The sequence below is a fragment of the Herbaspirillum sp. NPDC087042 genome (assembly GCF_044745245.1).
Taxonomy (GTDB): domain Bacteria; phylum Pseudomonadota; class Gammaproteobacteria; order Burkholderiales; family Burkholderiaceae_D; genus Herbaspirillum.
On record NZ_JBIUZW010000004.1, the window covers coordinates 1 to 56,077 of the forward strand.

At 63.7% G+C, this 56,077-nt stretch carries 54 protein-coding genes (1 of these 54 cut by a window edge); 24 read left to right on the forward strand and 30 right to left on the reverse strand.

Translation table 11 applies throughout. From position 1 onward, the window contains the following. The coding region (locus ACIPHN_RS07145) for a hypothetical protein (RefSeq protein ID WP_400434679.1) at positions 1-700 on the forward strand (700 nt) is incomplete at its 5' end. A 50-nt stretch (positions 701-750) separates the two neighbouring features. On the opposite strand, the gene ACIPHN_RS07150 is transcribed toward ACIPHN_RS07145, so the two are convergent. The 3 genes from ACIPHN_RS07150 to ACIPHN_RS07160 all read right to left on the reverse strand — a co-directional run bounded on the left by ACIPHN_RS07150 (position 751) and on the right by ACIPHN_RS07160 (position 4,160). Further along, positions 751-1,653, reverse strand: coding sequence for an SDR family oxidoreductase (locus tag ACIPHN_RS07150; protein WP_400434681.1), 903 nt, complete (start codon positions 1,651-1,653; stop codon positions 751-753). Between the two features lie 26 nt (positions 1,654-1,679). Beyond that, a complete protein-coding gene (locus tag ACIPHN_RS07155) occupies positions 1,680-2,420 on the reverse strand; it encodes an SDR family oxidoreductase (RefSeq protein ID WP_400434683.1) in 741 nt (246 codons plus the stop codon). Positions 2,421-2,957: 537 nt separating this feature from the next. Then, complete coding sequence (locus ACIPHN_RS07160) at positions 2,958-4,160, reverse strand: ammonium transporter (protein WP_400434685.1); 1,203 nt, start codon at positions 4,158-4,160, stop codon at positions 2,958-2,960. Positions 4,161-4,516: 356 nt separating this feature from the next. On the opposite strand from ACIPHN_RS07160, the gene ACIPHN_RS07165 reads away from it, so the two are divergent. After that, positions 4,517-6,142 (forward strand): alkaline phosphatase D family protein, encoded by a 1,626-nt coding sequence (locus ACIPHN_RS07165; protein WP_400434687.1) that lies wholly within the window; start codon positions 4,517-4,519, stop codon positions 6,140-6,142. Between the two features lie 50 nt (positions 6,143-6,192). Here ACIPHN_RS07165 and ACIPHN_RS07170 read toward each other — a convergent pair whose 3' ends face one another. The 16 genes from ACIPHN_RS07170 to leuS form a co-directional block, all read right to left on the reverse strand. Continuing rightward, positions 6,193-6,807: a hypothetical protein gene (locus tag ACIPHN_RS07170; RefSeq protein ID WP_400434689.1), complete on the reverse strand. Its 615-nt coding sequence runs from the start codon at positions 6,805-6,807 to the stop codon at positions 6,193-6,195. Between the two features lie 106 nt (positions 6,808-6,913). Then, complete coding sequence (locus ACIPHN_RS07175) at positions 6,914-7,711, reverse strand: IclR family transcriptional regulator (protein WP_400434691.1); 798 nt, start codon at positions 7,709-7,711, stop codon at positions 6,914-6,916. A gap of 115 nt (positions 7,712-7,826) precedes the next feature. Further along, the gene (locus tag ACIPHN_RS07180) at positions 7,827-8,552 is read right to left on the reverse strand and encodes an SDR family NAD(P)-dependent oxidoreductase (RefSeq protein ID WP_400434693.1); all 726 of its coding nucleotides are present in this window, start codon (positions 8,550-8,552) and stop codon (positions 7,827-7,829) included. 112 nt (positions 8,553-8,664) lie between these two features. Further along, positions 8,665-9,951 (reverse strand): MFS transporter, encoded by a 1,287-nt coding sequence (locus ACIPHN_RS07185; protein WP_400434695.1) that lies wholly within the window; start codon positions 9,949-9,951, stop codon positions 8,665-8,667. 232 nt (positions 9,952-10,183) lie between these two features. Then, entirely contained in the window at positions 10,184-10,918 is a 735-nt protein-coding gene (locus tag ACIPHN_RS07190; protein WP_400434697.1) for an SDR family NAD(P)-dependent oxidoreductase, read from the reverse strand. Between the two features lie 10 nt (positions 10,919-10,928). Beyond that, on the reverse strand, positions 10,929-11,456 hold the full coding sequence (locus ACIPHN_RS07195; protein ID WP_400434699.1) for a 2,4'-dihydroxyacetophenone dioxygenase family protein: 528 nt from the start codon (positions 11,454-11,456) through the stop codon (positions 10,929-10,931). A 328-nt stretch (positions 11,457-11,784) separates the two neighbouring features. After that, a complete protein-coding gene (locus ACIPHN_RS07200; RefSeq protein WP_400434701.1) occupies positions 11,785-12,684 on the reverse strand; it encodes a LysR substrate-binding domain-containing protein in 900 nt (299 codons plus the stop codon). Positions 12,685-12,740: 56 nt separating this feature from the next. Continuing rightward, positions 12,741-13,571 carry a dioxygenase gene (locus ACIPHN_RS07205; RefSeq protein WP_400434703.1) on the reverse strand — a complete coding sequence of 277 codons (831 nt, stop codon included), beginning with the start codon at positions 13,569-13,571 and terminating at the stop codon, positions 12,741-12,743. Between the two features lie 101 nt (positions 13,572-13,672). After that, positions 13,673-14,092, reverse strand: coding sequence for a DoxX family protein (locus ACIPHN_RS07210; protein WP_400434705.1), 420 nt, complete (start codon positions 14,090-14,092; stop codon positions 13,673-13,675). A 178-nt stretch (positions 14,093-14,270) separates the two neighbouring features. Beyond that, on the reverse strand, positions 14,271-15,527 hold the full coding sequence (locus tag ACIPHN_RS07215; protein ID WP_400434707.1) for a class I SAM-dependent RNA methyltransferase: 1,257 nt from the start codon (positions 15,525-15,527) through the stop codon (positions 14,271-14,273). Between the two features lie 104 nt (positions 15,528-15,631). Continuing rightward, positions 15,632-16,237 carry a 2-hydroxychromene-2-carboxylate isomerase gene (locus ACIPHN_RS07220; RefSeq protein ID WP_400434709.1) on the reverse strand — a complete coding sequence of 202 codons (606 nt, stop codon included), beginning with the start codon at positions 16,235-16,237 and terminating at the stop codon, positions 15,632-15,634. A gap of 55 nt (positions 16,238-16,292) precedes the next feature. Then, positions 16,293-16,718: a CopD family protein gene (locus ACIPHN_RS07225; protein WP_400434711.1), complete on the reverse strand. Its 426-nt coding sequence runs from the start codon at positions 16,716-16,718 to the stop codon at positions 16,293-16,295. A gap of 30 nt (positions 16,719-16,748) precedes the next feature. Next, a complete protein-coding gene (locus tag ACIPHN_RS07230) occupies positions 16,749-18,017 on the reverse strand; it encodes a glutamate-5-semialdehyde dehydrogenase (RefSeq protein ID WP_400434713.1) in 1,269 nt (422 codons plus the stop codon). 53 nt (positions 18,018-18,070) lie between these two features. After that, positions 18,071-19,090, reverse strand: coding sequence for a DNA polymerase III subunit delta (gene holA / locus ACIPHN_RS07235; RefSeq protein WP_400434715.1), 1,020 nt, complete (start codon positions 19,088-19,090; stop codon positions 18,071-18,073). A gap of 19 nt (positions 19,091-19,109) precedes the next feature. After that, positions 19,110-19,649, reverse strand: a complete 540-nt coding sequence (gene lptE / locus ACIPHN_RS07240) for an LPS assembly lipoprotein LptE (RefSeq protein ID WP_400434717.1) — start codon at positions 19,647-19,649, stop codon at positions 19,110-19,112. 28 nt (positions 19,650-19,677) lie between these two features. Then, positions 19,678-22,326: a leucine--tRNA ligase gene (leuS, locus tag ACIPHN_RS07245; RefSeq protein ID WP_400434719.1), complete on the reverse strand. Its 2,649-nt coding sequence runs from the start codon at positions 22,324-22,326 to the stop codon at positions 19,678-19,680. A gap of 453 nt (positions 22,327-22,779) precedes the next feature. On the opposite strand from leuS, the gene ACIPHN_RS07250 reads away from it, so the two are divergent. From ACIPHN_RS07250 to ACIPHN_RS07275, 6 genes are all read left to right on the forward strand, one after another. Beyond that, positions 22,780-23,853 carry a LacI family DNA-binding transcriptional regulator gene (locus tag ACIPHN_RS07250; RefSeq protein ID WP_400434721.1) on the forward strand — a complete coding sequence of 358 codons (1,074 nt, stop codon included), beginning with the start codon at positions 22,780-22,782 and terminating at the stop codon, positions 23,851-23,853. Between the two features lie 85 nt (positions 23,854-23,938). Next, positions 23,939-24,946: an ABC transporter substrate-binding protein gene (locus ACIPHN_RS07255; RefSeq protein WP_400434723.1), complete on the forward strand. Its 1,008-nt coding sequence runs from the start codon at positions 23,939-23,941 to the stop codon at positions 24,944-24,946. A gap of 21 nt (positions 24,947-24,967) precedes the next feature. Then, on the forward strand, positions 24,968-25,819 hold the full coding sequence (locus ACIPHN_RS07260; protein WP_400434725.1) for an ABC transporter permease: 852 nt from the start codon (positions 24,968-24,970) through the stop codon (positions 25,817-25,819). A gap of 10 nt (positions 25,820-25,829) precedes the next feature. After that, entirely contained in the window at positions 25,830-26,633 is an 804-nt protein-coding gene (locus tag ACIPHN_RS07265; protein WP_400434727.1) for an ABC transporter permease, read from the forward strand. Then, positions 26,630-27,748 (forward strand): ABC transporter ATP-binding protein, encoded by a 1,119-nt coding sequence (locus ACIPHN_RS07270; protein WP_400434729.1) that lies wholly within the window; start codon positions 26,630-26,632, stop codon positions 27,746-27,748. The genes ACIPHN_RS07265 and ACIPHN_RS07270 overlap by 4 nt, the downstream gene beginning before the upstream one ends. Further along, the gene (locus ACIPHN_RS07275; RefSeq protein ID WP_400434731.1) at positions 27,745-28,566 is read left to right on the forward strand and encodes a phosphodiesterase; all 822 of its coding nucleotides are present in this window, start codon (positions 27,745-27,747) and stop codon (positions 28,564-28,566) included. The genes ACIPHN_RS07270 and ACIPHN_RS07275 overlap by 4 nt, the downstream gene beginning before the upstream one ends. Before the next feature lie 188 nt (positions 28,567-28,754). On the opposite strand, the gene ACIPHN_RS07280 is transcribed toward ACIPHN_RS07275, so the two are convergent. The 5 genes from ACIPHN_RS07280 to ACIPHN_RS07300 all read right to left on the reverse strand — a co-directional run bounded on the left by ACIPHN_RS07280 (position 28,755) and on the right by ACIPHN_RS07300 (position 31,777). Then, positions 28,755-29,081, reverse strand: coding sequence for a barstar family protein (locus ACIPHN_RS07280; RefSeq protein WP_400434733.1), 327 nt, complete (start codon positions 29,079-29,081; stop codon positions 28,755-28,757). A gap of 51 nt (positions 29,082-29,132) precedes the next feature. Further along, a complete protein-coding gene (locus ACIPHN_RS07285) occupies positions 29,133-29,564 on the reverse strand; it encodes an ExbD/TolR family protein (RefSeq protein WP_400434735.1) in 432 nt (143 codons plus the stop codon). 27 nt (positions 29,565-29,591) lie between these two features. Further along, complete coding sequence (locus ACIPHN_RS07290) at positions 29,592-30,287, reverse strand: MotA/TolQ/ExbB proton channel family protein (RefSeq protein ID WP_400434737.1); 696 nt, start codon at positions 30,285-30,287, stop codon at positions 29,592-29,594. Positions 30,288-30,426: 139 nt separating this feature from the next. Beyond that, entirely contained in the window at positions 30,427-31,233 is an 807-nt protein-coding gene (gene dapB, locus ACIPHN_RS07295) for a 4-hydroxy-tetrahydrodipicolinate reductase (RefSeq protein ID WP_400434739.1), read from the reverse strand. 13 nt (positions 31,234-31,246) lie between these two features. After that, on the reverse strand, positions 31,247-31,777 hold the full coding sequence (locus ACIPHN_RS07300) for an outer membrane protein assembly factor BamE (RefSeq protein ID WP_400434741.1): 531 nt from the start codon (positions 31,775-31,777) through the stop codon (positions 31,247-31,249). A gap of 214 nt (positions 31,778-31,991) precedes the next feature. Between ACIPHN_RS07300 and fur the strand changes: the two genes are divergently transcribed. Then, complete coding sequence (fur, locus tag ACIPHN_RS07305; RefSeq protein ID WP_013232645.1) at positions 31,992-32,417, forward strand: ferric iron uptake transcriptional regulator; 426 nt, start codon at positions 31,992-31,994, stop codon at positions 32,415-32,417. Between the two features lie 108 nt (positions 32,418-32,525). Here the strand turns inward: fur and hrcA are convergent, their stop codons facing one another. Both hrcA and ACIPHN_RS07315 read right to left on the reverse strand, forming a co-directional pair. Next, positions 32,526-33,551, reverse strand: a complete 1,026-nt coding sequence (gene hrcA, locus ACIPHN_RS07310; RefSeq protein ID WP_400434744.1) for a heat-inducible transcriptional repressor HrcA — start codon at positions 33,549-33,551, stop codon at positions 32,526-32,528. A gap of 69 nt (positions 33,552-33,620) precedes the next feature. Continuing rightward, positions 33,621-34,361, reverse strand: a complete 741-nt coding sequence (locus tag ACIPHN_RS07315) for an HAD family hydrolase (RefSeq protein WP_400434746.1) — start codon at positions 34,359-34,361, stop codon at positions 33,621-33,623. Between the two features lie 36 nt (positions 34,362-34,397). Here ACIPHN_RS07315 and ACIPHN_RS07320 point away from each other — a divergent pair, with 36 nt between their 5' ends. The 6 genes from ACIPHN_RS07320 (at position 34,398) to dnaJ (ending at position 42,759) form a co-directional block, all read left to right on the forward strand. Further along, positions 34,398-35,315, forward strand: a complete 918-nt coding sequence (locus tag ACIPHN_RS07320) for an NAD kinase (protein WP_198981337.1) — start codon at positions 34,398-34,400, stop codon at positions 35,313-35,315. Positions 35,316-35,383: 68 nt separating this feature from the next. Next, entirely contained in the window at positions 35,384-37,030 is a 1,647-nt protein-coding gene (gene recN / locus ACIPHN_RS07325) for a DNA repair protein RecN (protein WP_400434749.1), read from the forward strand. A 27-nt stretch (positions 37,031-37,057) separates the two neighbouring features. Then, the gene (gene hemH, locus ACIPHN_RS07330; protein WP_400434751.1) at positions 37,058-38,167 is read left to right on the forward strand and encodes a ferrochelatase; all 1,110 of its coding nucleotides are present in this window, start codon (positions 37,058-37,060) and stop codon (positions 38,165-38,167) included. 554 nt (positions 38,168-38,721) lie between these two features. Then, the gene (gene grpE / locus ACIPHN_RS07335; protein ID WP_400434753.1) at positions 38,722-39,267 is read left to right on the forward strand and encodes a nucleotide exchange factor GrpE; all 546 of its coding nucleotides are present in this window, start codon (positions 38,722-38,724) and stop codon (positions 39,265-39,267) included. 155 nt (positions 39,268-39,422) lie between these two features. After that, positions 39,423-41,372, forward strand: coding sequence for a molecular chaperone DnaK (gene dnaK / locus ACIPHN_RS07340; protein ID WP_400434755.1), 1,950 nt, complete (start codon positions 39,423-39,425; stop codon positions 41,370-41,372). Positions 41,373-41,628: 256 nt separating this feature from the next. Then, on the forward strand, positions 41,629-42,759 hold the full coding sequence (gene dnaJ, locus ACIPHN_RS07345) for a molecular chaperone DnaJ (protein ID WP_400434757.1): 1,131 nt from the start codon (positions 41,629-41,631) through the stop codon (positions 42,757-42,759). Between the two features lie 94 nt (positions 42,760-42,853). On the opposite strand, the gene panB is transcribed toward dnaJ, so the two are convergent. After that, positions 42,854-43,681 carry a 3-methyl-2-oxobutanoate hydroxymethyltransferase gene (gene panB, locus ACIPHN_RS07350; protein WP_400434759.1) on the reverse strand — a complete coding sequence of 276 codons (828 nt, stop codon included), beginning with the start codon at positions 43,679-43,681 and terminating at the stop codon, positions 42,854-42,856. 427 nt (positions 43,682-44,108) lie between these two features. Between panB and ACIPHN_RS07355 the strand changes: the two genes are divergently transcribed. The 9 genes from ACIPHN_RS07355 (at position 44,109) to ACIPHN_RS07395 (ending at position 53,855) form a co-directional block, all read left to right on the forward strand. Continuing rightward, a complete protein-coding gene (locus tag ACIPHN_RS07355; protein ID WP_400434761.1) occupies positions 44,109-45,173 on the forward strand; it encodes a chemotaxis protein in 1,065 nt (354 codons plus the stop codon). Positions 45,174-45,182: 9 nt separating this feature from the next. Beyond that, a complete protein-coding gene (locus ACIPHN_RS07360; protein ID WP_400434763.1) occupies positions 45,183-45,551 on the forward strand; it encodes a response regulator in 369 nt (122 codons plus the stop codon). Between the two features lie 65 nt (positions 45,552-45,616). Then, the gene (locus ACIPHN_RS07365; RefSeq protein WP_400434765.1) at positions 45,617-45,994 is read left to right on the forward strand and encodes a lipid asymmetry maintenance protein MlaB; all 378 of its coding nucleotides are present in this window, start codon (positions 45,617-45,619) and stop codon (positions 45,992-45,994) included. Then, positions 45,991-48,165 (forward strand): chemotaxis protein CheA, encoded by a 2,175-nt coding sequence (locus tag ACIPHN_RS07370; RefSeq protein WP_400434767.1) that lies wholly within the window; start codon positions 45,991-45,993, stop codon positions 48,163-48,165. The genes ACIPHN_RS07365 and ACIPHN_RS07370 overlap by 4 nt, the downstream gene beginning before the upstream one ends. Positions 48,166-48,212: 47 nt before the next feature. Beyond that, on the forward strand, positions 48,213-50,000 hold the full coding sequence (locus tag ACIPHN_RS07375) for a methyl-accepting chemotaxis protein (protein ID WP_400434769.1): 1,788 nt from the start codon (positions 48,213-48,215) through the stop codon (positions 49,998-50,000). 28 nt (positions 50,001-50,028) lie between these two features. Further along, positions 50,029-50,595 carry a chemotaxis protein CheW gene (locus ACIPHN_RS07380; protein ID WP_400434771.1) on the forward strand — a complete coding sequence of 189 codons (567 nt, stop codon included), beginning with the start codon at positions 50,029-50,031 and terminating at the stop codon, positions 50,593-50,595. Positions 50,596-50,600: 5 nt separating this feature from the next. Continuing rightward, positions 50,601-51,434: a CheR family methyltransferase gene (locus tag ACIPHN_RS07385; RefSeq protein ID WP_400434773.1), complete on the forward strand. Its 834-nt coding sequence runs from the start codon at positions 50,601-50,603 to the stop codon at positions 51,432-51,434. Then, positions 51,431-52,606 carry a chemotaxis response regulator protein-glutamate methylesterase gene (locus ACIPHN_RS07390; protein WP_400434775.1) on the forward strand — a complete coding sequence of 392 codons (1,176 nt, stop codon included), beginning with the start codon at positions 51,431-51,433 and terminating at the stop codon, positions 52,604-52,606. The genes ACIPHN_RS07385 and ACIPHN_RS07390 overlap by 4 nt, the downstream gene beginning before the upstream one ends. Further along, complete coding sequence (locus ACIPHN_RS07395) at positions 52,593-53,855, forward strand: EAL domain-containing protein (protein ID WP_400434777.1); 1,263 nt, start codon at positions 52,593-52,595, stop codon at positions 53,853-53,855. The genes ACIPHN_RS07390 and ACIPHN_RS07395 overlap by 14 nt, the downstream gene beginning before the upstream one ends. Positions 53,856-53,924: 69 nt before the next feature. Here ACIPHN_RS07395 and folK read toward each other — a convergent pair whose 3' ends face one another. The 3 genes in view from folK to ACIPHN_RS07410 are tightly spaced (at most 7 nt apart) and all read right to left on the reverse strand, a layout consistent with a single transcriptional unit that may run on beyond the window. Beyond that, entirely contained in the window at positions 53,925-54,410 is a 486-nt protein-coding gene (gene folK / locus ACIPHN_RS07400) for a 2-amino-4-hydroxy-6-hydroxymethyldihydropteridine diphosphokinase (protein ID WP_400434779.1), read from the reverse strand. A 7-nt stretch (positions 54,411-54,417) separates the two neighbouring features. Further along, positions 54,418-56,007 (reverse strand): polynucleotide adenylyltransferase PcnB, encoded by a 1,590-nt coding sequence (gene pcnB, locus ACIPHN_RS07405; RefSeq protein WP_400434781.1) that lies wholly within the window; start codon positions 56,005-56,007, stop codon positions 54,418-54,420. Continuing rightward, positions 56,004-56,077: the 3' end of an HAD family hydrolase gene (locus ACIPHN_RS07410; protein WP_400434783.1), read on the reverse strand. It continues 610 nt past the right edge of the window; only the last 74 of its 684 coding nucleotides appear in the window; its start codon lies beyond the right edge, outside the window; its stop codon occupies positions 56,004-56,006. The genes pcnB and ACIPHN_RS07410 overlap by 4 nt, the downstream gene beginning before the upstream one ends.

Consider the following 56,077-nt stretch of genomic DNA (forward strand, 5'->3'; position numbering starts at 1 on the left):
TCGCTGTGATGAGCAGGATTGTGGTCTAAACATGGGTCAACTTTGGATGCAAATTTCCTGGGAAAGTGGGTCAGTTTTCAATGCAAATCAACAGTCTGGAGAGTGGGCAGCCGCAGCGGCGACGATTAACTCTCTGATCGATCAAACCAGCCGGCACGGATTAACACATTACAAGAGAATTGCTGCATGCATGGAAGGAGAACTTTGGATACGCCGCGGCGATATTCATGATGGAGTTATACGCCTAGAAGAGCACCTTAAGATACTCGCCTCTGAAAAGCAGGAAATTCTTGTATGGGGCTTCACTATCGCCTTGGCCGAGGGGTACGCCCTATCTTCCCGCCCGGAGGAAGCTCTGTCCCTGATCAGTGAATCGCTTGCAGCCTCTACCTCTGATGGGGATCGATTTGATATGCCAGAGCTCCTACGGATCAAGGCAACTCTGCTCTACCAGTGCGATACCAATTTGCTTAGTGACGCTCACGATCTACTCTGGAACGCTATTGCACTTGCAAAGCAACAAACATCGCTGAGTTGGATGCTGCGTTGCTCCACATCTCTGATGAAGCTCCCACTATCACCGACGCAGAGAATAGCTGCACGTGACTTGATCGCGAACTCATTGGCTACGTTTTCAGAGGGATTTTCCACTTTGGACTATCGACGCGCAAAAGAAGCGCTAGATAGCATGGTTTCCTAGTGCGATCCGGGGGCACCGGCGTTTTACAAACGCCGGTGCCATTTTTTGCATCAACGCTTGCCGTCCACCGAGAGCAGGTCGGTCAGACCGATATTTCGGAAAATCTCTCGCCGAACGCGGTCTGCCACTGCATTCACGACCTCTGCACCGTCCTGGGAAGGATCAATATGCACACGGAAGGGGCGCTTACCGTAGGGCATGTTAACCACGTCCACTAGGGCCTTGGCGACGTCGGCTGCATCAGCATCGGCAGGTTCGAGGGCGGCAAGCCCTGCCAATGCAATGTGAGCGACGCCCGCATAAGGACCGTCCTCATACTCGCTCTTGCGCGCTTTGTCATCGGGCGAGCCAGAGTGTGCGAAGTGATTCGTTCCTTTGGTGAAAGCGCCAGGTACGATGATGGAGGTTTCGATTCCCCACTTGGTGAGTTCACTTGCATAGGATACCGCGAGCGAATCCATGGCGGCCTTGGCTGCGAAGTACGGCGCAAGGAACGGGGGAGTACCGCCACGCGCCGAACTGGACGAAATCCAGAGCAGAAGCCCACGGCCCTGCCGACGCAAGTGAGGAAGCGCTGCACGGTTCACACGTTGCGTCGACAACACGTTGATGTCGTAGAGCTGGGCGTATTGCTCCGGCGTGAATGCTTCTGCGGGACCAAAGGACATATGCCCTGCGTTGTGCACGATCACGTCTACACGCCCGCATTCCTCGATCACGCTTGCAATTGCGAGGGCCACCGACTCGTCCGATTGCACATCCAGCTCTACTGTGCGCAGATCAACGCCCCATTGCTCGGCAAACTTCCTGGCCTCTTCAACGTTCTTTGCGTTACGACCAGCTGTTTGCCGCATCGAGGCAAATACGGTATTTCCAGCCAGTGCCAACTGGCGCGCGCTAAGTGCTCCAAATCCGCTCGAGGCACCAGTAACCAGAATGATTTTCTTTTCCATGATTTTATCCTTCGAGTTTGGTGCGATTAGGACATGCCGCCGTTCGAGCGCAGAACTTGACCGTTGATCCAGCTACCTTCAGGGCCTGCGACGAACGAGACTGCCGATGCGATGTCTTCTGGCGTGCCAAGGCGTTCCAGAGGGTTCAGCTTTGCCAGTTGTTCCACCAGTTCGGGCGACTTGCCATCCAGGAAGAGCTCGGTGGCGGTCGGACCTGGCGCGACGGCGTTGACGGTGACGTTGCGGCCGCGCATTTCCTTGGAAAGGATAGCGGTGAGCGCTTCAACCGCGGATTTGGTGGCGCAATACACGCCGTAGGTTTCACGGCGCAGCGGTGTAACGCTTGTGGAAAGGTTGATAATGCGACCACCTGCGCGGACACGGCGGGCGGCTTGCTGCATGCACAGGAACGCGCCACGCACGTTGATAGCCATGGACTGGTCAAACGACGCCAGATCGAAGTTTGCAACTGTGGCTTGTTTCATGATGCCAGCATTGTTCACCACGACGTCCACGCCGCCGAAAACTTGCTCTGCCTTGTCGAACATATTGATCACTGCGCTTTCGCTCGACACGTCGGCTTGCACACTGATTGCGCGGCCGCCGCCTTCCTCGATTTCTTCGACCAGGTTCTTCGCGGCAGTTTCGCTGCCGGCATAGTTCACAACAATGGAGAAGCCGTCGCGAGCAAGGCGGCGAGCAATTGCTGCGCCAATTCCGCGAGAAGCACCGGTGACCAAAGCGACGCGAGTGTTGTTGATAGTCATGATTTATTTCCTTTTTGGCAATGGCTGCGTAATGGGCAGCACTGGGTTGTGATTGATTTGAGACGTTGCTGTGTGTGCTTCGTCTGGTTCCCAGTGTCGTTGTGCAGGGCTGCAAGAGCCAGTTCAGAGGTGTGAAGCCTTGTGAAGCGGTGTGAAGGCAGAGAGGAAGTTGGCAGTGCTGCCGTCGCAGCATGAACCAGCAGAATCAGAATTTGGAGCGAGAATAGGTCCGTTAACGGCCAAAAACAGGCGCGAAATTTAGAGGTGTTGATTTGCGGGAGCAATTGACCCAGTTTGATTTTTGAAGTCCCAGGGCCAGACCGAGGTAGAAGAAGGCGGCCTCGGATCAAGGGGCAATACAAATCAACAATTATTGTTCCAAAAGCAAAAGCCACCGGAGAAGGTGGCTTTTGCTTTGGAACACCTGCTTTGCGACAAAAAAATCAGCAGGGTATCAAATTCATTTACAGACTTTGCGCTCTCATACGGACTTTATTCTCCGAATACAGACTTTATTGTTAATTATCAATGTTCAGCTTACCAGCTGGTCTCCCGCTCCGCCGTAGAAGAAATCTTGTGGATCGCCAGGTCCGCGCCTTCGAATTCCTGTTCCGGATCGAGGCGGATGCCGACCACCTTCTTGAGCAGGCCATACACCACCCAGCCACCGGCGGCGGCAATGGCAATGCCCATGAGGCTGCCGATCAGTTGCGACATGAAGGATACGCCACCACGACCGCCCAGCGCCTGCAGGCCGAAGATGCCGGCGGCGATGCCGCCCCACAATCCGCACAGGCCGTGCAGCGGCCAGACGCCCAGCACGTCGTCGATCTTCCACTTGTTCTGGGTGCGGGTAAACATCCACACGAAGATGGCGCCTGCAATGCCACCGGTGACCAGCGCGCCCAGCGGGTGCATCAGGTCCGAGCCCGCGCACACGGCCACCAGGCCGGCCAGCGGGCCGTTGTAGGCAAAGCCCGGGTCGTTGCGGCCCATCACCAGCGCCACCAGCGTGCCGCCGGCCATGGCCATGAGCGAATTCATCGCCACCAGGCCATTCATCTTGTCCAGTGTCTGTGCACTCATCACGTTGAAGCCGAACCAGCCCACCGTCAGGATCCAGGCGCCCAGCGCCAGGAAGGGAATGTTGGAGGGCGGATGCGCGGCGACCGCGCCTTCCTTGCTGTAGCGGCCACGGCGCGCGCCCAGCAGTAGTACCGCCGGCAAGGCGATCCAGCCGCCCACCGCGTGGACCACGATGGAACCGGCGAAGTCATGGAACTCGGCGCCGAAGGCCTGTGCCAGCCAGGCCTGCACGCCCAGGTGCTGGTTCCAGGCGATGCCTTCGAAGAAGGGATAGACCAGGCCCACCAGCACGGCCGTGGCCACCAGCTGCGGATTGAACTTGGAGCGCTCGGCAATCCCCCCCGAGATGATGGCGGGAATGGCGGCGGCAAAGGTCAGCAGGAAGAAGAACTTGACCAGCTCGAAGCCGCTCCTCTGCGCCAGCGTCTCGGCGCCGGCAAAGAAGCTCACGCCATAGGCCACGTAGTAGCCAATGAAGAAGTAGACGATGGTCGAGACCGCAAAGTCGGCCAGGATCTTGACCAGGGCATTGACCTGGTTCTTCTTGCGTACCGTTCCCAGTTCCAGGAAGGCAAAGCCGGCGTGCATGGCCAGGATCATGATCGCCCCCAGAAGGATGAAGAGGGCGTCTGCGCCGTTTTTGTGATCGTCCACCAAAAAATCTCCCAAAAATTGTGCAAGGAAAGAATAAGAAGCTGCTTCTAAAGCAATTTCCGTTCCATTTTGGGGATTATTTTTCAGTGGATTGATTTGTAAGGATATTTTTAGTGCGTCAGGGCCTTGTCAGCTTGTGTTTTGCATGAACTCTGTGCATGGCTGAATGTTGCCCAAGAGTCGGGCTGCATTTTGGTGCGGCAGATGCAGCTTCTCGAAATCTGATGAAAATTGCGTCATTTTGCGTTTCCGGGGCGCCAGGTGGGGCCGGGGTCATCCTCCTTTCATGGAACGGTCATACTTGATTGCTAAATTGCAACTCCCCCCTTGCTTCACTCACCTAGACAGGAGTTGCCATGCCAGACCAGAAGTCGCCAGCCGACCGCAGCCGACGCCGTTTCCTGCGCGACAGCGCTGCCACCGCCGTGGGCAGTGCTGCCGTGATCGCCACCCCCAGCAGCTTTGCCGCCGCGCCGGCCATCGTCACTTCCGAGCGCCTGCGCCCGCAGTTCCCGGGCGGCATCATGAGCGGTGACGTCACGCGTGACAGCGCCATCGTCTGGGCCCGCACCGACCGCAATGCGCGCATGCTGGTCGAGTATTCCACCAGCGAGAACTTCGCTAACCCCACCCGCATCGCCGGCCCGATGGCGCTGGCACGCGAGGACTACACCGCGCGCGTGGACCTGCGCGGCCTGCCGGCGGGGCAGCGGGTCTACTACCGCGTGCGCTTCCAGGACCTGGTGCATGAGTCGGCGCTCAGCGAGCCGGTCAGTGGCAGCCTGATGGTGCCGGCCTCGGCACAGCAGCACGGCCTGGCGCGTGATATCACCTTTGCCTTCTCTGGCGATGAAGCCGGCCAGGGCTGGGGCATCAACGAGCAGTGGGGCGGCTATCGCGTCTATGAGAGCATGCGTCGCTTCCGTCCTGATTTCTTCATCCACTCCGGTGACCAGATCTATGCCGACGGTCCTATCCAGGCCGAGGTGAAACTGGACGATGGCAGCCTGTGGCGCAACGTGGTCACCGAGGCCAAGTCCAAGGTGGCGCAGACGCTGGACGACTATCGTGGCAACTTCGCCTACAACATGCTGGATGCCAGCAAGCGCCGCTTCTGCGCCGAGGTGCCTTTCCTGGTGCAGTGGGACGACCACGAGGTGCGCAACAACTGGTATCCGGGCCAGGTGATCGGCCCGCAGGAAAAGCGCTACGAGGAGCGCAACATCGATGTGCTGGCCGCGCGGGCGCGCCAGGCCATGTTCGAACACAATCCCTTCCGCATCGATAACGCTGATCCTTTCCGCATCTATCGCGCCTTCAATCATGGCCCGCTGCTGGAGGTGTTCATGCTGGATGAGCGCAGCTATCGTGGCGCCAATTCACCCAACCGCCAGCGTGGCGGGCATGATGCCGACTTCCTCGGTCCGCAGCAGATGCGCTGGATCAAGCAGGCGCTGCTGCGCTCGCGCTCGACCTGGAAGCTGATCGCCAGCGACATGCCGCTGTCCATCGTGGTGCCTGACCTGAACCCGGATGTGCCGCCCGGCACCTTCGAGGCCTGGGCCAATGCCGACAATGGCAAGCCCTCCGGGCGCGAGCTGGAGGTGGCCGAGCTGCTGCGCTTCATCAAGCAGCATGACATCAAGAACGTGGTGTGGGTGACGGCCGACGTGCACTATGCCTCGGCCACGCACTATGCGCCCGAGCGCGCCCAGTTCACCGACTTCAAGCCTTTCTGGGAATTCGTCGGCGGGCCGATCAATGCGGGTACCTTCGGCCCAGGCGAGATCGACCGCACCTTTGGTCCGGACGTGCGTTTCGTCAGCATCCCCGCCGACATGAAGCAGAACCGCTCGCCGGCCGAATTGTTGCAGTTCTTCGGTATCGGCAAGATCGATGCAAGGTCGAAGACGCTGACCGTCACGCTGCACAACACCGATGGCCGGGAGATCTACAAGGTCGAGTTGCCACCCGAGGCCTGAGGCCTCGGACTCCAAGCTTCAAGCGTGAGACGGTCGGGGCGGTGGCGGTATCAGAAGCCGCTGTCGGCACCGAAGCTGCCGCCGTTGCTGCCGCCGCCCATGCCACTCATGCTCCCCATGCTGCCCCCACCCATGCCACCGTGGCTGCCGCCGCCCATCCCGCCCGAGGGACGGCTGCGGCCGCCGCTGCCTTCACTGCGGCCGGGGCCATCAGCCACGCGCTGCATGCGATCCAGGATGTAGTCCTGGACCTGCTTGCGCTGGCCATCTTCGAGTGCATCGGCCAGCGCAAACCAGAGTTCGCGCAGCTGATGGGCTTCCTGTTCGGCAGCGGCACCGTCGCGGTCGTAGTCGGCGGCCAGGTCGCGGAACTCGCCGCCCGGTGCGTGCAATACCTGATTCGTGCGCTCCTGCAGGTGGGCGCGGCGCTGCTGGCGTTGCGCCAGGATGGCACGCGTCTTCTGCTCGGTCTGGCGCCACAGGATCTGCTGGTTGTCATTGAGCTTGAGATCGCTCCTGAGCTGCTCGGTCATGGGCAGGATGTCAGAGGCGATCAGGTCCACCAGTGGCGCAGCGGCCACCGGGAGCGCCGTGGTCAGCATCAGCGCAGCACCGGCAGCGCACAGCAGGGATTTCAGGAGGGGGGATAGGGCAGGACCAGGCATGAGTACTCCGCAACGATAAAGCGGAGATTTAAGCAGCCTGGCGCACCCCTGTGCGGGGGCGAAGCATCCGGTAACACTTCATTGATGCTTGCCGGGGCGGATCTGGTCAGCCCGGGCCGGCCAGCTTGCGCGAGATGGTCGCGCAGGCGTGCAGCAGCGGCGCGACATAGGCTTGCTGCGGATCGGGCAGGCGCCGGAACAGCGGAATGCTCACGCTCACGCAGGCCACTGGCACGCCATCGGGGCCGACGATGGCGGCGCCATAGCAGTGGATCTGTGCCTCGTTTTCTTCGCGGTCCTCGGCGTAGCCGCAGCTGCGGGTTTGCACGATGTCGGCGCGCAGCGAGTCGAGGTCGCCGTGGGTGTGTTCGGTGAAGCGCTCCAGGTGCAGCGAGCGCATCAGGGCTTCGCGGCGGGCCTCGTCGATACCGGCCAGGTAGGCCTTGCCCACCGAGCTGGAATAGAGCGTCACGCGGGTGCCGATGCGCGAGGCCATGCGCACGGCTTGCGGGCTTTCCAGTTTCTCGATGTAGACCATGCTGAGATCGCTGGGCACGGCCAGGTGGACGGTCTCGCGGGTGATGTCGCGCAACTGGCGCAGGGGCTCGATGGCGGTGGTGCGGATGTCGCTGCGGTCCCAGGCACGGCTGGCCAGATTGATCAGGCGCGGGCCGACTTCGAACTGCTTGCTGCGCGGGTTTTCCACCACCATGCCTTCGGCCATGAGGGCGGCCAGGATGCGATAGACCGTGGGCCTGGGGTAGCCGGAGAGGGCGGCCAGTTGGGCGATGTTGAGCGGGCCATCCTGGTCGGCGATCAGTTGCAGCACCACCATGAACTTGGAGAAGGCGGCAGTGCCGGCGATCTTGGTCGGGTCTTCGGTGCTTTTATCGTGGGCAGACATGAGCGCAGGCAGGTTGGAAGCAGAGTCGGGGCCGATTATAGCGGAGTGCCACAGTAAAAAAGCCCGCGCCGGCGTGGAGCCGCAGGCGCGGGAAAATGGCATGCAATCGTATCGGTCAGGCCACCAGGTAGCCGCCGTCGACCGGGATGATGGTGCCGGTCATGAAGGAGGCCGTATCGGTACAGAGGAAGGCCACCACATTGGCGATGTCCTGTGGCTGGCCCCAGCGGCCCAGCGGCGTGCGTGCCAGGATGGGACCGGCGCGCGCGGGGTCGTCCTGCAGCGCCTGCGTCAGTGGTGTGGCGATCCAGCCGGGGGCGACGGCATTGACGCGGATGCCGTCGGCCGCGTAGGCAATGGCCAGCGACTTGGTCAGCTGGGCGATGCCGCCCTTGCTGGCGCTGTAGGCCGGCACCAGGCCGCCGCCGAAGAAGCTGAGCATGGAGGCGGTATTGACGATGCAGCCGCCGGATTGCCGCAGCAGTTCGCGCGAGGCGGCGCACACGCGCATGGTGCCGGTCAGGTTCACGGCGATCACCTGCTCGAAGACCTCGGTCTCCAGCTCGGCGCCGCGCTTGATGATGCCGGCGCAGTTGACCAGGATGTCGAGCCGGTCCAGGCCGGCCAGCGCGGCGCGCACGCTCGCTTCGCTGGCCACGTTCATTTCCACCAGGGTCACGCCGGTGCCGGCGAATTCCTTGTTGGCGAAGGGCGGCAGGCCGGCGGCGATGACCTTGGCACCGAGCGCGGCCAGGTGGCGCGCGACCGCACCGCCTATGCCTTGCGTGCCGCCGGTGACCAGCGCGGTCTTGCCCTTGAAGAGGTCGGGGATGAAGCTCATGGAATTTCCTTTACTTGGTCTGCAGTGCAGGGGACTGGCTGGATGCCATCACCCAAGAGGGCGATGGCATCGGGTCAGGCCTCTGGCGAGTTTATGGCTCGGGCCTCAGACCTCAGGCCTGCGAGTCGATCGGCTTGTCCACCACGAACATGTACACCAGGGCGGCGGCGAAGGCCACGGCGGCGCTGATCAGCAGGGCATTGACGAAGGAGTGGGTCTGGTCCACCACCACGCCGGTGATCACTGGTGCCAGCGAGCCACCCAGGTAGCCGCCGAAGTTCTGCATGCTGCCCAGCGAGGCCACCAGGCGACGCGGAATGGCCACCGATACCAGTGCCCAGGCGCCACCGGACGCCATGTTCACGAAGGCCATGGCCAGCGAGATGTAGACGATCGCCATGGTGGTGCTGGGGGTGTAGGCGGCCGGGATGGTGAAGGCACCCGCACCGATCAGGCCGGCGCAGATCGGCCACTTGCGGCTGCGGATGGCGGGCATGCCGCGCTTCATCAGGCCATCGGCGATATAGCCCGAGGAGAGCATGCCGAGCGTGCCGAAGATGTAGGGAATCACCACCACCCAGCCGGTGCGTGCGATCGACAGGTGGCGTTCATGCTCCAGGTAGGCCGGCAGCCAGGTCAGGTACAGCCACACCATGTAGATCACGCCCATGAAGCCGAACAGCATGCCCCAGGTGGTGCGGTACTTGAAGAGGCTCTTCCATTCGGCCCAGGTCAGCTTGGCATTGGCGTTCGGGTCGTTGTCGTTGTCATCGGCCAGGTACAGCACTTCGGACGGGGTCAGTTCGACTTCGTTGCGGTTTCTGTAGAACAGATACCAGCCCACGGAAACCGCCACGCCCAGCACGCCCATGATGACGAACATCATGCGCCAGCCGAAGGACAGCATCAGGATGGTCAGGATGGGCGGCGCCAATGCGGGGCCGATGGTGGACGAGGCCACGAAGATGCCGGTGGGGCCGCCGCGCTCGCGCATGGCAAACCATTCCGAGACCACCTTGGCACCGGCCGGGAACTGCGGCGCCTCGCCCAGGCCCAGGAACACGCGGGCCACCAGGAACTGCTGCAGGTTACCGACGAAGCCGCCGGCCAGCTGCGCCACCGACCAGATGAACATGCCCGCGCCCAGCATCACGCGTGCGCCGAACTTGTCGAGCATGGCGCCGATGGGCAGTTGCGAGAAGGCGTAGGCCAGCGAGAAGGCCGACAGCAGCAAGCCCATCTGCGAGGCCGACAGCCCCAGTTCCTGGCTCACCGAGTGGTTGGCGATGGACAGCGTGCTGCGGTCCAGGTAGTTGACGATGCCCGCCAGCATCAGGAAGCTGAGCGCGACCACCTGTATGCGTTTGAGCCGGGGGCTCTTTTGCTTTTGTACTTCCATGAAATGTGTCTCCAGAGTGAATGAGTCAAAGCCATTGGCGCTTGCGGCCGGCGCTGTCTGTCGCAGCGCTCGCTGTACTAACGGTGGCCGAAGCCTGTGGCGGGAATGCCTTCTTCAGGACGTTGTGGATCCGTCCTTGCCTGTTCTCCGGCGCAACCGGGCACACTGGCCCGGTTGCGATTCCCGCTTGCCCGGATGAGTTCTTTCCTGTTTTCCTGCCGGGTGTCGCGGCTCAGTAGGTCGCGCGGCCACCCGAGAGATCGAACACTGCTCCGGTGTTGAAGCTGCATGAGCCCGAGCACAGCCAGGCGCTCATCTCGGCGACTTCTTCCACCGTCCCCAGGCGATGCATGGGGCTTTTATCGATCATGGTCTGCACATGGGCTGGCGACATCTGTTCCAGCAGCGTGGTCTTCACCGCCGCCGGGGCGATGGCGTTGACCAGCACACCGGTCTCGGCCAGCTCCTTGCCCAGCGACTTGGTCAGCGCCAGTACGCCGGCCTTGGCGGCGCTATAGGCCGATGCATTGGGCGTGCCTTCCTTGCCGGCCAGCGAGGCGATGTTGACGATGCGTCCGCGTCCGGCGGCGCGCATGGCCGGCACCACGCTGCGACAGGCGTGGAACACGCCCAGCAGGTTGACCTGCACGATGCGGTGCCATTCGGCCACGTCGTACTGGTCCAGCGGTACGGTGGAACCCGCGTAGCCGGCATTGTTGACGAGGAAGTCGATGCGGCCGGTCTCGGCCAGCAGGGTATGGACGGCCTCGTCGGTGGAGGCGGCGTCGCTGATATCGACCCGTTGCTGGCGATAGGGGGAGGCCGCATCGGTGTGCAGGTCCCAGACCACCACACGGGCGCCGGCTTGCGCCAGGCGCGCGCAGATGGCCGCGCCGATGCCACCGTTGCCGCCGGTGACGACGGCCACGCTGTCACGCAAATCGTATTGTGCTTGCTGGTAAGCCATGACCGCCGCCTCAGCGCACGAAGCGGTTGACGTAGTCGGCGCCCAGACCAACGGCTTCGTAGTGCTTGCGGCACATCTCCAGCTTGGTGAAGACGTCTTCATAGCCCTCGAACTTGCCCCAGGGATCGCAGTAGAACATCACGCCGGTGATGTGGAAGTAGGTGATCATCTCTTCCACTTCCTCGGGGACGTAGAGGGTGTGGGTTTCGCCGGGCGGTTCGAAGACGTAGCTTCCTTGCTCGGCAATCCAGTCGTGTTCCAGGTAACGCCACTTGCCCTTGAGGACCATGCCATGCACCGGTGCCGGATGGCGGTGACGCGACAGCACGCCGGACTTGCGCACGCGCAGCAGGTTGGTCCAGTAGCCTTGCGAGACATTCAGGCAGAGCGGACGGAACCAGACGTTTTCCGCCTGCGGCACCCAGACGCGCTCATCCTCGGGAATGGCGGGGTTGACCACGATTTCCAGCGGCGCTTCCTTGGGATTGGGGAATTGATAGGGCGTCATCCTGGAATCGGCCGGCATGGTGGTGCTCATGGGAATCTCCTCATTGTGATCTGCCAGATGTTGTCCGTATGGTGGACATAAAGTCTGTAATATGGTCACTGTGAGTCATTGGTAAGACCATGTCAATCCCGCTTGCCCGAATATTTTCCTTCATGAAAACGAGCGAAATACCTTGATGTCGATCAAGTGGCTTGTTGTAAGGCTTAAGTGGAGGGCGATAAAGCGAGTGCCTGATCGATCGCCGGCAATGATGAAAATTTTGCTCGGGTCGTATTCAAGCCAGCATGCGGGAATGGGATGGCAAACGGCAGGAGCGGCCAGCGGGTGGGCGGCCAGATCGCCGCCGTCGCAGGCGAGCTCAGGTATTCCAGTGCACCTGTTCAAATGCCCCGGTGAGGAAGTCCAGCATGGCCCGGACCTTGGCCGGCAGGTGCGCGCGGCTGGGATAGACGGCGTAGATGCCCAGCTCAGGCGAGGTGTAGTCGGCCAGCACCGGCACCAGCTGGCCGCTGCGCAGGTACTGGTCGATCATGAAGGTGGGCTGGCGGGTGATGCCGATGCCCCCCAGCGCCGCCTGCACGCAGCTGTCACCGTTGTTGACGTGCATGCGCGAACTGATGCGCACGCTCACCGGGCCTTCGGGGCCGTTGAACTGCCATTCGTCCTTGCTCTGGTTGTAGCTGTAGCTGATGGTCTGGTGCTGGGCCAGGTCATGCGGATGGCGCGGCGTGCCGTGCTTGTCGAGATAGGCGGGAGAGGCGCAGACATGCAGGCTGGTGCTGGTGAGCTTGCGATGCACCAGGCTGGAGTCCGACAGGCGGGCGATGCGGATGGCCATGTCGTAGCCTTCATCGATGATGTCGACGATGCGATCCGACAGGGTGATGTCCAGCGCCACGTCTTCATGCTGCTCCATGAACATCGGCCACAGGGGCGCCAGGTGCAGCACCCCGAAGGTCAGCGGGGCATTGATGCGCAACAGTCCCGTGGGTTTGGCCGCGCCTGCCGAGAGCAGGTCATCGGCTTCTTCCAGGGCGGCCACGATCTGCTTGCAGCGTTCCAGGTAGAGTGTGCCGGCTTCGGTGAGGGAGAGGCGGCGCGTGGTCCGCTGCATGAGCCGCGAGCCCAGGCGTGCTTCCAGTTCCAGGACCGTACGCGAGACGGCAGCCTTGGAGATGCCCAGCGCGTCGGCGGCCTTGACGAAGCTGCCCAGCTCGGCCACGGCGATGAAGCATTCGATTTCCCGCAGTTTGTTCAAATCGTCTTTCCCCCAGAGGGCGCCGTCCTGGCGCCGCCCCGGGGCGGGACGCAGGCTCAGGCGGCGGCCGGTAGTTGTGCCAGCTGGCTGGAGGCCGAGCCGAAGGCGAAGGCGTCCATGCGCAGGCTATGATACGTCGAACCGCTGTCCAGGTGTACCAGCCGGGTCCAGTCATCGGCTGCGCCCATGGCGAAGAACAGGCTCAGCAGGTGTTCGTCGCTGGGATGGCTGCGCACCGCGTGCGGGGCGGTGGTCCGGTAGCCGAACAGGCCTTCCAGGTCGCCGGCATGCATGCGGTCGAGGAACCATTGCAGGAATTCCAGCGTATGCGGTGCATCGCCGCCTTCGGTTTCGCTGCGACGCAGTTCGCGCAGGTTGTGCGTGAAGCTGCCCGAGCCGATCAGCAGCACGCCTTCGCGCGCCAGCGGCGCCAGCAGCTGGCCGACCTGGAAGTGATAGGCCGGCGGCTGCTGCGATTGCAGTGACAGCTGGATCACCGGCACGTCAGCCTGTGGATAAAGATAACGCAGCGGTACCCAGGCACCATGGTCCAGGCCCCAGCTGCTGTCGGTATGCGCCGGCAGGCCCCCGTCGCGCAGCAGTTGCGCCACATGTTCGGCCAGCACCGGGGCACCGGGGGCCGGGTAGTCCAGATCGTAGAGCGCCGGCGGGAAGCCGCCGAAGTCATGGATCACGCGCGGCCGGCTCTGGTTGCCTACGCGCGGGGTGAAGGTTTCCCAGTGCGGCGACACCATCACGATGGCGCGCGGACGCGGCAGCGACTGGCCGATGCCGGCCAGCAGCGGGCCGGTGCGACCGGGTTCCACGGCCAGCATGGGCGAGCCGTGCGAGACGAACAGCGAGGGCAGGTGGAGGGCGTCGGACATGATGGTTTCCTTGATGCGGTATGCAATGACCGGCCGGGCCGGCTGTGAAGACGAATGTGGCAGAGAACGCGCCGGGCCGGGGCCCGGCGTCAAAGCCTGGTTCAGGACTGGCGACGTTCTTCGCGCTTCAGGGCGAAGGCGCCATCACCCAGCAGGAACACGGCGATCAGGCCGACGATCCACAGTGCCAGGTATTCCCAGCCACCCTTGGGGTTGGTGAAGAAGAAGCCCGCCTTGCCGTGCACCAGCACGATGGCGCCGAACAGGTCGGCGGCCAGCGGCAGGGCCAGCCAGCGGCCATAGTAGCCCAGCACCAGGGCGATGCCGCCCACCACTTCCAGCAGGATCACCGGATAGGCGAACCAGCCCGGTACGCCCAGCGAGGCGAAGAAGCCGACGGTGCCGGCCGGGGTGAAGACGAAGATCTTCAGTCCGGCATGGACCAGAAAGAAGACGCCCATGGTCACGCGCAGCAGGAAGGCGGCGTAGTCGGCACGGGTGTTGGTGGTTACGGTGGTCATGATTTCCCCTGGAGAGGTGTGGAGTGGATGAAGTCTGGTCCCGCCTTGCGCTGCTTGTCTGCGCAACGTCGGCAATGGCCATGTCCACACTGTAGGGAAGAATGCGAGCCGGATAAACCGGTCTGGGCGGGATGGATTGTCTTGCTTGCGTTGACAATCCATCCGGATTGCGTGCGGATCAGTCCTCGCCGGTCTTCACAGGCGGCTTGGCTTCTTCGCGGCGGTTATAGCCGGCCACCATGTCGAAGCGGAACAGACGGCATTCCAGGGCACCGTTGAAGAAAGGCGTCTTGCGCGCTTCCTTCAGGCGCATCAGCTTGGGCAGGCCCAGGTCGGCCGAGAACAGGAACACGCTCCAGCCGGCGAAACGCTGCTTCAGGGTGCTGGAGAAGGCGCTGAAGAATTGCACGAACAATTCCTCGGTGGGCAGCGCGCGGTCGCCGCGCACGCCGATACGCTCGCCGTAGGGCGGGTTGGAGAGCATGATGCCGACCAGCGGCTTGCCCTCGGCGTCCACCGGTGGCTTGATTTCCTGGGCTTCGATCTGCTTGAGCGGCACCTCGAAGTGGATGCCGGCGCGCTGCAGGTTGTGGCGCGTCAGTTCCACCATGTCGCCCGAGATGTCGCTGCCGAACAGGGTCGGCGTGGTCGGGATGGGATTGGGCTTGAAGTCACCCTTGATGCCGAACCAGGCATCGGCGCTGAAGTTGCTGAACTTCTCGAAGGCAAAGCGGCGGCGCGCGCCCGGCGGCACACCGGCGATCATCTGGGCCGCCTCGGCCAGGATGGTGCCGGAGCCGCACATGGGGTCGAACAGCGGCACGCCCGGCTTCCAGCCGGAGGTGCGCAACAGGCCCGCGGCCAGGTTCTCGCGCAGCGGCGCGTCACCGGTTTCCTCACGCCAGCCGCGCTTGAACAAGGCTTCGCCCGAGGTATCCAGATAGACCGTGTAGTTGTGGGCATCGACGAAGCCGGCGATGCGCATGTCGGGGGTACGGGTGTTGACCGAGGGACGCAGCTTGAACTGGTCGAGGAAGCGGTCGCAGATGGCATCCTTGATCTTGAGCGTGGTGAATTCCAGGCTGCGCAGGGGCGACTTCACGGCGGTGAGGTCCACGCGGATGGTGTGGTTCACCTTGAACCAGTCTTCCCAGGGCTGGGCCAGGGTCAGGTCGTAGATGTCGTTTTCGTTCTTGTAGGAACCATGGCCCATGCGCAGCAGCACGCGGCTGGCGATGCGCGAGTGCAGGTTCATCTGGTAGGCGGCCAGCAGCGTGCCCGAGCAGTGCACGCCGCCAGGCACCTGGTTGTGCACCTTGAGGTTGGCCGCCGGGCCGGCGTGCTGGGCGATCTCGTTGAGTTCTTCGGCCAGGGCCGCTTCCAGGCCGCGCGGGCAGGGGCAGAAATAAGAGTAGTTGGTGTCGGGGGATTGCATGGGAGTACCTTTTATCCGTTGAAAATCAGGGGTGCATCAAAACGAAAACGCCGGGCTGCGCTTCACATCCTTGCGCAGCCCGGCGTCATTGTACGCTGGCCGCGTCAGCCCTTGGCGAAAGCGCGCTCGACGAAGTCCAGGCGATCCTGGCCCCAGTAGCCTTCGCCTTCGTAGACATACCAGGGGGCGCCGAAGACGCTGGCGGCGTTGGCTTCATCGGTGAAGCGGTCGAACTCGGCCTGCACGCTGGCGGTCTCGGCCGATTTCAGCAGGGCCGCGCCATCATGCTCCAGCTCGTTGGCGATGGCCAGCAGGGTGGCGGTGTCGGCGATGTTCTTCTGTTCTTCCCAGACCGCGCGCATGACCGCGCCGGTCAGGCGCAGCGAGGCGGCGGTGCCGTGCGCCAGCTGGGTGGCGATGATCAGGCGGGCGGCGGTGTCGCTGTTGACCGGGAAATGGGTGGGCTGCAGGATCATGGGCTTGCCCAGGAATTCGCTCCAGCGCGCCAGTTCCTTCAAGCGATAGGCCTGGCGTTGCGGGGCGCGCTTGGCCAGCGGCAGGCCGCCGGAGACGCCGAAGATCTTCGACAGGTCGAAGGGCTTGGGCAGGATCTGCACCTGGTATTTTTCGGCGAGGGCGACGAAGCGCTCGTGGCCCAGATAGGCGAACGGCGAATGCGGCGCGAAGAAGTACTCACAGACTTTGCTCATGACCGGCTCCGGAATGGATGATGGTGTGTGGTGAGGCGTACGTGGGCAGGGGACATCAGAATGGCTTGACGACGACCAGGATCACGATGGCCAGCAGCAGCAGCACCGGCACTTCGTTGAACCAGCGATACCAGACATGGCTGCGACGGTTCTGGCCATTCTCGAACTTCTTGAGCAGGGAGCCGCAGGCGTGGTGATAGCCGATCACCAGCACCACCAGGAACAGCTTGGCATGCAGCCAGCCATTGCCGGGGCCGTGCCAGAATTGCCAGGTCAGCGCCAGCAGCCACGCACCCAGGCCCAGCGCCAGCAGCGCGGTCATGCCGGTGAAGCGGTACAGGCGGCGCGCCATGCCCAGCAGGCGCTCACGCGCCACCACTTCGCTTTCCTGCGCCAGGTTCACGTAGATGCGCGGCAGGTAGAACAGGCCGGCGAACCAGGAGGCGATGAAGACGATGTGCAGGGCTTTTATCCAGAGCATGGCAGTCCTTGAGGTTGACGATGAACGATGTTACTGGCGCACCTGGCCCTGGCCCAGCACCACATACTTCAGCGAGGTCAGGCCTTCCAGCCCGACCGGGCCGCGTGCGTGCAGCTTGTCGTTGGAGATGCCGATCTCGGCGCCCAGGCCGTATTCGAAGCCATCGGCAAAGCGGGTGGAGGCATTGACCATGACGGAGGCCGAATCGACTTCGCGCAGGAAACGCATGGCGCGGCTATAGTCTTCGGTGATGACGCTGTCGGTGTGCTGCGAGGAGTGGCGGTTGATGTGCTCGATGGCTTCATCGAGATTGGCCACCACCTTCACGGCCAGGATCGGGGCCAGGTATTCGGTGTCCCAGTCTTCCTCGGTGGCCGCCTTCAGCAGCGGATAGCCGGCCAGGATCGCGGCGGCCTCGGCATCGCAGCGCAGCTCCACGTCCTTGACGCGGTACAGCTCGGCCAGCGGCGGCAGGATGGTGGCGGCGATGTCGCGCGCCACCAGCAGGGTTTCCATGGTGTTGCAGGTGCCGTAGCGGTGGCACTTGGCGTTGAAGGCCACGTCCAGGGCCTTGCGGGTGTCGGCGCGGTCGTCAATGTAGACGTGGCAGATGCCATCGAGGTGCTTGATCATCGGCACCTTGGCTTCACGGATCAGGCGCTCGATGAGGCCCTTGCCGCCGCGCGGCACGATCACGTCCACGAACTCCTGCATGGTGATGAGCGCGCCCACGGCGGCGCGGTCGGTGGTCTCGACCACCTGCACCGCTTCCTGCGGCAGGCCGGCGCCGGCCAGGCCTTCCCTGACCAGCTTGGCCAGGGCCTGGTTGCAGTGGATCGCTTCGGAGCCACCGCGCAGGATGGTGGCATTGCCACTCTTGATGCACAGGCCGGCGGCGTCCACCGTGACGTTGGGACGGGCTTCGTAGATGATGCCGATCACGCCCAGCGGCACACGCATCTGGCCGACCTGGATGCCGGTGGGGCGATACTTCATGTTGCTGATCTCGCCGATCGGATCGGGCAGGGAGGCGATCTGTTCCAGGCCTTCGGCCATGGTGGCGATGGCCTTGTCGGACAGCGTCAGGCGATCCAGCATGGCCTCGGCCAGGCCATTGGCGCGGGCCGCTTCCAGGTCCAGGGTATTGGCCGCGCGCAGGGCATCGGCATCGCGACGGATGGCCGCGGCGATCAGCAGCAGCGCCTGGTTCTTGGCAGCGGTGTCGGCGCGGGCCATGGCGCGCGAGGCGGCACGGGCCTGCTGGCCGATGCGGTTCATGTACAGTTCGATGTTTTCCATGTCGTATTCCTCCGGGGCGCCGGACGGCGCGTCGGTATAGAGATCAGTTCGGTTCAGCGTCCGCGCGCCAGTTTCAGGCCCAGCTGCAACAGGGCATCCCACGGGTCGCCGGCGAAGGCCTTGGCACGCAGGCCCTTGACCATGCGGTCGATCAGCGCGGCTTCCTGCAGGGCCTGCTCCAGGGCGGCCAGGCTGACGCGGCGCAGGGCCGGCTCCATCAGCCGTTCACGCGGTCCCCAGATGCGGTATTCCTTGAGCAATGCACCGACGGCCTTGCCTTGCGCCATGCCGGATTTGAGTTTGAGCAGGGTACGGATTTCTTCGGTCACCGCCCACAGCACCAGTGGCAGGGCCTCGCCTTCGCCTTTGAGGCCATCCATCATGCGCGTGAGGCGTGCGACGTCGCCGGAGAGCATGGCTTCGTTGAGCTTGAAGACATCGTAGCGCGCCACGTTCAGGACCGCATCCTGCACCTGTTCAAAGGAGAGCTTGCCGGCCGGGTAGAGCAGGGCCAGTTTCTGGATCTCCTGGTGCGCCGCCAGCAGGTTGCCTTCCACGCGGTCGGCGATGAAGTCCAGGCAGGGCCGGTCGGCGCTTTGCTGCTGCGCCGCCAGGCGGTTGCCGATCCAGGCGGGCAACTGGGCGCGCTCCACCAGGGGGATGTCGATGTAGACCGCCGCCTGCTGCAGGGCGCCGACCCAGGCCGCCTTTTGCGTGGCCCAGTCCAGCTTGGGCAGGCTGATGATGGTCAGGTTGTCGGGAGACAGGTTGGCGGCATAGTCCTGCAGGGCCTGGCCGCCGTCCTTGCCGGGTTTGCCGGTGGGGATGCGCAGTTCGATCAGCTTCTTGTCGCCGAACAGCGATTGCGACTGGTTGGCCGCGATCAGTTCGCCCCACTTGAAGCTGCGTTCGACCACCAGCACCTCACGCTCGGTGTAGCCGCTGGCGCGGGCACTGCGGCGGATCTTGTCGGCTGCTTCCAGTGCCAGCAGGTGCTCGTCGCTGGCGATCACATAGAGTGATGCCAGCGATTTGCCGAGGTGGGTGTCGAGGGCGTCGTAGCGTAGTTGCATGGGTCCGGGAGCGCGAGGGTCAGTCGCCAGCCGCCGCCTTTTCCGTGCTCAGCGCCGACTTCGAGGCCGACAGGCGACGCAGGATCTGCTGCACCAGGTCGGACTGCATGTCGCGGTACAGCAGCGCTTCTTCGGCTTGCTTGGCCAGTTCCTGGTTCGCGTCATAGGTGATGACGCGACGAATGGTGATGGCCGTTGCCGGGATCACGGTCAGGCCCTTGGCATCGGTGACCGAGAAGGTGAAGCGCTGGAACAGGGCGTATTCACGCACCCGGCCATCGGTGTTCAGGGTCAGCACCTGGCGATCACGCTTGTCGGCCAGCACCTTCAGGTTGGCTTCGGCATCCTTGGCGGTGTCAAGCACCTTGGGGCCGCTGGCCTCGATGTTGCGCTTCAGTTCCACGCCCACCGCAGAGTTGGGGGGGAAATCCAGGTAGATGGTCTTGAACGGCAGGTCGGCCGCACCGCGCAGGTGGAAGCCGCAGGCCGACAGGATCAGGGCTGCGGCTGCCATCAGCAGCCATTGCGAGAAACGCTTGAGTTGGACTTGAGCGTGCATGGAGTTCCGTGGGTTAGGTTGAGTCCGCTCAGGCGACGATGTTGACCAGCTTGCCTGGCACCACGATCACCTTCTTCGGTGCGCCGGTGAGGAATTTTTTCACATCCTCGTTGGCCAGGGCGGCGGCTTCGATGCTGGCCTTGTCGGCATCCTTGGACACCGTCACTTCGCCACGCAGCTTGCCGTTGACCTGCACCACCAGCTTGATTTCGCTCTGCTCCAGCGCGGCGGCATCGACCTGCGGCCAGTCGGCATCGAGGATGTCGCCCTGGACAGCGGCATAGCCCAGTTGCTGCCACAGCGCATGGGTGATGTGCGGGGCCACCGGGTTGAGCACGCGCAGGAAGATCGAGTAGCACTCGGCGATCACTGCATCGCCGGCAGCTCCTGCCGCCGGCTTGGCGGCCTCGAGCGTGTTGAGCATCTTCATGCAGGCCGAGACCACGGTGTTGTACTGGATGCGCTTGAAGTCGTTGTCGGCCTGTTGCAGCACCTTGTGGACGTCGCGGCGCAGGGTCTTCAGGCCATCGTCCAGCTGTGCTGCATCGACGGCGCCGGCAGCAGTGATGCGCGCGGCGTTGTTGTAGCCGAAGGCCCAGACGCGGCGCAGGAAGCGGTTGGCGCCTTCGACACCGGCACCCGACCATTCCAGGGTCTGTTCCGGCGGCGAAGCGAACATGGTGAACAGGCGCGCCGTGTCGGCACCGTACTGGTTGATCTGGGCTTGCGGGTCGATGCCGTTGTTCTTGGACTTGGACATCTTCTCGGTGCCGCCGATTTCCACCGGCTGGCCATCGGCCTTCAGGATCGCCGAGACCGGACGGCCCTTGTCGTCGAACGACAGTTCCACATCGGCCGGGTTGATCCAGATCTTCTTGCCGGAGGCTTCTTCACGGTAGTAGGTTTCGTTCAAGACCATGCCCTGCGTCAACAGGTTGGTGAAGGGCTCGTCGAACTTGACCAGGCCGAAGTCGCGCATGACCTTGGTCCAGAAGCGCGCGTACAGCAGGTGCAGCACGGCGTGCTCGATGCCGCCGATGTACTGGTCCATGGGCATCCAGTAATCGTTGCGGGCATCGACCATGGCGTCGTTGCTGCCCGGCGAGGTATAGCGCATGTAGTACCAGGACGAATCCACGAAGGTGTCCATGGTGTCGGTTTCGCGACGGGCCGGCTTGCCGCAGCAAGGGCAGTCGACCTTCAGGAATTGCTCGTGCTTGTTGAGCGGATTGCCGCTGCCATCCGGCACGCAGTCTTCCGGCAGCACCACCGGCAGGTCCTTCTCGGGCACCGGCACGTCACCGCAATCCGGGCAGTGGATGATGGGGATGGGGGTACCCCAGTAGCGCTGGCGCGAGATGCCCCAGTCGCGCAGGCGGAAGGTCACCTTCTTCTCGCCCAGGCCCAGTGCGGCCAGGTCGGCGGCGACCGCTTCCACGGCAGCCTGGTAGGCCAGGCCATCGTACTTGCCGGAGTGGATGGTCTTGCCGGCTTCCTTGTCGCCGTACCATTCTTCCCAGGCGTCGGTGGAGTAGCTCTTGCCGTCGACGTCGATGACCTGCTTGATGGGCAGATCGTACTTGCGGGCGAAGGCGAAGTCGCGTTCGTCATGCGCCGGCACGCCCATCACGGCACCGTCGCCGTAGGTGATGAGCACGTAGTTGCCGATCCACACCTCGACCTTGTCGCCGGTCAGCGGATGGGTCACGAACAGGCCCGTGGGCATGCCCTTCTTTTCCATCGTCGCCATGTCGGCTTCGATGACGCTGCCTTGCTTGCATTCGGCGATGAAGGCTTGCAGGTCCGGCTTGTTTTCGGCGGCCAGGGTGGCCAGCGGATGTTCCGGGGCCACGGCGCAGAAGGTCACGCCCATGATGGTGTCGGCGCGGGTGGTGAAGACATACAGCTTGCCGTCGTTGATGAGCTGGCCGCTGGCATCCTTGATCTCGTGCGGGAAGGCGAAGCGCACACCGGTGGACTTGCCGATCCAGTTGGCCTGCATCAGGCGCACGCGCTCGGGCCAGCCCGGCAGCTTGGTCTCGACGTGTTCCAGCAGCTCGTCGGCGTAGTCGGTGATCTTGGCGTAGTACATCGGGATCTCGCGCGTCTCGATCACGGCGCCCGAGCGCCAGCCACGGCCGTCGATGACCTGCTCGTTGGCCAGCACGGTCTGGTCGATCGGATCCCAGTTCACGGTACCGGTCTTCTTGTAGATGATGCCCTTCTCCAGCATCTTCAGGAACATCCACTGGTTCCACTTGTAGTACTCGGGACGGCAGGCCGTCATCTCGCGCGACCAGTCGATGGCCAGGCCCATCGATTGCATCTGCGACTTCATGTAATCGATGTTGGAATAGGTCCACTGCGCCGGCGGCACGCCATTGGCCATGGCGGCATTCTCGGCAGGCATGCCGAAGGCATCCCAGCCCATGGGCATCAGGACGTTGTAGCCGTTCATGCGCAGATAGCGGTACATCACGTCGTTGATGGTGTAGTTGCGCACGTGGCCCATGTGCAGCTTGCCGGACGGGTAGGGCAGCATCGAGCAGGCGTAGAACTTCTTCTTGTCGCGACCTTGCTTGTCACGGGCATTCTCGACGGTCTTGTAGGCGTCGATGGCGTTCCAATGCTGCTGTGCGGACTGTTCGACTTCGGCTGGGCTGTATTTATCTTGCATGACGGGCAAACGAATGAAATCGGTTGGAGGAATTCGGAACCCTGCATTATACCGGCTCGCCACCCCCGCAGCCCAGTACGGCGACGAGCCGGCCCGTGGCGCGCAGCTCTGTCGAAAAAGTTGTCATTCAGGAATAAAAAAAGCCCGCCTCCGTGAAGAGGCGGGCAAAGACCCCTGTGCCCGAGCAGGGTGGCGACAGGGATAGCAGCTAAGCATGGCTGGTCAGGGACGGGGGAATCCCATGCCGGCCGGCTCCGGGAGCCGCGAATCCGTATCAAAACACTCTCGAAAAGCTTCGTGTAAAACATCGAAAGTATTCTTAGCAAATCTAGATAATTTTCTAGAAGGAAAGATTTTGGCGTGGCGTTCAGGGGATGAAGTCCTCCGCATGGTCATGAGGACGTCACAAAGGAGGGGCATCATGAAATCGTTTTCATCCGACCCTGCCTGCCCGTGCGCCCCTCCATCAAACAAGTTGCCCATCTGGCCGGTGTGTCCATTGCCACCGTCTCCCGTCTGCTCAACAAGCCCGGTTCGGTGAGTGCGGAAACCGCCGAGAAGATCCATCGCAGCATCGCCGAACTGGGTTTTCGTCCCAATTTCACGGGCCGCAACCTGCGCGCGGGCAATTCGCGCACCGTGGGGGTGGTGGTACCGACCCTGTCCAACACGGTCTTTGCGCAATGCCTGCAGGGCATAGAGCTGGCTGCGCGGGCGCTGGATTACTCGGTGATGTTCACCACCACCGAGTACCTGCCGCAGGACGAATCGGCCGCCGTGGAGCTGCTGCTGGGGCATCGCGTGGACGGGGTGATCCTGACGGTGGCCGACGCCGGGGCCAATGCCACGCTGGACCTGCTGGAGCGCGAGCGCATTCCCTTCGTGCTGACCTACAACCAGCTGACCACCGAACCCGCCGGCGCGGTGCCGCCCCGCGCCTCGGTCTCGGTGGACAACCGGGCCGCCGCCTGTGATGCGGTGAAGCACCTGATCGGCCTGGGCCATCGCCGCATCCAGATGCTGTCGGGGCGCTTCAATGCGTCCGACCGTGCCATCCAGCGTTACTACGGCTATCTGGATGCGATGCGCGCGGCTGGCCTGGCGCCCTTGCCGGCCATCGAGGTGGAACGCCACACGCTGACCGCGGCCACCGAATACCAGCAGATGATGGCTGACCCCGAACGTCGCCCGACGGCCCTGTTCTGCTCCAACGACCTGCTGGCCCTGAGCGCCATGCGCGAGCTGCGCGCGCTGGGCATGAGAGTGCCGCAGGACATCTCGGTCATGGGCTTCGACGGCATCCCGGTGGGGGCGCTGGTGGAGCCGGTGCTGGCCAGCGTGGTGCAACCCTCGGAGCGCATAGGTGATGTCGCCCTGCGCACCCTGGTGCAGGCCATCGAATTCCGCTCGCCCGAGGCGGCGCTGGCCGAGGTGCCTCCGGCCTGGACCCCGGTGCCGCTGATCCTGCCGCATGCCCTGCGTGATGGCGGGTCGGTGGCGGTGCCGGCCGGGTCGTCTTCCTCCTGAGTTCCGGTTTCCCCGTTGTGCCTCGTCGCTTCACCGTTTTGTCGTTTTGTCGTTGTGCTATTCAACCTATAGGAAAGGATCTGACATGTTCCTGAAACGTGTTATTCAAACCGCTGCCGGCGCCTTGCTGCTGTCGGCTTCCCTGGCCGCGTCGGCCCAGACCGCGATCTGCTACAACTGCCCGCCCGAGTGGGCTGACTGGGCGGCCCAGATCAAGGCCATCAAGGACAAGACCGGCGTCACCGTGCCGCCGGACAACAAGAACAGCGGCCAGGCCCTGGCCCAGTTGACGGCCGAAAAGGCCAGCCCGGTGGCGGACTTCACCTACCTGGGCGTGTCCTTCGGTATCGAAGCCAAGAACAAGGACCTGGTCGCCGCCTACAAGCCGGCCCACTGGAACGACATTCCCAATGGCCTGAAGGACCCGGACGGCTACTGGTTTACCATCCACTCCGGCACCATGGGCATCATGGTCAATGTCGATGCGCTCAAGGGCAAGCCGGTTCCGAAGTCCTGGGCCGACCTGCAAAAGCCGGAGTACAAGGGCCTGATCGGTTACCTGGATCCGGCCTCGGCCTTTGTCGGCTATGTCGGTGCGGTGGCGATCAACCAGGCCCTGGGCGGCACACTGGACGACTTCTCGCCGGCCATCACCTACTTCAAGAACCTGCAGAAGAACCAGCCCATCGTCCCCAAGCAGACCTCTTATGCCCGCCTGATCTCGGGTGAGATCCCCATCCTGCTGGGCTATGACTTCGACGCCTATCGCGCCAAGTACAAGGACCACGCCAACGTGGCCTTCGTGATCCCCAGCGAAGGCACCGTGACCGTGCCCTACGTGGTGTCGCTGGTGAAGAATGCCCCGCACCAGGCCGACGCCAAGAAGGTGCTGGACTTCCTGCTGTCCGACCAGGGCCAGGCCATCTGGGCCAACGCCTACCTGCGTCCGGTGCGTGCCTCGGCCATGTCCAAGGAAGCCGAATCGCACTTCCTGCCGGCCGCGGAGTATGCCCGTGCCAAGTCGGTGGATTACGGCAAGATGGCGGAAGCCCAGCGCAAGTTCGGCGAGCGCTACCTGGCTGAAGTGCGTTAAATGCAGGATGCAGGAGCAAGCATGAAGACTGTTCTTCCCGCGTCGCCCCGGCCGGTAGCCGCCAGCCAGTCCGTCTGGCTGTGGTTTGCCGTACCGGGCCTGACCCTGTTCTGCGCCTTCTGGCTGCTGCCCATGGTGCGGCTGGTCGGCGTGGGCGCTTCCGGCCCGCAGGGGGCGATGGCCTACCTGGCCGTGCTGACCAACCGCCACTACGCCGCCAGCCTCTTTTCCACCCTGGCACTGTCGGCGGTGGTCACGCTGGCTACGCTGGCCATCTCGGTCTTCGTCGGCTTGTTCCTGCAACGCAACCGCTTTGCCGGCCAGTCCGTCCTGCTGGCCATGCTGACCTTCCCGCTGGCCTTCCCCGGCGTGGTGGTCGGCTTCATGGTGATCATGCTGGCTGGGCGCCAGGGCGTGATCAGCGCCGTCAGCAACTGGCTCCTGGGCGACTCGCTGGTGTTTGCCTATTCGCTCTCGGGGCTGTTCCTGGGTTACCTGTATTTCTCGATCCCGCGTGTGATTCTGACCGTGGTGGCGGCGGCCGAAAAGCTCGACCCCTCACTGGAAGAAGCAGCACGCTCCCTGGGCGCGCGCCCCTGGCAGGTGTTGCTGCACGTGGTGCTGCCGGCGCTGTTGCCGGCGCTGGTGTCGTCCGGCGCCATCTGCTTTGCCACCAGCGTGGGCGCCTTCGGCACGGCCTTCACCCTGGCCGCCAATATCGATGTGCTGCCCATGACCATCTACAACGAATTCACCGGCTACGCCAACTTCGCCACTGCCGCCTCGCTATCCATCGTGCTGGGCGTGATCACCTGGGCGGTGCTGGCGCTGGCGCGTTCGCTCACCGGTAGCGGTGTGGCCGCGGCGGCATGAGGAGCTGATGATGCCAAACCGTTTCCGTTTCTACCTACAACTGTCCTTTACGCTCTTGGTCTGCGCCTTCCTGGTGGTGCCGGTGGTGCTGTCGATGCTGGCCGGCGTGACCGAGAACTTCTTCGTGGGGATCTCCAGCGGTCTGACGCTGCGCTGGGTGGGGCAGGTGTGGGAGATGTACCAGCCCACCATCTGGCGCTCGCTGGTCATCGCGCTGGCCTGCCTGGTGGTGACGCTGGTGGCCGGTGTGCCGCTGGCCTACATGCTGGCGCGCTATCGCGGCGGCAACAGTCGCCTGGCGCGGCTGATCGAAGAACTGCTGATGATGCCGGTGGCCGTGCCAGGCCTGGCCACGGCGCTGGCGCTCATCATGGCCTATGGGCAGTGGCGTGATTTCCGCGCCAGCATCCTCTTCATCCTGGTCGGCCATGTGATCTTCACGCTGCCCTTCATGGTGCGGCCGGTGCTGGCGGTGATGCAGTCCTCGCAACTGGCCCAGCTCGAAGAAGCCGCCGCCAGCCTGGGCGCGGGCCGCATGCGACGCTTCTTCGGCATCGTCATCCCCAATGCCGCCTCCGGCATCCTGGCCGGTGCGCTGATGGTGGTGACGCTGTCCATCGGCGAATTCAATATCACCTGGATGCTGCACACCCCGCTGACCCAGACCCTGCCGGTGGGCCTGGCCGATGCCTACGCGTCGATGCGGCTGGAGGTCGGATCGGCCTATACGCTGATCTTCTTTTTCATGATCATTCCGCTCCTGATAGGCATGCAGTGGGCGACCCAGGCATCCCGCAAGAAAGTCCGTCTATGAAGTCCAATTATTCCGACAAGCCCAATCAACAAGCTGTTTCGATTCGCCTGGCGCAATGCGCCAAGTCCTTTGCCAATGGCACGCGCGCGCTGCAGCCGCTGGACCTGGAGATCCATCCCGGCGAAACGCTGGTGCTGCTGGGCCCTTCGGGCTGCGGCAAGACCACTACGCTGCGCATGATTGCCGGCCTCGAATTTCCCGACCAGGGCGGGCGCGTGTTCTTCGGCAATGAAGACGTGACCGCGCTGCCCATCGAGAAGCGTGGCGTGGGCATGGTGTTCCAGAACTATGCACTGTTCCCCAACATGAGCGTGGGCGAGAACATCGCCTATGGCATGAAGATCCGCCGCATCCCCGCCGGCGAGCGCATCGAGCGGGTCGAGCGCCTGCTGGAGATGGTGCATCTGCAGGGGCTCTCGCATCGCCGCGTGGATCAGCTCTCGGGTGGCCAGAAGCAGCGCGTGGCACTGGCCCGCGCGCTGGCCATGGAGCCGCGCGTGCTGCTGCTGGATGAGCCACTCACCGCGCTGGACGCCAAGCTGCGCGAGGCCGTCCGCAGTGACCTCAACAAGCTGCTGCGCAGCCTGGGCATTACCGCCATCTACGTCACCCACGACCAGGGTGAGGCGATGGCGCTGGGTGACCGCATCGTGGTGATGGAGCGTGGCAGGATCTCGCAGATCGGCACGCCCCAGGAGATCTACTACCACCCGGCCAATGACTTCGTGGCCGATTTCATCGGCGCCATGAACCGGGTCGAAGGCATCGTCGCCGGCGATCGCCTGCAACTGCCCACCGGCAGCCTTCCGCTGGCGGATAATGACAGGAACGCGCAAGCCATCCAGGGGCAGCCGGCCCTGGCGCTGTTCCGTCCCGAGGATGTCCAGGTGCTCGACATCACCGAGGCCGATGCGCATTGCGTGCGCGGCCGGCTCATCAATACCTTTTTCCTGGGTGACCGCACCCGTTTTGAAATCGAGATCGGCGTGGAGCGCCCCGTCATCGCCGAGACCAGCAAGCGTGGCTGGTGGGAAGCGGGTCAGCAGATCGCCATTCGCGTACCTGCCGACGCACTGGTGAAGATGGCGCCGCGCGCCGACAAGGAGGCAGCATGATACTGGGACAGATTTCCGACCTGCACATCAAGACCGAGGGCAAGAAATCCTATCGCGTGGTCGATACCGCCGAGAGCCTGCGCCGTTGCGTGGCCCAGGTCAACGGCCTGAAGCAGCGCCCCGAGGCGCTGGTCATCACCGGCGATCTGGTCGATTTCGGCAAGCCTTCGGAATATGCCTGCCTGCGCGAGTTGCTGGCGCCGCTGGCCATGCCCTACTACCTGCTGCCGGGCAACCATGATGAGCGAGAGGCGCTGCGCGCTGCGTTCCCCGAGCACACTTACCTGCAGCAGGGGGGCGAGCGCATCGAGTATGTGATCGAGGACCATCCCCTGCGCATCATCGCGCTCGATACCGTGATTCCGCGCGCCAGCGCCGGTGCGCTGTCGCCGGCCAGCCTGGTGTGGCTGGATGACGTACTGGCGCAGCAACCGGAACGGCCTACCGTGATCGTGATGCACCATCCGCCATTTACCACCGGCATCGGCCACATGGATGACATCGGTCTGGCCGATCCGCAGGCGCTGGAGGCGGTGGTGCGCAAGCATCCCCAGGTGGAACGCATCCTGTGCGGCCATTTGCACCGCTCCATCCAGCGTCGGTTCGGCGGCACGCTGGCGAGCACCTGCCCGGGGGTATCGCATCAGGTGCAGCTGGACCTGGATCCGCAGGCAGCCTCCTGCTTCGTGATGGAGCCGCCGGGATTCCAGCTGCATTGGTGGGATGAGAAGGCGAAGAGCCTGGTCAGTCACACGGCATTCATCGGCCAGTTCGATGGACCGTATCCGTTCTATGACGGCGATGAACTGATTGACTGATCTGTCCTGCAGATTGATGCGAATCAGCAGTTCGTTCGGGCAGATAAATGAATCAGGATGGGCACGCTACCGTTCGACCTGAGTAGGCCCGTGTCGGGCCGTATCGAAGGCGCTCCTGACGTAGTGCCTTCGATACGCGGCTGTGCCGCTACTCAGGGCGAACGGTGTCATCTCGCAATGAAGAACCATTACTTCCAGACCAGTTCGATCACCGGCGGCTCGTCGTAGTCTTCACAACGGTCATTGATGGCCGTGCAGCAGAACTCCACGTCTTCCACCAGCTCCGGCAGGCGCTTGTGCAGGTCGGCGCTGTGGCTGATCTCTATCCTCAGCATTTCCTTTGGCTTGAGCTTGAACTTGCTCATGCCCTCGTCGTCGCGCAGGTAGGACAGGCAATCGACCCATGCGTCCATGTTGCGGCCATAGAATTCCGGGAAGCCGAAGGCCTGTGCGCTTTCGGTATGGAAGCTGTCCCAGTCGGTGATGCGGTCGCCCGCCAGTTGTACGGTGGCCATGGATGCGCCTCTCTGCTTTCTTGATAACGTGCTGCGGATCTGCTTGCTGGATTACCTGGCCTTGGCCTGGGGACGCGGGTCGGTGACGAAGCCCAGCTTGGTCATGCCAGCGCCCTGGGCCGCGGCCATCACTTCGGCGATGGTCTGATAGCGGGTCGACTTGTCGGCGCGCAATTGCAGCTCGGGCTGCGGCTGCTTGCCGGAGGCCGCCGCCAGGCGGGCATCGAGTTCCTCGCTGCTGACCTGTTGGTCGTTCCAGTACAGCTTGCCGGCCGCGTCGATGCCCAGCGTGATGGTCTCCGGTTTTTCCGGGGCCGGCGCCGCTTGCGCGGTGGGCAGGTCCAGCTTGATCGCATGGGTGAACATGGGCGCTGCGATGATGAAGATCACCAGCAGCACCAGCATCACGTCCACCATGGGCGTGACATTGATGTCGGCCATCGGGGCCGAGTTCTGGTTGTCGTTGAATCCGCCGAAACTCATGGTTGCCTCCTGTGGGTGGGCAAGGGATTACTTGCGCGAGCCGCCGACGCGTTCGCCGGTGGTGAGATAGGCATGCAGGTCATGGGCGAAACCGTCCAGCTCGGCCAGCACCACGCGGTTGATGCGGGTGAAGGCGTTGTAGGCCAGCACTGCGGGGATCGCCACCACCAGGCCCAGTGCGGTCATGATCAGGGCTTCACCCACGGGGCCGGCCACCTTGTCGATCTGCACGGTGCCGCTGGAGGACACCGCCGCCAGCGCGTGATAGATGCCCCAGACGGTACCGAACAGACCCACGAAGGGGGCCGTCGATCCCACCGAGGCCAGCAGCGTCAGGCCACGTTCCAGGCGTGCCGAAACGCGGTTGATTTCGCGGCGCAGGGTACGGGTGATCAGCTCGCCCTGGTCGGTGGCGGCGTTCAGCGAGGGCATGCCCTGCTGGCGGGTGCCGATGTCGGCTGCCTCGGCGGCGCGCTCGGCCATGGGGGTGTAGATCAGTTCGCTGTCGAGCTGTTGCATGGCGGCGGTGGCATCGGCCAGCGTGGGCGCTTGCCAGAACTGTTCCAGGGCATTGCTGCCGCGGCGGATGCGCCAGGCCGCCCAGGCCTTGGAGAGGATGTAGAACCAGCTGGCGATGGACATGATCAGCAGCAGGTAGGCGACGGAGTGGGAAATGGCATCGCCTTGCGCCCAGTAATGGGCAAAACCAACGTTCGATTCCATGGTGCGTTCTTTCGGGTAAGGGCCACACGCAAGCGGGCGGCGGTCAGTCAGTCAAAATGAGAGGGACGTCCACCAAAAAAATTCGCTGCCGGACCTGGAAGGCGCGGCAGCGGATCTCATGGCGGGGCGGCGGGCCGGCTTACTTGAAGCCCAGCACGTCCTGCATGTCGTACAGGCCCGTTGCCTTCCCGGCCAGGAAGCGTGCGGCGCGCAGGCTACCCATGGCGTACGAGACACGGCTGGAGGACTTGTGCGAGATCTCGATGCGCTCGCCGATGCCGGCAAAGAGGACCGTATGGTCACCGATGATATCGCCGCCGCGCACGGTGGCAAAACCGATCGAGGACGGATCGCGCTCACCGGTGACGCCTTCGCGGGCATAGACGGCGACGTCGTCGAGCTTCTTGCCCAGTGCGTCGGCGATCACTTCGCCCATCTTCAGCGCCGTACCGGAGGGCGCATCGACCTTGTGACGGTGGTGCGCCTCGACGATTTCGATATCGTAGCCGTGCGAGAAGTTCTTGGCAGCCAGTTCCAGCAGCTTCAGGGTCACGTTCACGCCCACGCTCATGTTGGGAGCGGCCATGATGGCGGTCTTCGTGGCGAAGCCGGCGATGGCGGCCTTGCCCTCGGCTTCGAAGCCGGTGGTGCCGATGACCACCTTCACGCCATGGGCGGCGCAGTATTCGAGGTGCTTCAGGGTGCCTTCGGGACGGGTGAAGTCGATCAGCACGTCGGCGTTGGCCAGGCCCTTGGCCAGGTCGGACTCGATGACCACACCGGTGGTCTTGCCCAGGAACAGGCCGGCATCGGTGCCGATGGTGGGCGAGCTGGGGGTATCCAGGGCACCGGCGAGCTTGAGGTCGTCGGCGTTGAGGATGGCTTCGATCAGCATGCGGCCCATGCGCCCGGAGGCGCCGGCTACCGCGATATTCAGTGCAGTCATGGGAAACTCGGAATTACTTGGTGGCAGAAGAAGGCGCGACCGGCGAGGCCTGGTGGATCTCGGTATCGCTCAGCTCGGGTTTGGCGCCGACCTTGGCATTGGTGATCAGGGTCAGGTATTCGCTTTCGGTGGGCAGGTTCTCGCCACCCTCGACGCGCTCCAGCAGGTCATCCTTGAAGAAGACCGAGATGTGGCTGGTCATGATCTCGCCACTGCCCTTGGCCAGGCGGAAATCGTAGTCCCAGCGGTTGGTGTGGAACATGTCGGTCAGCAGCGGCGTGCCCAGCACGAAGCGGACCTGGTCGCGGGTCAGGCCCGGACGCAGCTGCGCCACCATTTCCTTGGAGACGAAGTTGCCTTGCTGGATATCGATGCGGTAGGGCTTGAGGAAGCCGAACAGGCTGTTGCTCTTGCCGGATACCTTCACGCCCGACGCGTCTGCCGGAGCAGCCTGACTGGGCTCCTTGGTCGAGGAACAGCCGGCCAGCGACACGGCCAGTGCCGCGAACAGGCCGATTGCGGCGAAGGGATGACGGGACTTCATTCGGGAAAGCATGCGCATAAAGATTTCAACCGGGTTGAGCCATGAGCCTAAAGCACTATATGATAAGCTAGAACTTACTTCTTAAATAGGCATGAGTGCGTTCCGGGCGCAAAAGCATCCTCCACCAGCTTCGCCCGCAGCCTCCCCAGGCGCTTTCCCCAAGGCCGGCGCATGCCTGTTCAAGACCAGTAAAACCCCGGAAACCCACGCGACCATGCCCAACAATCCATCCGAACTCAAGGCCAGCGGCCTGAAGGCCACGCTGCCTCGCCTGAAGATCCTTGAGATCTTCCAGAACACTTCCGTGCGCCACCTGAGCGCCGAAGACGTCTACAAACAGTTGCTCTCCGACAATCTCGACGTGGGCCTGGCCACCGTCTACCGCGTGCTGACCCAGTTCGAGCAGGCCGGCCTGCTCCAGCGCAATCACTTCGAGACCGGCAAGGCCGTCTTCGAGTTGAACGAGGGTTCGCACCACGACCACCTGGTCTGCCTGGATTGCGGCAAGGTCGAGGAATTCTTCGACGCCGAGATCGAGAAGCGCCAGCTCAAGATCGCCCAGGAGCACGGTTTCGAGATCGCCGACCATGCGCTGGCCCTGTATGGTCATTGCAAGAACTGCAAGAAACTGAAGAAGTAAGCGCGCGAAGATTGCCCAGTTTTACGCAGGCAATCCTTTGCAAAGAAAAAGCCACGTGATGTAACAACGTGGCTTTTTTGCATTCCGGCAAGGTGCGATGCGATGGGATCAGTGCTGGCTCAGGGCGCTGGAGAGCAGCTTGGCCGTGATATCGACGATGGGGATGACGCGCTCGTAGGCCATGCGGGTGGGGCCGATCACGCCCAGGGTGCCGACGATGCGGCCGTTGACCTCGTAGGGGGCGGTGACGATGCTCATGTCATCCATGGGCACCAGCTGCGATTCGCCGCCGATGAAGATCTGCACGCCAGTGGCCTTGCTGGAGACATCCAGCAGCTGCAGCAGGCCGGTCTTCTGCTCGAACATGTCGAAGAGCTGGCGCAGCGAATTCATGTTCGAGGACAGGTCGGTCACCGACAGCAGGTTGCGCTCACCGGAGATGACCACGTTGTTGTCGGCCTCTTCGCTCATGGCATCGCTGCCGGCTTCCACCGCCGCCTGCATCAGCACGGTCATGTCGTCGCGCAGCTGGCGCAGCTCGCCCTGCAGGCGCAGCCGCACCTGCTCGAAGGACTGGCCGGCGTAGTGCTGGTTGATGTAATTGGCGGCCTGGGTCAGCTGGCTGGGGGTGTAGTCGACTTCGGTCAGGAGCATGCGGTTCTGCACGTCGCCACCATGGTCGACGATCACCAGCAGGATGCGTTTTTCCGACAGCCGCAGGAACTCGATCTGCTGGAACGCCGATTCGCGCCGGGGCGTCATGACCACGCCGGCAAACTGCGACAGCGAGGACAGCACCTGGGCGGCGTTGGTGATGATCTTCTGCGGCGAGGCATTTTGCAGGCGTGGCTGCAGGCGGCCTTCCAGCGCGCTCTCGTCGATCGCCTCCACGGTCAGCAGGGTGTCGACGAACATGCGGTAGCCGCGTGGTGTCGGTACGCGCCCGGCCGAGGTGTGCGGACTGGCCACGAAGCCCATCTCTTCCAGGTCGGCCATGATGTTGCGGATGGTCGCCGGCGACAGCTCCAGGCCCGACAGTTTCGACAGCGCGCGCGAACCCACCGGCTGGCCGTCGGCGATGTACCGTTCGACCAGGGCCTTGAGGAGTGTGCGGGCGCGATTATCGAGTTGCATGCTGTCTATTCTAGCGGCTTATGCGGCAAAAAGTGACAGCCGCGTGACCGGTCGTCTGATTTGCCCCGGTCATCGGGCCTGTGCCTGCAGCCAGTTGTGCAGTTCGTGCAGGTCGCGGCAGATGGCATCGGCCTCGATCCCCGCGGGCAGGGTGCGTTCGAAACGGTTCATCCAGACCGCCCGCAGGCCGGCCTGGCGGGCGCCCTGGACATCGAGCAGCGGATCGTCGCCGACATAGACGGTCGCGCCCGGTGCCACCTGCAGGGCGGCGCAGGCGGCGTGGAAGATGGCCGGGTCAGGCTTGGCCGTGCCGAAGCGGTGCGCCGCGATGGAGACGCCGAAGTGCTGCGCCAGACCGATGCGCTCCAGGTCGGCAAAGCCATTGGAGACCGAGCCCAGGGTCAGCTTGTCTTTCAGGCGCAGCAGGCCCGGTTCGACGTCATCGAAGAGCGTCACCGTGCTGCGGGCCTCGGAGAACAGCGCCATGGCCGGCTCGACCAGGGCCAGGTCTTCGCCGTGTTCGTGGAAGATCTCGCTCAAGGCGGTATGGCGCAGCTTCCAGAGATCGATGCGCAACGCCGGATCGGACTTGAGCAAGGCCATGCGTCGTTCGCGCAGGCTGGCGATGGTGTGGGCGGCGGTCACGCGCGGGGCGTGCTGGCGCAGCCAGTCGTAGAGCAGGCCTTCGGCGCGTAGCAGCACAGGTTCGATGGCCCAGAGGGTATCGTCGAGGTCGAACAGTACCGCCTCGATGGGTGGCCTGGTCAGCGGATCCAGCCCGGAGGGCAGGGGAGAAGCGGGTGGTTTCATTACAAAGTCATCTCAAATTATGGTCTAATCCGCAGCATGTGGCCCATCAAATTACCCGTTCAGGCAGCCGTACCCAAAACCGTCGCCATTGTCGGCAAGTTCCAGGCCGTCGGCATTGCGCAGATCTTGTCGGACATCGCCGTGTTCCTGGAGTCGCACGGACACACCGTGGTCTTCGAAACGGAGACTGCCGCCAACATCGCGCTGCAAGGGTATGACAGCATGACACCCGAGCAGATCGGCCAGCATGCCGACGTGGCCATCGTCATCGGCGGCGACGGCACCATGCTGGGGATCGCGCGCCAGCTCGCGCCCTACAACGTGCCGCTGATCGGCATCAACCAGGGACGCCTGGGTTTCATCACCGACATCGCGCAAGACCGCATGATACCGGCTCTGGGCGAAATGCTGGAAGGCAAGGTCGAAGCCGAGTCGCGGTCGCTGCTGGAGGCGCGGGTCTATCGCGAGGGTGGCGAGATCTTCCGCGCCCTGGCCCTGAATGACGTGGTGGTGGCGCGCGGCTCCACCTCCGGCATGGTCGAGCTGCGGGTGGAAGTCGATGGCCGCTTCATGTACAACCAGCGCTCCGACGGCCTCATCGTGGCCACGCCCACCGGCTCCACCGCGTATGCGCTGTCGGCCGGCGGCCCTATTCTGCATCCCAGCCTGCATGGCATCGTGATGGTGCCGATCTCGCCGCATTCGCTGTCCAATCGTCCCATCACCTTGTCGGACTCCTGCGAGATCGTCATCCAGGTGGTCTCAGGACGCGAGGTCAGCGCCAACTTCGACATGCAGTCGCTGACCAGCGTGCTGCACGGCGACCGTATCGTGATCCGCCGTTCGGCGCACAAGATCACCTTCCTGCATCCCGAGGGCTGGAGCTATTTCGACACCCTGCGCGAGAAGCTGCACTGGAATGAATATCCTTCGATAGAAGGCCGGCTACAATAAGCGCGGCCGGCGCATGCCGGCCTGCATCAGAACACCGGCCCGTTCGACCAACCCGTTCCGAGACCACCATGCTGCGTACCTTAACGATCCGCGACTTCGTGATTGTCGATGCCATCGAGCTCGAATTTGCCCGCGGTTTTTCTGTCTTCACCGGCGAGACCGGCGCCGGCAAATCCATCCTGATCGATGCCCTGGCGCTGGCCATGGGCGGACGTGGCGATCCCAGCGTGGTGCGCGAGGGCGCGGCCAAGGCCGATGTGAGCGCCGATTTCACTGCCACGCCGGAAGTGATGACCTGGCTGGACGAACACGAATTCACCGGCGAGCACGATGGCGTGCTGCTGCGCCGGGTGATCGACAATGCCGGCCGCAGCAAGGCCTATATCAACGGCAGTGCCGCCACCGCCGCGCAATTGCGCGAAGTCGGCGAGATGCTGGTGGATATCCATGGTCAGCATGCCCATCAATCGCTGATGAAGGCCGACGCCCAGCGTCAACTGCTGGACAGTCAGGCGGGGCTGCTGGAGCCGGCGCGGGAGGTGGCCGCCGCCTACAAGACCTGGCGCGCCCTGGCCCGCCAGCGTGAACAGTTCGAACAGGATGCGCGCAATGTCCTGCTGGAGCGCGAACGCCTGGAATGGCAAGTGGCCGAGTTGCACAAGCTGGCCGTGAAACCCGGCGAATGGGCCGACATCAGCACCGAGCACAGCCGCCTGTCGCATGCGGCCGCGCTCATCGGCGGGGCGCAGGAAGCGCTGGGCGTGATTTCGGAATCGGAGTCGCCCATCCTCTCGCAACTCTCCTCGATCACGCAGAAGCTGACCAAGCTGGTCGATGTCGACACCGCCTTGAAGCCCGTGCTCGATGCGCTAGAACCGGCGCAGATCCAGCTGCAGGAAGCGGTCTATGCCTTGAATGATTACCTGGGTCGGGTCGAACTCGATCCGGCGCGCCTGCAGGAAGTGGAAGAGCGTCTCGAAGCCATCCACTCGACCGCCCGCAAATTCCATGTGCAGCCCGATGAACTGCCCGAGGAATACCGCAAGCTCTCCGAACAATTGAAGCAGCTGGCCGACGCCAGCGACCTCGACGCCCTGCGCGCCCAGGAAGACAAGCTCAAGAACGCCTACCTGGGCCTGGCGCAGAAACTCTCCAAGGCACGCGCCAAGGCTGCCGTGGCGCTGGGCGACGCCGTCACTGCCGCCATGCAGGACCTGTCGATGGCCGGTGGCCGTTTCCAGATCGCGCTCAACGCGGGGGAGCCTGCGGCCTACGGACTGGAGCAGGTCGAGTTCCTGGTGGCCGGCCATGCCGGCGTGGCACCGCGTGCGCTGGCCAAGGTCGCCTCGGGCGGCGAACTGGCGCGCATCTCGCTGGCCATCTCGGTGATCGCCTCGGCCGCCACCAGCATTCCCACGCTGATCTTCGACGAAGTCGACAGCGGTATCGGCGGCGCCGTGGCCGAAGTGGTGGGGCGCCTGTTGAAGCGCCTGGGCCAGGAACGCCAGGTGCTGTGCGTGACCCACTTGCCGCAGGTGGCCAGCCAGGCCAACCAGCATTACCAGGTCAAGAAGCGCAGCGAAGACGGCAAGACCCTCTCCGATATCGACGGCCTGGACGCCAAGGCACGCGTGGAAGAAATCGCCCGCATGCTGGGTGGTCTGGAAATCACCGCCACCACGCGCAAGCATGCGCGTGAATTGCTGGCGTCCTGATCGCCCTGGCAAGAACCTGGAGACCCGATGGCCTTTCGCAAAGAACCTCCCCACACCCATGGCAGCCCGGCATCCACCGCCGTGGTGCTGGTCAACCTTGGTACGCCGGACGCGCCCGATGCGCGCTCCCTGCGGCGCTACCTGAAGCAGTTCCTGTCCGATCCGCGCGTGGTGGAAATCCCGCGCGCGCTGTGGTGGTTCATCCTCAACGGCATCATCCTGCCATTCCGCTCCGGCAAGTCGGCCGAGAAGTACGCCAGCATCTGGACCGAGCAGGGCTCGCCCTTGCGCGTGCATACCGCGCGCCAGGCGGCGGCGCTGGGCGCGCAACTGGCCGCGCGCGGCCATCATCAGCTGCGGGTGGAGTATGCGATGCGCTATGGCGCGCCTTCGGTGGACGATGTGCTGGATCAGCTCAAGGAGCAGGGCTGCACGCGCATTCTGGTCCTGCCGGCTTATCCGCAGTATTCGGGCACCACGACCGCTTCCATCTTCGATGCCGTGTTCGATCACTACCGCGTGGTGCGCAACATCCCGGAGCTGCGCCTGATCCGCAACTATCACGACCAGGACGCCTATATCCAGGCACTGCGCCAGTCGGTGCTCGACCATTGGGAACTGAACGGCCGCCCCGACAAGCTGGTGATGAGTTTCCACGGCGTCCCCAAGCGCACATTGCTGCTGGGCGATCCCTATCACTGCGAGTGCTACAAGACCGCACGCCTGCTGGCCCAATCGCTGGGGCTGGCGGAGGAGCAATACCTGGTCACCTTCCAGTCGCGCTTCGGCAAGGCCGAGTGGCTGCAGCCCTATACTGCACCGACCCTGCAGGAGCTGGGCCGGCAGGGTGTGGGCCGGGTCGACGTGATGTGTCCCGGCTTTACCAGCGATTGCCTGGAAACGCTGGAAGAGATCGCCATGGAAGCCAAGGCCGAGTTCCTGCATGCCGGCGGCAAGCAGTTCCATTTCATCCCCTGCCTGAACGAGTCGCCAGCCTGGATCGCCGGCATGGTCGAGATCGTCGAGCAGCACCTGGCCGGCTGGCCGACCATGAGCAACGCCGCCGCGCGTGAAGACATGGCCCGGCAGTCAGCCATCAGCGCCGAGCGCGCCAGTGCCATGGGCGCATCCCGCTAAAACCGGGCGTGGCGCGTCATCGGCTTGATGTGATTCGCCCGGTGGGCTCGCCATAGGCGGAAAGCCACGAGCAGCCTGCTAGAATAGCGGGTTGCTCGTGGCTTTTTGTTGCTCGTTTGATAACAGTGGCTGGCGAATGGCGGGCGGGGTGGTGCGTCCTGCTCTACGCCTTACAGCGCGTATTCACCGACCAGGTGGGCGTAGCTGATCCAGGCGGTAGCCAGCAGGCTGTAGGCGGCGATGATGATGGTGGCCGCAATCAGTGGCAGTTTCATGATGTCACCTCGTTGGCACGACGAAGCTAGGGGAGAGCGCCGGCGGACAGACTGTCGGCCTCCCTTTCATATTAGGTCGGGCTCGAATTAACTTGAAGCCTGCCTCGGTAATTTCTGTAACTGCCCGTAACAATTTTTGGCTTGAGCGGGCAGGAATAGGCAAAAAGCCCTTGAAAAAGCAGGGATATGCCTTACTTGAGCGGCATCTTGCGTTGGCGGCGCCGCGAAATTGACCGCCGGACGCATATAACTCATTGATTTGTTGGAGGTATTTCAGGAATGCAAGACATGGATAAACAGGAAGCCCAAACCGCCCAGCAAGACGCACCGGTCGATCAGGCCGCCGCCGAGGCAGTGACCGCCGAGCCGACCGTGGCAGACAAGCTGGTCGCCGCTGAAGCCCGTGCCGCCGAGATGCAGGATGCCTTCCTGCGCGCCCGTGCCGAAGGCGAGAACATCCGCCGCCGTGCCCAGGAAGACATCGCCAAGGCCCACAAGTTCGCCATCGAAGGCTTTGCCGAATCCCTGCTGGCCGTCAAGGACAGCCTGGAAATGGCCCTGAAGATCGAAAATGCCTCGCTGGATTCCCTGAAGGAAGGCGTGGACATGACCTTGAAGCAACTCTCCTCGGCCTTCGAGAAGAACAAGCTGCTGGAAGTCAGCCCGCAATCCGGCGAGAAGCTGGACCCGATGAAGCACCAGGCCGTCTCGGCCGTGCCGGCCGAGCAGGACGCCAACACGGTCGTGGCCGTGCTGCAAAAAGGCTACATGATTTCCGACCGTCTGCTGCGCCCGGCGCTGGTGACAGTCGCCCAGGGAAAGTAACGGGACTGGCGCCGGAAGAAGCTAGCAGGAAAAGGCATCATTTTTGCTTCATGAAGTGGTTCCGGCGCTTGAAAGTCCGCTTTTCCTCCACATATTAAAACCATTCAAAACTACTGTAGCCCGGCATCCAGGGCTGAAAGATCGAAGGAAGAATCATGGGAAAAATCATTGGCATTGACCTGGGCACCACCAACTCTTGCGTTTCCGTCATGGAAGGCAACCAGCCCAAGGTGATCGAGAACTCCGAAGGCGCGCGTACCACGCCTTCCATCATTGCCTATCAGGAAGACGGCGAAATCCTCGTCGGCGCACCCGCCAAGCGCCAGGCAGTGACCAACCCGCGCAACACCATCTACGCCTCCAAGCGTCTGATCGGCCGCAAGTTCCAGGAAAAGGAAGTGCAGAAGGACATCAACCTGATGCCCTACGAGATCGTGGCCGCCGACAACGGCGACGCCTGGATCGGCGTGCGCGACAAGAAGCTGGCGCCGCCCCAGATCTCCGCTGAAGTGCTGCGCAAGATGAAGAAGACCGCCGAAGACTACCTGGGCGAAGAAGTCACCGAAGCCGTCATCACGGTGCCGGCCTACTTCAACGACGCCCAGCGCCAGGCCACCAAGGACGCCGGTCGCATCGCCGGCCTGGATGTGAAGCGCATCATCAACGAGCCGACCGCAGCTGCGCTGGCCTTCGGCCTGGACAAGGCTGAAAAGGGTGACCGCAAGATCGCCGTGTATGACCTGGGCGGCGGTACCTTCGACGTCTCCATCATCGAAATCGCTGACGTCGATGGCGAAAAGCAGTTCGAAGTGCTGTCCACCAACGGTGACACCTTCCTGGGCGGCGAAGACTTCGACCAGCGCCTGATCGACTACATCATCGAGGAATTCAAGAAGATCAACGGCCTGGACCTGTCCAAGGACGCCATCGCCCTGCAGCGCATCAAGGCCTCGGCCGAACGCGCCAAGATCGAACTGTCGTCCTCGCAGCAGACCGAGATCAACGAGCCCTACATCGCCATGGCCAATGGCGCGCCGGTCCACCTGAACCTGAAGATCACCCGCGCCAAGCTGGAATCCCTGGTCGAGGAACTGATCTCCAAGACCATCGAACCCTGCCGCACCGCCATCAAGGATGCCGGTGTCAAGGTTTCCGACATCGACGACGTGATCCTGGTCGGCGGCATGACCCGCATGCCCAAGGTCATCGAGAAGGTCAAGGAATTCTTCGGCAAGGATCCGCGCCGTGACGTCAACCCCGACGAAGCCGTGGCGGTCGGTGCTGCGATCCAGGGTTCGGTCCTCTCGGGCGACCGCAAGGACGTGCTGCTGCTGGACGTGACCCCGCTGTCGCTGGGTATCGAGACCATGGGCGGCGTCATGACCAAGATGATCAAGAAGAACACCACCATCCCGACCAAGTTCAGCCAGGTGTTCTCCACTGCCGACGACAACCAGCCGGCCGTGACCATCAAGGTCTATCAGGGCGAGCGTGAAATGGCACAGGGCAACAAGGCCCTGGGCGAGTTCAACCTGGAAGGCATCCCGCCGGCACCGCGCGGCACCCCGCAGATCGAAGTGACCTTCGACATCGACGCCAACGGCATTCTGCACGTGGGCGCCAAGGACAAGGCCACCGGCAAGGAAAACAAGATCACCATCAAGGCCAACTCGGGCCTCAATGAGGAAGAGATCGAAAAGATGGTGCGCGACGCCGAAGCCAACGCCGAGGAAGACAAGCGCCTGAAGGAACTGGCCGAGACCCGCAACCAGGGCGATGCTCTGGTGCACTCGACCAGGAAGGCCCTGGGCGAATACGGCGACAAGCTGGACGCCGGCGAGAAGGAAGCCATCGAAGCCGCTATCAAGGAGCTGGAAGAAGTCCTGAAGGGTGACGACAAGGCCTCCATCGATGCCAAGACCGCGGCCCTGTCGACTGCCGCCCAGAAGCTGGGCGAGAAGATGTACGCCGACCAGCAGGCGCAAGCCGCTGCCGCCGGCGGTGCAGCCGGCGCGGCCGGTGCCGAAGCGGGTGCTGGCGCTGGTGCTGCCGGTCACGCCAAGGACGACAACGTGGTCGACGCCGACTTCAAGGAAGTGAAGTAATCCGGGGCTGGCGCTGACACTGGCGCCAGCACTCGTGCCCGGGTGCGCAGGAGGCTTGCCTTTTGCGCAGCCCGGGCCGATTTTTGAGCAACATCCACCCGGCCTGCAGCATTTTCGGCCAGGCCGGTACGCCGAGTCCGCAGTCAAGAGCTGAACTCGGCTTTTTCACATTGTTGGTTTCCGGTCGCGCAAGGGCGGCCGCAGTGCAGGCCATCGCAGCAGCGACGGAACACAATAACAAGGTGGGTTAGACAACATGGCAAAACGCGATTTTTACGAAGTGCTCGGACTGGCCAAGAACGCCACCGAGGACGAGATCAAGAAGGCTTATCGCAAACTGGCGATGAAGTACCATCCTGACCGCAACCCCGACAGCAAGGGCGCGGAAGACAAGTTCAAGGAGGTCAAGGAAGCCTACGAGATGCTGTCGGACCCGCAGAAGCGCGAGGCCTACGACCGCTACGGCCACGCCGGCGTCGATCCCAACATGGGAGCCGGCGGTGGTGCTGGTGCGGGTGGCTTTGCCGACGCATTCGGCGACATCTTCGGTGACATCTTCGGCGGTGGCGGTGGACGCGGCGGGCGCAATGCCGGCCCGCAGGTCTATCGCGGCGCCGATCTGCGCTACAACCTGGAAATCACCCTGGAGCAAGCCGCCCACGGCTTCGACACCACGATCCGCGTGCCCTCCTGGGACCAGTGCGATACCTGCCACGGCAGCGGCGCCAAGCCCGGTACGTCGCCGGTGACCTGCTCGACCTGCGGTGGCCACGGTCAGGTGCGCATGCAGCAGGGCTTCTTCAGCATCCAGCAGACCTGCCCCAAGTGCCACGGCAGCGGCAAGGTCATTCCGGAACCCTGCACCACCTGCGCGGGCGCCGGTCGCATCAAGCGCAACAAGACGCTGGAAGTGAAGATCCCCGAAGGCATCGACGATGGCATGCGCATCCGTTCCTCGGGCAATGGTGAGCCGGGCGTCAACGGCGGTCCTCCGGGCGACCTGTATGTGGAAATCCACATCAAGCCGCACGATGTGTTCCAGCGCGATGGCGACGACCTGCATTGCGAGATGCCGATCTCCTTCGCCAAGGCAGCCCTGGGCGGTGAGATCGAAGCCCCGACGCTCAACGGCAAGGCCTCCTTCTCGATTCCTGAAGGCACCCAGAGCGGCAAGACCTTCCGCCTGCGCGGCAAGGGTATCAAGGGCGTGCGTTCGGGCTTCCCGGGCGACCTGTTCTGCCATGTCGTGGTGGAAACCCCGGTCAAGCTGACCGAACGCCAGAAGGAACTGCTGCGCGAGTTCGAGCAGCTGACCACCGAAGGTGGCGCCAAGCACAGCCCGCAGACCAAGACCTGGAAGGACAAGGTCAAGGAATTCTTCGAGTAAGCCGGTACCACCCGTAGCAACAAAGCAAAACGGCCAGCAATTCGCTGGCCGTTTTCTTATCCACAGGCCGAATCGGCCCGGGAGTGCCGCAGCGTCAGAAGCAATGCTCCGGCGCCGGGAAGCTGCCATCCTTGACCGCCGCCACATAGGCCTTCACGGCGGCTTCGATGCCATCGGCGCCTTCCATGAAGTTGCGTACGAAACGGCTCTTGTGGCCTGGGAATACCCCCAGCATGTCATGCATTACCAGCACCTGGCCCGAGCAATCGGGGCCGGCGCCAATGCCGATGGTGGGAATGGCCAGCCGGTCGGTGACTTCCTTGCCCAGTGCCGCCGGCACCGCCTCGATCACCACCAGCGAGGCCCCCGCCTGCTGCACCGCCAGGGCGTCGGCGTGCAGTTGCGTGGCGCCGTCGCTGGTCTTGCCCTGTACCCTGAAGCCGCCCAGCTGGTGCACCGATTGCGGCGTGAGGCCGATATGGGCGCATACCGGGATGCCGCGTTCGGTCAGGAAGCGGATGGTATCGGCCAGCCAGACCCCGCCTTCGAGCTTGACCATCTGCGCGCCGGCCTGCATCAGCAGGGCTGCATTGCGGAAGGCCTCTTCGCGCGTGGGATAGGTGCCGAAGGGCAGGTCGGCGATCACCAGCATGGTGCTGGTGCCGCGCGCCACGCTGGCGGTGTGGTAGGCGATATCGGTGACGGTGACCGGCAGGGTCGAATTGTGTCCCTGACACACCATGCCCAGCGAGTCGCCAATGAGAACCGTTTCCAGTCCCGCACGTTCCATCAGGGTCGCGAAGCTGGCGTCGTAGCAGGTCAGCATGCTGATCTTGTCGCCCTTGGCGCGCATGGCCTGCAGGGTAAGTGTCGTCACTGGCTTGGCGCGCACGGCGCCGGATTCCTGAAGATAAGCTGCCATTGGAAATGAACCTCCTCAACGAGTAAGGCGCGCTTGCCGCGCATCGTCCTGGTGCGCACTCCAGCGGGCGCGCCGGCCGGGCATTGTAGTTGATTTCAAGAGGGCCGGCGGTGGGCGGCTGCAGCAGTGTATTGCCCGAATGATATTTTTTTTCCGGTTTTTCTTGCGTGAGGGATAAACGGCCCGAATTCGCCCTTTATTCCTCGCAAGGGTAGCCCCGGGCAACCAGCACAATAGGCTGACCACAAGTGCGCTCGCAAAGCCGGGCGCAGCCTGAGACAAGTGAAAAACGGTTTAAATCTTTGGTCTTGTGCCAAAAGATCAACCCTCGCGTGCCGATAACGTCGATGGTGGAGAGCTGCGCGCGGCGGGGATGGTACCAGCCGGTTGCGCCGACAACAACGAACAATGACCTGGGATAGTGGCTGTGAAATCGCTTCGCAATATCTTGCCGGTGCTGTGCATGGTGAACCTGCTGCTGTTCATGATGCTGGCGCAGCATTGGTGGCTGGGGGCCCTGGTGGGCTTGCTCATCGGTGGCGCCTTTTACCTGACCTGCCTGCCGGCGCCCACGCCGTCGGCCGTCGTGGCCGAGGTGGCGCTACCGCCCACGTCCGAGCCGGTCTTGGCGGCTGATGGCCAGCTGGCCGGTCTCTTGCGGGATGTCCTGCCGGTATGGCGCGGCAATGTACAACTGGCGCGTGCCCAGACGCAGTCGGCCATCGACAGCCTGTCGGCGCGCTTCGTGGGCATCCATGATCGTCTTGGCAATGCGCTGGATCCGGCGCGCCATGGCGCCAGCGGCGAGATGTTGCAGACCATCGAGCATGCCGCCACCCAGTTGGGCGGCATCGCCGTGGCCCTCGAAGGCATGCTGACGCAGCGCCAGGCCCTGGCCAGCCGCTTCGATGCGGTGGTGTCCGGCAACGACGAGATCCGCCGGTTGGCGCAGCAGAACGAACAACTGGCCGGGCAGACCGGTGTGACCGACCTGCTCAGCAGCGAGCAGAGCTGGCAGGAACTGGCCGAGCGCTCGGCCGAGAACAGCCGTCAGATCGCTGCCCGCGCCAAGAGCATGCGCCAGCAGATCCTGGCCGCCATCGGCGCCAGTGCCGACGATCCGGCCGGCGGCGAGATCGTCGAAAACACGCGCGCCGTGATCGATCGCGTGATCGCCGATTTTCGCCAGTCCGCGATGAAGCTCAGTACCACCGTCGAACAATTGCAGGACGAAGGCCGCGAGGTCGACCGCGAGGTCAGCGACATCCTGGTACAACTGCAGTTCCAGGACCGCATCAGCCAGATCCTCGACCACGTGCAACTGGATATCGTGCGCCTGCGCGAAGCCGCCGATGCCGACGCAGCTGCCTTGCCAAGCTCGCAGCAATGGCTGGCCGATCTGGAAAAGACCTACACCACGCAGGAACAACGCCAGGTGCATGCCGGCCAGCAGGGCGGTCAGGCACCTTCTTCGCAAGTAGACTTCTTCTGAGGAAGCACGATGGAAAAAAGCATATTGATCGTCGATGACTCGTTCAGCCTGCGCCAGACCATCTCGGCCGCCCTGAAGAGTGCCGGCTATCACGTCGAGGAAGCCGCCGATGGCAAGCAGGCATTGGCCAAGCTGGATGGGCGCAAGTTCAACCTGGTCATCTCCGACCTGAACATGCCCAATCTCGACGGCCTGTCCTTCGTGCGCGAGATGAAGCAGATGCCGGCCTACAAGTTCACGCCGGTCATCATGCTGACCACGGAAAGCAGTGACGCCCGCAAGCAGGAAGGCAAGGCCGCCGGGATCCGGGCCTGGGTCAACAAGCCCTTCCAGCCGCCGGTACTGCTCGATGCCGTGGCCAAGCTGGTGCAGCCTTAGGTCCCGGAGGCCATGCCGGGCAAGCAAAGCAAGTAAAGCAAGTAGAGAAAGTAGGAAGCAAGACGATGCCGCTGAAGTACACCGTGCAAGAGGACCAGTTGCAGCTCACCTTGCGTGGCAGCCTGACCATTTTCCAGGCCGCCGAGCGCAAGCCCGAGCTGCTGCACGCGCTCACGCTGGCGCAGCGGGTGGTGCTGCTGGACATGTCGGCCGTGGACGAGATCGACACGGCCGGCATCCAGTTGCTGCTGCTGTTGCGTCGTGAGCTGGTCGCCAGTGCGCGCCACCTGGAGCTGGGTGCGTGCAGTCCGGCGGTGCTGTCGGCATTGGACCTGTTGCAGCTGCATGAGCGTTTCAGCCCGCTTCTCATGGGCAGCGACGAGAGCGACGATAGCGACGATGGCAGCGAAGCAGGCGATGCGCTGGCCGAGGAGGTCGCATGAGCAAGGACTCCGCACGCGACGCCGTCGTCCAGGAAGCCCGCGAGTTGCTGGTGGCGATGGAAGCGGCATTGCTGCAGATCGAGATGGAAGGTCCCAGCCGCGAAAGCATCAATGCCATCTTCCGTGCCGCCCACACCATCAAGGGATCGGCGGGCTTGTTCGCCTTCGACAGCATCGTCCACTTTACCCACCAGCTTGAACATGTGCTGGACAAGGTACGTGACGGGGAACTGGCACTGAACGGCCACATGATGTCGCTGTTGCTGCAGTGTGGCGACTACATCGGCGAACTGGTGGATGCCATCGAACGCCGCGAGGAACAGCAGGAACCCAACCCCGAGCGTCGCGCCAGCTTGCTGGCCGAACTGGACGCCGTCGCGCAGGCGGCCGAGCGCGTCGAAGCGGCGGCCGATCTCACCCCGGAAGGGGCGGCACCGGCCGCAGGCGGCGAGTCGCCGATGGCGCCTGCCATCGAAGCGGCACCGGCGGACTATCCGTATTGGCATCTGTCGCTGGCCTTCAACGAGAACGTGTTGCGCGACGGGCTGGACCCGATGTCCTTCCTGCATTACCTGCGCTCGCTGGGACGCATTGTCGCCATCCTGCCGCTGGAATCGGCCATCCCCGCGGCCGACCAGATGGATGCCGAAAGCTGCTACCTGGGCGTGGAAATCTGCCTGGCCTCGGACTCCACGCGACAGACGCTGGAAGATGTCTTCGAATTCGTGCGCGACGACAGCCGTATCGATATCCTGCCGCCGCGCAGCGCCCTGTCGGCTTACGCCCAGGTGCTGGCCCAGTTGCCCCATGAGGATGCGGCGCGCCTGGTGGGCATGTGGCGGCGCCTGGACCTGTTCAATGAAGCGCAATGGCGCAGCCTCGGCGCGGCCACCGTGGAGGAGGCCGTCGCCCCGGTGGTGCCGGTGGCGGCGGGCGATGTGGTGCAACGTCCGCGTCCGCTGGACGAGCGCCGGGCGCATGAGCAGAAATTCATCAAGATCGAGGTTTCCAAGCTGGACCAGCTGATCGACCTGGTGGGCGAGCTGGTCATCGCCGGTGCCAGCGCGCGCCTGGTGGCGCGGCGTCGCAAGGACAGCCAGTTCGAGGAAGCCACCCAGGCCATCGATGCCTTGATGGAGCAGATCCGTGACGCCGCCCTGACGCTGCGCATGGTGCAGATCAATGAAGTGTTCCAGCGTTTCCCGCGCATCGTGCGCGACCTGGCACGCGATCTGGACAAGGATATCGAGCTGGTCATGACCGGTTCCGACACCGAGCTGGACAAGTCCATGATCGAGCGCATCGCCGATCCCCTCATGCATATCGTGCGCAATGCCATCGACCATGGCATCGAGCCGGCCGCCGAGCGCATCGCCGCCGGCAAGCCGGCCAGGGCGACGCTGCGCCTGAACGCCATCCACGAGTCTGGCAGCGTGGTGGTGGAGATCATGGACGATGGCCGTGGCATGGACCGCGAGCGCATCCTGGCGCATGCCATCGCCAGCGGCCTGGCCGCACCCGATGCCGAGCTGAGCGACGCCGAGATCTATCGCTTCGTCTTCGAACCCGGTTTCTCCACGGCCCGCCAGGTCACCGAATTGTCCGGGCGTGGCGTGGGCATGGATGTGGTCAAGCGCAATATCGAAGCCCTGCATGGCGAGGTCGCCATCGATACCGAGCGCGGACGCGGCACCGTGGTGCGCATCCGCCTGCCGCTGACGCTGGCCATCATTTCCGGATTCCAGGTGGTGGTGGGCAACGCGGTCTTCGTCATCCCGCTGGACATGGTGGTGGAGTGCATCGACATGCCGCCCCAGCATGCCGGCTGCAATATCGTGGCCGTGCGCGAAGAGCCCTTGCCCTTCGTGCCGCTGCGTGAGCTGTTCGACCTGCCGGCGCGCGAGCACGGTCGCAACAGCCTGGTGATCGTGCAGTATGGCAAGCTGCGTGCGGGCTTGCTGGTCGATGGCCTGCTGGGCGAGTGCCAGGCAGTGATCAAGCCGCTGGGGCGCCTGTTCGGCAAGGTCAAGGGCCTGTCCGGATCGACCATCCTCGGCGATGGCCGGGTGGCGCTGATCCTGGACATCCCGCATCTGGTGCAGCATACCCAGCAGCAGGAACAAGGTCATGCGGCGGTCTACGCCGAACGCGTCGTGGGTGCCGCGCCATGACAAATGCAACGAGGCCGTCAATGAGCGAAGTACAAGGGGAAGCTAGCATGCAAGTATCGATGACCCACAGAATGAGCATCAAGCAGCTCTTCATCTGGCTGGCCCTGGTGGTCTCCATCCTGGTGGCCGTGGTGATCAGCCTGATCCATACGCTCAAGGATGCCAATGCCGCGCTGGAGCAGGCGCACCAGTCGCGCTACGCCTCGGCGGCGCTGGCCGACGAGTTGCGCCGCACCAGCGAGGACATGACCAAGTTCGCGCGCGCCTATGTGACCACGGGCGATCCCAACGACGAGGATCGCTACTACATGATCATGGACATTCGCAACGGCAAGCGCGCGCGTCCGTCCAACTACGAACGCTTCAACTGGGACCTGGTCAATGCCCGCAAGCTGCCGGTGGAACCCGGTGCGCAGGCAGTCCCCCTGAGCGAACTGATGAAGCGCGCCGGCTTCACCGACCAGGAGCTGGCCAAGATGAAGGAGGCCATGGCCATCACCGACCAGCTGTCGCGCATCGAGATCACGGCCTTCCATGCGGTCAAGGGCGAGTTCGATGACGGCGAGGGCAAGTTCACCGTGATCGGCGCCCCCAATCAGGCCATGGCGCAGGAGCTGGTGTTCGACCAGACCTACCGCTCCCTGTTTGGCAAGGTGATGAGCCCGGTCAACGATTTCCTGCGCCTGGTGGATGAGCGCACCGAGGCCAAGGTGATACGCGCCGGGCGCGAATATGCGGAGCTCGAACAGAAGATCTTCTGGCTGCTGACTGCCTCGGTACTGGTGCTGTTTGCCTGCCTGGGGTTTGCCTATCGCACCATCCGCTCGCAGATCGGTGGCGAGCCCCGCGACGCCATGAGCGTGCTGCGCCGGGTGGCCGAAGGCGACCTGACCGTGTCGCTACCGCTGGGCAAGCGCGACAAGGTCAGCGTGCTCTACAGCACCCAGCAGATGGTCAACAAGTGGACCGACGTCATCGGTGACGTCAGCGGCACGGCCAGCGCTCTGGCCTCGGCCTCGGAGCAGATATCGTCATCCTCGCAGGCGCTGTCGCACAGCGCTTCGCAGCAGGCTGCCAATGTCGAGGAGACCAGCGCATCGGTGGAAGAGATCACCTCCACCATCGCCCAGAACGCCGACAATGCCCGCACCACCGATGGCATCGCCAGCCTCTCGGCCAATGCCGCCACCGAAGGTGGGGAAGCCGTGCGCGAGACCGTGGCGGCCATGAAGCAGATCGCCAGCAAGATCGGCATCATCGATGACATCGCCTACCAGACCAACCTGCTGGCCCTGAATGCGGCCATCGAGGCGGCCCGTGCCGGCGAGCACGGCAAGGGCTTCGCGGTGGTGGCCGCCGAGGTGCGCAAGCTGGCCGAGCGCTCGCAGACGGCCGCGCAGGAAATCATCGCCGTGGCCGAGCATAGCGTGGGCCTGGCCGAGAAGGCCGGTGGCCTGCTCAACCAGATGGTGCCATCGATCCGCAAGACCGCCGACCTGGTGCAGGAGATCGCCGCCGCCTCGGCCGAGCAATCGACCGGGCTGGAGCAGATCAACAATGCCGTGCACCAGATGGCGCAGACGACCCAGATGACGGCCTCGGCGTCGGAAGAATTGTCGGCCACGTCCGAAGAGATGAGCGCCCAGGCCATGCACCTGCAGGACCTGATGCGTTTCTTCCATGTGGGCGAGATGCGCAAGCCCGCGCCACGCAGTGTCAAGGCAGTACCCGGTTCAGGCGGCCCAGGCAAGCAGGAGCGCATGCGCCGCCTGTCGATGCTGGACGCCGCCGAGGACGAACCGTCGGTGGACGAATCGTCGTTCAAGCGTTTCTGATAACCGGGATTAGCGAGGAGAGAAGGCAATGCCCAGTGTGTCGTTGAATGGCGATTCCTTCAAGAAGCGGCAACAGGAGGAGGTCATCGAAAGCCGTCAGTTCCTGACCTTCCTGGTCGGGGCCGAGAGCTTTGCCATGCCCATCGCCAGCATCCGCGAGATCATCGAATACGGCGGCCTGACCGAAGTGCCGCTGATGCCCGGCTTCCTGCGCGGTGTGATCAACCTGCGCGGCTCGGTGGTGCCGGTGATCGACCTGTCGGCGCGCTTTGGTCGCGCCCCCACGGTGGAGGCCAAGCGCACCTGCATCATCATCATGGAACTGCAGCAGGAAGACCAGTTGCTGCTGCTGGGCGTGATGGTGGATGCGGTCAGTGCCGTGCTCAACGTCGGCGTCGACCACATCGAACCGCGTCCTACCTTTGGTGCGGGTATCCGCTCCGATTTCATCGACGGGATGATCAACGTCAACGAGCGCTTCATCGTGGTGCTCGATGTCCCCCGGGTGCTGTCGCTGGATGAGCTGGCCAGCCTCCTGGGCATGAGCGCCGAGAACGCGCTGGGTGGCATGCCCGGCGACGGGCTGCGGGAGTAGCGACCATGAGCGGCTGGAGCGGCATTCACACCGAAGACGACGTCAGCGACCATGACATGTTGCTGTTCCAGCAGTTGTTCAAGCAGCACATCGGCCTGCATCTGCCGCTGTCCAAGAAGGCCCTGTTGCAAAGTCGCCTGGGCGCGCGCCTGCATGAACTGGGATTGCGCCAACTGGGCCAGTACCACGCGCTCATCAGCGGCGAGCAGGGTGCCCAGGAGCGCCAGCGCGCCATCGACCTGATCACCACCAACGAAACCTATTTCTTCCGCGAGCAGGGACATTTCGATTTCCTGGTCGAGGAGTTCCTGCCGCAGTGGAGCAGCCAGAAGAACCTGCGCGTCTGGAGCGCGGCCAGCGCCACCGGCGAAGAAGCCTATACCCTGGCCATGCTGCTGGATCGCCATCGCACCACGGGAAGCTGGTCGGTGTTCGGCTCCGACGTGAGCATGCGGGTGTTGCGTTTCGCGCGCCGGGCGCTCTATCCGCTGGCGCGCGGGCAGAACATCCCGCGCCAGTATCTGCGGCGCTATTGCCTGATGGGAACGGGTGAGTACGAGGGACATTTCCTGGTGCAGGCGGAGCTGCGCAAGCAGGTCGAGTTTGCCCAGCGCAATCTGACGCGCCTGCACGAATTCGATGACGGGCTCTATGACCTGATCTTCCTGCGCAACGTGATCATCTACTTCGATTGCGCCACCAAGCTGCAGGTCCTGCGCGACGTGATCGCGCGCTTGCGTCCGGGCGGCTACCTGGTGGTGGGACACTCGGAATCCCTGCACGGCATGGAGCTGGCGCTGGAGATGCATTCACCGTCGATCTACCGGAAGCCATCATGAACACACCGCTCATTCGCGTGATGGTGGTCGACGATTCCTCGGTGGTGCGCCAGCTGGTGCAGCAGCTGCTGGCCGAGACCGCCGATATCCGTGTCATCGGTACCGCCCCCGATCCGGTCTTCGCCCTGCGCAAGATGAACCAGGAGTGGCCCGACGTGATCCTGCTGGATATCGAGATGCCGCGCATGGATGGCATCACCTTCCTCAAGCAGATCATGGCGACCCGCCCCACACCGGTGGTCATGTGCAGCTCGCGTGCCGAGGATGGCAACGGCGTGGCCGCCGCTGCGCTGGCCGCCGGGGCGGTGAGTGTCATTGCACGCCCGCAACTGGGTGTACGCGACTTCCTGCACGAGGCCGTCGCCGAACTGGCCAGCGCCATTCGCGCGGCCGTGCAAGCCGGGCCGTTGGCGCGCGCGGGAGCAGCGGCAAGCGTAGCCCCGGCGCCGCCACGCAACGGTGCTTCTGTGGATCAGCTGCGCCCGGTCAAAGCAGGTTCGGACGAAATGTTGCATCATGACGGCTGGATGTCAGCCTTGCAACGTTACAGCGCCGATGCGGTGCTGAACCCACCAGGCCTGGAGGATGGGCATCGTCCCGCGACTGCCCGCATCGTCGCCATCGGGGCCTCCACGGGCGGGCCACAGGCGCTGGAGCAGGTGCTGGGCAGGCTGGGACCGGATTGCCCGGGGGTGGTGGTGGTGCAGCACATGCCGCAGCGGTTCACGCGCAGCTTTGCCGAGCGGCTGCACCGGATTTCAGGGGCCGAGGTCAGGGAAGCCGAGCACCAGGACATGGTGCTCCCGGGACGCGTGCTGATCGCACCCGGTGGGAAGCACCTGGTGGTCAGGCGGGATGGCCTGCAGTACTATGTGGAAACATTGGACGGCCCCTTGGTGAGCCGGCACAAGCCCTCGGTGGATGTGCTGTTTCGCTCGCTGGCCAAGGCCGCCGGCAGCAATGCGGTAGGGATCATCATGACGGGTATGGGGGATGATGGCGCGCACGGTCTCAAGGAGATGGCCGATTGCGGGGGCGCCACCTATGCCCAGGACGAAGCCACCAGCGTGGTCTTCGGTATGCCGAAAGAAGCGATACAACTGGGTGGTGTCGGCAACGTCATCGCTCTCGAAAACATCTCTGCGGTGATTGAACAATATGTCTCCCGATAACCTCAATGAGCTGATCGAATCCGCGCTGGTGGTCGATGACAGCACCTTGCAGCGCCAGCACAGCGTCACGCTGCTGCAGGAGCTGGGGGTGGACCTGATCTACGAAGCCGGCAACGGCAACGAGGCGCTGGACCTGCTGGCCTTGCTCAAGCTGCCGCCCAGGCTGGCCGTGATCGATCTGGAAATGCCGGGCATGGATGGCATCGAGCTGATCCAGCAGTTGCAGCAGAAGGGCATCGACATACCGCTCATCGTCGCCTCCAGCCGCGAGACCTCGCTGCTGCTGTCGGTGGAAACCATGATCCATGCCCTGGGCATGAACCTCATCGGCGTGCTGCAAAAGCCGCTCAACCAGAGCCAGCTGCGCGCTGCCCTGCAATCCTTCCGTCCGCATGGCGATAGCGCCCTTGCCGACGACGACCCCTTGCCCTCGATGTGCGAGATCGACCTGGGCGCGGCCATCCCGGCCGGCCAGGTGCTGCCCTACTACCAGCCCAAGATCGATGTGCAGACCGGTATCCTCAAGGGCGTCGAGGCACTGGCACGCTGGATCCATCCGGAGCGCGGCATGATTCCGCCGGATCGCTTCATCCCGATGGCTGAGCAATGCGGACTGATCCACGAACTCACCATCAGCATGATGGACCAGGCCATGGGTCAGGCGGCGGTGTGGCATAGCCGTGGACTGGCGATCAAGGTGGCGGTCAACCTCTCGCCGCTGTCGCTGGAGCAGCCGGACTTCCTGCATCGCATCCTGGAACTGGTGGACAAGCATGCGCTGCCGGCCGATCACGTGGTGCTGGAAATCACCGAAAGCTCGGTGGTGGCGCACAAGGGCAATTCGCTGGGCATGCTGGCGCGCTTGCGCCTGAAGGGCTTCGGCCTGTCCATTGACGATTACGGCACCGGTTTCTCATCGATGCAGCAGCTGGCGCGCATCCCGTTTACCGAACTGAAGATCGACCGTTCCTTCGTGCACGGCGCGCATGAACGCAAGAACCTGCGCGTGATCCTGCAGTCCGCGCTGGACATGGCGCAACGTCTGGAGCTGGTGACCGTGGCCGAAGGCGTGGAGACCATGGAAGACTGGCGGCTGCTGCAGGACTTCGGTTGCAGCCTGGGCCAGGGCTATCTGATCGGCAAGCCCATGCCGCCCAATGAATTGCCGCTGTGGCTGAAGGGCCATCACCGGCGCCTGCCGGAATTGCGTCCGCTCGGACGCGGCGCGGCCAACGGCGGTGCCGTCTAGCGCGATCAATCTTCTATTGCATGATTGAACTGGCCGCAGCATCCCGGCGGCCAGCTTCTCCATCCCGCTTCAGAGCTTGCTGATGGGCTGGTCGGTGATGCCGGCCAGAAAGGGCGCTGCCGCGCCCAGTCCCGGGATCACCACGGTGGCATCGATTTCCAGCAGGGGCACCAGCACGAAGGCGCGTTGTGCCATGCGCGGATGCGGCACCGTCAAGGTCTCGTTGTCGATGCGGGCCTGTCCATACAGCAGCACATCCAGATCCAGCGTGCGCGGTGCGTTGCGGTAGGGACGTTCGCGGCCATGCTGCAATTCGATCTCCTGCAAGGCCTGCAGCAATGCGCTGGCCGTCAGGGTGGTGGAGAGCTGCGCCACGGCGTTGATGTAGTCGTCGCCGCTGGAGTCGATCGGGGCAGTGCGATACAGCGACGAGCTGCGCAGCAGCTCCGTCTGTGGCAATGCCGCCAGCCGCGCGATGGCGTCTTCCACGGTGGCGCGCGCGTCACCCAGGTTGCCACCGATGCCGATGTAGGCAATCGTGGGAGCGTTCTGCATGTGCAACTCAGTCGTTGGCGTCGCCGGTGGCAGCGCTGCCGCCATCGCCGCCTTCGGTGCTGCCGGGGCTACGGCGACGGCGACGACGCTTGGGCGCCTCGGCACTGCCGGCATCGGCACCCGCTTCAGCGACAGGGGCCGGTGCGGGGGCAGGTGCAGATTCGGACTCGAACTCGGCTGCGCCCTCCAGCTCTGCGGCCGCGCCCGACTTGGTACGGCTGCGACCACCACGGCGCTTGCGCTTCTTGGGGCCTTGCGCGGAAGCCGTATCGGCCGGCTTGCGGGCGATCAGTTCTTCGCGTTCGCTGCCATTGCCGGCCATGAAGGCTTCCCACCATTCGCCGACCTCGGCATCGAGTTCGCCGGACTGGCAACGCAGCAGCAGGAAGTCGAAACCGGCGCGCAGGCGCAGATGTTCCAGCAGCTTGTAGGGGGCCTTGCCGACGCGACGCTCGAAGCGCGGCTGCATGGCCCAGATGTCGCGCATGTCGGAGGCGATCTTGCGTTGCAGGGCCAGCTTCTCGGTCTGGGCGTCGAGCACGTCGTCGGCGGCCAGGTGCAGCGCGGGAATCGGATATTCGCCAGCGGCCTGGTAGGCGCGCCACTTTTCCAGCACCTGGTGCCACAGCAGCGAGGCGAACAGGAAGCCCGGCGAGACCCCCTTGCCTTCCTTGACGCGGGCATCGGTATTGGCCAGCGCCAGGCTGACGAACTTCTCGCCCAGGGGCTGCTCCAGCACCACGTCCAGCAGCGGCAGCAGGCCATGGTGCAGGCCTTCCTTGCGCAGCTGCTGCAGGCAGGCCAGGGCATGGCCGCTCATGAGCAGCTTGAGCATTTCGTCGAACACGCGCGCGGCGGGGACGTTGTCGATCAGCGGCGCCATCACGCGGATGGGGGCGCTGCTGGCGGGATCGATGGTGAACTTGAGCTTGGCCGCGAAGCGCACCACGCGCAGCATGCGGACCGGGTCTTCGCGATAGCGTGCTTCGGGTTCGCCGATGATGCGCAGCTTCTTGGCGCGGATGTCGGCGATGCCGCCATGGTAGTCCAGCACCGCCTGGCTGGCCGGATCGTAGTACATGGCGTTGATGGTGAAGTCGCGCCGGGTGGCGTCTTCGTGCTGCTCGCCGAAGGTGTTGTCGCGCAGCACGCGGCCATGTTCATCCTTGGGCGCGGCTTCGGCCGAGGCACCACGGAAGGTGGTGACCTCGATCAGTTCCTGCCCGAACATCACGTGCACGATCTGGAAGCGGCGGCCGATGATGAAGGCGCGGCGGAACAGTTGCTTGACCTGCTCCGGCGTGGCATTGGTGGCCACGTCGAAGTCCTTGGGCTTGATGCCCAGCAGCAGGTCGCGCACCGCGCCGCCGACGATGAAGGCCTTGTAGCCGGCTTCCTGCAGGGTCTGGGTCACGCGCACCGCATTGGGCGAGACCAGCGCCGGATCGATGCCGTGCTGCTTGGGGCCGAGCACATCGGGCTCGATCTTGCCGCCGGCAGCGCCCGCCTTGGCGCGCGATTTCTTGGCCGGCTCGGCGCTCTCGGCCGCCTCGGTCTTGCCGCGGCCCAGGATGGAGCGAATCAGTTTCTTGATCATTGCGCGTGGCCGTCGGCGAAGAGGTTCAGCACCAGCCAGCCGCGCGCCTGGGCATGTGCCAGCAGCTTCT

Excerpts from the sequence above, each read along its gene's own strand:
- ACIPHN_RS07150 (WP_400434681.1), bottom strand. The coding sequence starts at position 1,653 with ATGGAAAAGAAAATCATTCTGGTTACTGGTGCCTCGAGCGGATTTGGA.
- ACIPHN_RS07155 (WP_400434683.1), bottom strand. The coding sequence starts at position 2,420 with ATGACTATCAACAACACTCGCGTCGCTTTGGTCACCGGTGCTTCTCGC.
- ACIPHN_RS07165 (WP_400434687.1), top strand. The coding sequence starts at position 4,517 with ATGCCAGACCAGAAGTCGCCAGCCGACCGCAGCCGACGCCGTTTCCTG.
- ACIPHN_RS07170 (WP_400434689.1), bottom strand. The coding sequence starts at position 6,807 with ATGCCTGGTCCTGCCCTATCCCCCCTCCTGAAATCCCTGCTGTGCGCT.
- ACIPHN_RS07175 (WP_400434691.1), bottom strand. The coding sequence starts at position 7,711 with ATGTCTGCCCACGATAAAAGCACCGAAGACCCGACCAAGATCGCCGGC.
- ACIPHN_RS07180 (WP_400434693.1), bottom strand. The coding sequence starts at position 8,552 with ATGAGCTTCATCCCCGACCTCTTCAAGGGCAAGACCGCGCTGGTCACC.
- ACIPHN_RS07185 (WP_400434695.1), bottom strand. The coding sequence starts at position 9,951 with ATGGAAGTACAAAAGCAAAAGAGCCCCCGGCTCAAACGCATACAGGTG.
- ACIPHN_RS07190 (WP_400434697.1), bottom strand. The coding sequence starts at position 10,918 with ATGGCTTACCAGCAAGCACAATACGATTTGCGTGACAGCGTGGCCGTC.
- ACIPHN_RS07195 (WP_400434699.1), bottom strand. The coding sequence starts at position 11,456 with ATGAGCACCACCATGCCGGCCGATTCCAGGATGACGCCCTATCAATTC.
- ACIPHN_RS07205 (WP_400434703.1), bottom strand. The coding sequence starts at position 13,571 with ATGTCCGACGCCCTCCACCTGCCCTCGCTGTTCGTCTCGCACGGCTCG.
- ACIPHN_RS07210 (WP_400434705.1), bottom strand. The coding sequence starts at position 14,092 with ATGACCACCGTAACCACCAACACCCGTGCCGACTACGCCGCCTTCCTG.
- ACIPHN_RS07215 (WP_400434707.1), bottom strand. The coding sequence starts at position 15,527 with ATGCAATCCCCCGACACCAACTACTCTTATTTCTGCCCCTGCCCGCGC.
- ACIPHN_RS07220 (WP_400434709.1), bottom strand. The coding sequence starts at position 16,237 with ATGAGCAAAGTCTGTGAGTACTTCTTCGCGCCGCATTCGCCGTTCGCC.
- ACIPHN_RS07225 (WP_400434711.1), bottom strand. The coding sequence starts at position 16,718 with ATGCTCTGGATAAAAGCCCTGCACATCGTCTTCATCGCCTCCTGGTTC.
- ACIPHN_RS07230 (WP_400434713.1), bottom strand. The coding sequence starts at position 18,017 with ATGGAAAACATCGAACTGTACATGAACCGCATCGGCCAGCAGGCCCGT.
- holA (WP_400434715.1), bottom strand. The coding sequence starts at position 19,090 with ATGCAACTACGCTACGACGCCCTCGACACCCACCTCGGCAAATCGCTG.
- lptE (WP_400434717.1), bottom strand. The coding sequence starts at position 19,649 with ATGCACGCTCAAGTCCAACTCAAGCGTTTCTCGCAATGGCTGCTGATG.
- leuS (WP_400434719.1), bottom strand. The coding sequence starts at position 22,326 with ATGCAAGATAAATACAGCCCAGCCGAAGTCGAACAGTCCGCACAGCAG.
- ACIPHN_RS07255 (WP_400434723.1), top strand. The coding sequence starts at position 23,939 with ATGTTCCTGAAACGTGTTATTCAAACCGCTGCCGGCGCCTTGCTGCTG.
- ACIPHN_RS07260 (WP_400434725.1), top strand. The coding sequence starts at position 24,968 with ATGAAGACTGTTCTTCCCGCGTCGCCCCGGCCGGTAGCCGCCAGCCAG.
- ACIPHN_RS07265 (WP_400434727.1), top strand. The coding sequence starts at position 25,830 with ATGCCAAACCGTTTCCGTTTCTACCTACAACTGTCCTTTACGCTCTTG.
- ACIPHN_RS07270 (WP_400434729.1), top strand. The coding sequence starts at position 26,630 with ATGAAGTCCAATTATTCCGACAAGCCCAATCAACAAGCTGTTTCGATT.
- ACIPHN_RS07275 (WP_400434731.1), top strand. The coding sequence starts at position 27,745 with ATGATACTGGGACAGATTTCCGACCTGCACATCAAGACCGAGGGCAAG.
- ACIPHN_RS07280 (WP_400434733.1), bottom strand. The coding sequence starts at position 29,081 with ATGGCCACCGTACAACTGGCGGGCGACCGCATCACCGACTGGGACAGC.
- ACIPHN_RS07285 (WP_400434735.1), bottom strand. The coding sequence starts at position 29,564 with ATGAGTTTCGGCGGATTCAACGACAACCAGAACTCGGCCCCGATGGCC.
- ACIPHN_RS07290 (WP_400434737.1), bottom strand. The coding sequence starts at position 30,287 with ATGGAATCGAACGTTGGTTTTGCCCATTACTGGGCGCAAGGCGATGCC.
- dapB (WP_400434739.1), bottom strand. The coding sequence starts at position 31,233 with ATGACTGCACTGAATATCGCGGTAGCCGGCGCCTCCGGGCGCATGGGC.
- ACIPHN_RS07300 (WP_400434741.1), bottom strand. The coding sequence starts at position 31,777 with ATGAAGTCCCGTCATCCCTTCGCCGCAATCGGCCTGTTCGCGGCACTG.
- fur (WP_013232645.1), top strand. The coding sequence starts at position 31,992 with ATGCCCAACAATCCATCCGAACTCAAGGCCAGCGGCCTGAAGGCCACG.
- hrcA (WP_400434744.1), bottom strand. The coding sequence starts at position 33,551 with ATGCAACTCGATAATCGCGCCCGCACACTCCTCAAGGCCCTGGTCGAA.
- ACIPHN_RS07315 (WP_400434746.1), bottom strand. The coding sequence starts at position 34,361 with ATGAAACCACCCGCTTCTCCCCTGCCCTCCGGGCTGGATCCGCTGACC.
- ACIPHN_RS07320 (WP_198981337.1), top strand. The coding sequence starts at position 34,398 with ATGTGGCCCATCAAATTACCCGTTCAGGCAGCCGTACCCAAAACCGTC.
- recN (WP_400434749.1), top strand. The coding sequence starts at position 35,384 with ATGCTGCGTACCTTAACGATCCGCGACTTCGTGATTGTCGATGCCATC.
- hemH (WP_400434751.1), top strand. The coding sequence starts at position 37,058 with ATGGCCTTTCGCAAAGAACCTCCCCACACCCATGGCAGCCCGGCATCC.
- grpE (WP_400434753.1), top strand. The coding sequence starts at position 38,722 with ATGCAAGACATGGATAAACAGGAAGCCCAAACCGCCCAGCAAGACGCA.
- dnaK (WP_400434755.1), top strand. The coding sequence starts at position 39,423 with ATGGGAAAAATCATTGGCATTGACCTGGGCACCACCAACTCTTGCGTT.
- dnaJ (WP_400434757.1), top strand. The coding sequence starts at position 41,629 with ATGGCAAAACGCGATTTTTACGAAGTGCTCGGACTGGCCAAGAACGCC.
- panB (WP_400434759.1), bottom strand. The coding sequence starts at position 43,681 with ATGGCAGCTTATCTTCAGGAATCCGGCGCCGTGCGCGCCAAGCCAGTG.
- ACIPHN_RS07360 (WP_400434763.1), top strand. The coding sequence starts at position 45,183 with ATGGAAAAAAGCATATTGATCGTCGATGACTCGTTCAGCCTGCGCCAG.
- ACIPHN_RS07365 (WP_400434765.1), top strand. The coding sequence starts at position 45,617 with ATGCCGCTGAAGTACACCGTGCAAGAGGACCAGTTGCAGCTCACCTTG.
- ACIPHN_RS07370 (WP_400434767.1), top strand. The coding sequence starts at position 45,991 with ATGAGCAAGGACTCCGCACGCGACGCCGTCGTCCAGGAAGCCCGCGAG.
- ACIPHN_RS07375 (WP_400434769.1), top strand. The coding sequence starts at position 48,213 with ATGCAAGTATCGATGACCCACAGAATGAGCATCAAGCAGCTCTTCATC.
- ACIPHN_RS07380 (WP_400434771.1), top strand. The coding sequence starts at position 50,029 with ATGCCCAGTGTGTCGTTGAATGGCGATTCCTTCAAGAAGCGGCAACAG.
- ACIPHN_RS07385 (WP_400434773.1), top strand. The coding sequence starts at position 50,601 with ATGAGCGGCTGGAGCGGCATTCACACCGAAGACGACGTCAGCGACCAT.
- ACIPHN_RS07390 (WP_400434775.1), top strand. The coding sequence starts at position 51,431 with ATGAACACACCGCTCATTCGCGTGATGGTGGTCGACGATTCCTCGGTG.
- ACIPHN_RS07395 (WP_400434777.1), top strand. The coding sequence starts at position 52,593 with ATGTCTCCCGATAACCTCAATGAGCTGATCGAATCCGCGCTGGTGGTC.
- folK (WP_400434779.1), bottom strand. The coding sequence starts at position 54,410 with ATGCAGAACGCTCCCACGATTGCCTACATCGGCATCGGTGGCAACCTG.
- pcnB (WP_400434781.1), bottom strand. The coding sequence starts at position 56,007 with ATGATCAAGAAACTGATTCGCTCCATCCTGGGCCGCGGCAAGACCGAG.